A 57671-nucleotide genomic window follows, 5' to 3' on the forward strand; every position below is an offset into this window, starting at 1 on the left:
GCTAACTTTCGCTCTGGGGTATTAATGAAGCCTCACGCAATTGCGTCCAGCTTTTTTCGCTTTGTAAAGCGCTTCGTCCGCTAACTTAATCACGTCCTGAGGTGCTTGACCGTTTTTGCTGTCGGCCGCTCCGAAACTTGCGGTAACAAAGACTGACTTTCTCCTCGAACTGTCGTTACCACGCTTTTTTTGGCCTTGTTTATGGTTATCTGGGCGGGATTCTTCATCACGTAAAATCATCTCATACTCTGCGATGGATTTACGTGCTTCTTCTAAAAACTCTTTACACTCATCTGCGTACTTGCCTTTAAAGACGATGGTAAATTCTTCTCCGCCAAATCGATATACTTTTGCGCCACCGGGAGTTTTAGTTAGACGCGAAGCGACCATTTTTAATACGTCATCACCCGTATCGTGACCGTAGGTATCGTTAAACTTTTTAAAGTGATCAACATCAAGCATTGCGATCGTGAACTTTTTGCCCATGTGTTTTAAGTCAAGGTCGAGTGCACGTCTACTCGGGATCCGCGTTAAGCTATCTGTGAAAGCCAATTGATGGCTGGCAGAGGCAGCATAAATAATGATAAGCAACCCCGTTAGCGTAAACATGGTGCTAGATATGTATTGCACATCAAAGAAAATGAATGTTGCGGACGCCAGCACCATTGCAGAGTAGGTCATCGCATGGATGATTTCATTCTTCTTTAAAACAAGAATACCGAGGAAGCAGACAATACCCACACAATATAAAACTAGAATAAAAGGCAGTTTAGAAACCGTAGGTACGATAAATAAAATGCCGCTTGTCCATTGTTCAAACCCACCTTCAACGTAATACGCTAACGTAAGGTAAGACCAAAGAACGAACATCGTTAACATCAAGAGGTAAGTAAACATGGCTCTTGAGTCGAAACCGTCTTTACTAAACAAAAATACCGCAAGAAAAGAAACAGGAAGTAGCGTGGCTAAAATGGTCAGCTCAAGTAAGGCGGTACCACTTTGAAGTGGAACTTGTAGCCTGTGCTGTATCACGAAATAGGCCAGTAACGTCGCTAAGCACACCATTGACTCCCGACCTTGCTTAAATGAATAGCAAAGGAGCAGTGCACAGCCTAACAGTATGTACGGCAAATTTGCGGCAATACCCCAGTTTGACTGAGTCATCTGAATGATGTTGTTCATGCTCGAACTCACTAATCCCAACAACATAAATGGGAAAAGGAATCGAAAGCCTGATGAAGTCATTGATGATGAGGACATCTATTACAAATTGCCTGAAAATAGTTGATTATATAATTGGTTAGGTTAAGCGTTTCATCAATATAGATATTAATCTGCTATCGATTTTCTTGCTTCGAGAACTAGCAAGAATACGTCTATTTGCTCATTTTCCCAAGTATTTTGGGAGACATTACGACAAAAAGAGAGAGATTGATTAAATTAAGAGCAATCAATAAGTTGTTATAAACAAGTCGTTGCTATACTTGTTTTCATAGAACAAGGGAGATTTGCCAATGCAGATAAGTTCAGATGTGCATAACTACATGGAAACACTTGTTGGACAAGTGCTCAGTTTGCCTCAGTTTGTAGAGCAGTATGACAACGAGCAGCTCGCAGATATTGCGTGCCTTGCACTTATTCAGCTCAAACCTGTCTATATTCGTCATGATATTGATTTTTTATCTTCGCTTCCGGAACAAAAGCTCACCCAATTTAAGCAAAGTGCGGATATCGCGGTGAAAAACGCGGCAGAAATGGTGAAAGAAGACCGGCGTAAAAACCGAGATCATGATGTACCTGTAATTTTTACCCATACCAGTTATGATGAAGACAAAGAATTGGACTGGTATGAAAAACCAATCCTCAATGTCAATATTAAGTGATACAAGCTTAATCTATCGATGAGCTTACCCAAGGAGGAACCGTGGGATTTTTTTCGCGTTTGTTTGGTGGTAGTGAAAAGACTGCTGAAGTAAAAACTGTGGAACCAGTTGAGTACAAAGGTTTCCTTATTTACCAAGAGAGCCTTTCTGAGGGTGGGCAATACCGCATTGCTGGTCGAATAGAAAAGCAATACGACGATGAGGTAAAAACGCATCGATTTATTCGTTCAGATTTGCTCGGCTCGGAACAAGATGCCAATGAACTTATGTTGAAGAAATCTCAAATGTTTATCGATCAAATGGGCGATAAAATCTTCGACTAACAATTCACCGCAACTTGATTCCAATCATCTTAAAAAGAGCCATTAGTGTATATGCTGATGGCTCTTTCTTTTTTAGAGCTTAAATGTTTGTTAAGTCAGCATTTAATTATGATCTGGTTAGACCTCAGTCTAGTAAGGCATAGCGTTGTTATTTTTCGTGCTCAGAGCGACAATCATTCATTACTTAGCGTTATATGTAATGAAATTTAGTATTTAAATTACAAAACACTTGAAGTAATGAGACGCGTTCGATACAAACAGAATAATAACAGGGCTGTTAGTCAAGGTGTTATTGTGCAAATGGGTGGCCCCAAACACCATCTTTCGTTTGCAATTGTCTTGCGTGGTAAACAGATAGAAATAAAAAAGAGTTAGAGTAGAGCGACGCTCTGTTTTGGGACTAATTTATTGATATGTATACAAGGAGTATGCGTTTTGCAAATCGGTGTACCTAAAGAGATACTTGCGGGTGAATCGCGAGTAGCTGCATCGCCGAAGTCGGTTGAGCAGTTAATAAAGTTGGGATTCGATATCGCGATTGAATCCCAAGCGGGGGTGCTTGCGAGTTTCGATGATGCTGCTTATGAAGCTGCTGGTGCGAAAATCGTTTCTAGTGAAGAAGTTTGGGCATCTGGTCTTATTCTAAAAGTTAATGCGCCAATCGTAGATGAAGAACAAGGCATTGACGAAATCGCACTACTACAAGATGGTGCAACGCTTGTTAGCTTTATTTGGCCTGCTCAAAACGCAGAGTTGATGGAACAACTTTCAAGTAAGAACATTAACGTTCTTGCCATGGATTCCGTTCCTCGTATCTCTCGTGCACAAGCCTTAGACGCGCTCTCTTCGATGGCTAACATCGCTGGGTATCGTGCGGTTGTTGAAGCAGCTCATGAGTTTGGTCGTTTCTTTACAGGTCAAATCACGGCTGCCGGTAAAGTACCACCAGCGAAAGTATTGGTCGCGGGTGCGGGTGTGGCTGGTTTGGCTGCAATCGGTGCTGCGGGTAGCTTAGGAGCTATTGTTCGTGCATTTGACGTTCGCCCAGAAGTAAAAGAACAAGTTGAGTCCATGGGAGCAGAGTTCCTGACCGTGGATTTCCAAGAAGACTCTGGTTCTGGTGACGGCTACGCAAAAGAAATGTCCGATGACTTCAACAAAAAAGCGGCAGAGTTATACGCAGAGCAAGCTAAAGATGTTGATATCATCATTACAACGGCACTAATCCCTGGCAAACCTGCTCCGAAGCTGATCACCAAGGAAATGGTCGACAGTATGAAAGCGGGCAGTGTTATTGTTGACTTGGCAGCTGCTAATGGAGGTAACTGTGAATACACAGTGAAAGACCAAGTTATCATGACAGATAATGGCGTAAAAATTGTTGGTTACACTGACATGGTCGGCCGTTTGCCAACGCAATCTTCTCAACTTTACGCGACAAACCTTGTTAACCTTCTAAAACTGCTGTGTAAAGAAAAAGACGGTAACATCAATATTGATTTCGAAGATGTTGTTATCCGTGGTGTCACCGTGGTTAAAGAAGGTGAAATTACATGGCCTGCACCACCAATTCAGGTTTCCGCTCAGCCGCAAGTGAAACAAGAGCAACCTTCGAAACCAGAGCCTAAAGTAGAAGAACCTACCTCTCCAACTAAGAAAATTATTGGTGTAGCCGCGGCAGTAGGTGCTTTTGCTTGGATTGCATCGGTTGCACCGGCAGCGTTCCTTTCTCACTTTACTGTATTTGTTTTAGCTTGTGTTGTCGGCTACTACGTGGTTTGGAATGTTACCCATGCACTTCATACTCCGCTTATGTCGGTAACGAATGCTATCTCCGGCATTATTGTGGTTGGTGCATTACTGCAAATTGGGCAAGGTAATGGGGTCGTTTCATTCCTATCCTTTATTGCTGTATTGATCGCCAGCATCAATATCTTCGGTGGTTTCACCGTCACCAAGCGTATGCTTGAAATGTTCCGCAAAGATAAATAGGAGTTACAATGTCTGCAGGATTAGTACAAGCAGCTTACATTGTTGCTGCATTATTTTTCATCATGAGTTTAGCGGGGCTTTCAAAGCAAGAGTCCGCTCGTAACGGTAACTACTATGGTATCGCAGGTATGACGATCGCGCTGATCGCGACGATCTTCAGCCCTGATGCTCAAGGCTTTGGGTGGATCATTATTGCGATGGCGATAGGTGGGGCGATCGGTATTTTCTATGCGAAGAAAGTAGAAATGACCGAGATGCCAGAACTGGTTGCGATACTGCACAGCTTTGTAGGTTTAGCTGCGGTTTTAGTTGGCTACAACAGTTACCTTGATGGGCCAGAAGCAGCAACTCATGCTGAACATGTTATCCACCTTGTAGAAGTATTCTTGGGTGTTTTCATTGGTGCCGTAACCTTCACGGGTTCAATTGTTGCATTTGGTAAGTTACGTGGTGTGATTTCTTCTTCGCCGCTTAACCTTCCTCACAAGCACAAAATGAACCTTGCAGCGGTTGTGATTTCTACGCTTCTTATGATCTACTTCGTAAAAGCAGATGGCAGCATGTTCGCTCTGATTGTGATGACACTGATTGCGTTCGCGTTCGGTTACCACTTAGTTGCTTCAATTGGTGGTGCTGATATGCCAGTTGTCGTTTCAATGCTGAACTCATATTCAGGTTGGGCAGCAGCAGCAGCAGGTTTCATGCTCGCAAATGATCTATTAATCGTAACAGGTGCGTTGGTTGGTTCTTCAGGTGCGATTCTTTCTTACATCATGTGTAAAGCCATGAACCGTTCGTTTATCAGTGTTATTGCTGGTGGCTTTGGTCAAGAGGTTGTAATTTCAGGTGACGAAGAGCAGGGCGAACACCGCGAAACAACGGCAGAAGAAGTCGCTGAAATGCTGAAAAACTCAAAATCAGTAATCATCACTCCAGGATATGGTATGGCTGTAGCGCAAGCGCAGTATCCAGTGCATGAAATTACTGACGTACTTCGTTCAAAAGGTATTGAGGTTCGCTTTGGTATTCACCCAGTAGCAGGTCGTCTTCCGGGACATATGAACGTGTTACTTGCTGAAGCGAAAGTACCGTATGATATCGTTCTTGAAATGGATGAAATCAATGATGACTTCGCTGAAACAGATACCGTACTGGTTATCGGCGCTAACGATACGGTAAACCCAGCAGCTCTGGAAGATCCGAACAGTCCGATTGCTGGTATGCCTGTACTGGAGGTTTGGAACGCGAAAAATGTAGTGGTATTCAAGCGTTCAATGAATACTGGTTACGCAGGTGTACAGAACCCACTGTTCTTCAAAGAAAATACATCAATGCTATTTGGTGATGCGAAGGAAAGTGTTGAGTCTATTTTTAAAGCACTCTAACTATTCTTGATTTAAAACTATACAGGGTCAGCAATCGCTGGCCCTTTTTTGTTCCGTTTCAATGTTATAGTAATGCAAATCCTTCTGTTAGCAGATGTCAATTGCTTGTAGATTGATGTATAGTTTTGGCTAATGTAACAAGTGACGGTAACAGTTTGATTAAAAAGTTTTTGCTCGGTTTTGCAACTGTATTGCCGCTTTTTTCGGCACCTGCATTTTCCGATTCACTACCAGAAAGAATAGATACGTTTACAGAGCTATTTAATTATGAAGTAGCTCTTAAATCGTATGATATTCGTATTCTGCAATCAAATTATCCTACCAAGTTACTTGCGCCAGATTCGCTTCTGCCGCAAACGTCTGACTATCCGTTAAAAGATATACAACAGCTTTACAGCTTAGCGAATACTTGTCGTGGTAAATTGCCACTAAGTCCTTTAATTACTGAGCCGTTAGTATTTACAAGAGCTATCTGTAAAGGGACGCAACTGACACCACGTTGGTTCTCGCGTAGTGGCCTCATTCACCCTGGTGGTGGGACTTATGCTGCACGCTATGTGGATAAGTATCCAGAACTCAAACCAAAGCTTGCTCAATACATGCATATTAAAGAGCGTGACAATGAGGAAGGGGATGAGTTGTTAGAAAGCTTGAAAAACATGGACGACGACGCCATTAATGCTTTGATTGCAGGCGCGAGCATGTTTATCGAAGGTAACGAACTTTGGTTACGACGTGGTGACCGTTACTTTGTTTTCGAGAAAGATATCTGGGAAGAAAACGTCGCTAATGCGGGTCTGTCGTACGCTCTAGCGTCTCAAAGCAAAAGTTGCTTTGTTAAACGAGGCAATATTTGTTGGGATGTAGAAGATCACTCACAAGTTTTGCGGATCAGTATGATCATACTGGTAATCGCAAATATTCTTCTAGTGATTGGTTGGGCTGTATACCGCTGGAATAGTAAGCGAGAAGAGCTCCGTAGTAGAATGCTTGTGTTGCAAATTTTAACGCATGAGCTCAGAACACCGATTGCATCTCTATCACTGACGGTTGAGGGCTTTCGCCGAGAGTTCGAGCATCTACCTGAAAGCGTATATGACGAGTTTCGCAGATTGTGTGAAGATACACGTCGTTTGCGTCAATTGGCAGAAGCGAGTAAAGATTATTTGCAATCTGATAACCAAATGCTTGCAACAGACTGGGTTCCGTCTGTCGCAGACTGGTTAGAATTTAAGATCGAAGAAGAATTTGATAGTGCCGTGCTTTTCAACATCAATGAAGATGTGGCTGCTAAAGTTAATGTGTACTGGTTAGGAACTTGTATCGATAACTTGCTTCGTAATGCACTTAAGTACGGTATTGCACCAGTTGAATTGGATGTTTCAACTAGTGAAGAAAAAATAGTATTCCAAGTCCGAGATGCTGGTGGCCTAACGGCTAAAGATTGGGCAAATTTGAAGAAACCGTTCGTCAGTAAGAGCGGGTTAGGACTTGGGTTAACAATCGTTGAATCTATGGTAGGCCGCATGGGCGGAAAAATGTCCCTGATGGGACCACCTACAACCTTTATATTGGAGATACCTTGTGAAACAGACACTGCTTCTCGTTGAGGACGATAAAAACTTGGCTGATGGCCTGTTAGTAAGCCTGGAACAAGCAGGATATGAGTGTTTACATGTGGAACGTATTGCAGACGTAGAACCACAATGGAAAAAAGCTGACTTGGTTATTCTCGATCGCCAACTCCCAGATGGTGACTCTGTACAATGTCTCCCAGAATGGAAACAGATTAAAGACGTACCAGTTATCTTGCTAACGGCACTTGTTACCGTAAAAGATAAAGTTGCAGGCCTTGATTCCGGCGCGAACGACTACTTAACGAAGCCTTTTGCTGAAGCGGAACTCTTTGCGAGAATCCGTGCACAGCTACGAGCACCGGATTCAGCAGAGCAAAGCAGCGCTGATAAAGTGATCACAAAAGACTTAGAAATTGATCGTTCAACTCGTGAAGTTACCTATAAAGATGAGCTAATTACGTTAACTCGTACAGAGTTTGATCTACTGCTATTTTTAGCGTCGAACTTAGGTCGCGTGTTTACTCGTGATGAGCTACTTGACCACGTTTGGGGTTACAATCACTTCCCAACGACACGTACTGTGGATACGCACGTATTGCAGCTTCGTCAAAAACTGCCAGGACTGGAAATTGAAACACTTCGCGGTGTTGGCTACAAGATGAAAGCATAAGTCATAATGAAAACACTACTCCCCGTAGTTCTCTCATTAGCGTTAGTGAAACCAGTCCATGCAATGGACTGGTTTCAAACCAACACGCCTTTAACGCAGGCACATCAACACTTACTTGAAGATGATCTTGCCGGTATGTTCAACTCTCTTGTTGAACTGTGGCAAACGGAACCAAGTAAAGATTTGACTCCTCATCTCAATGACCTTCTTGGTCAGTCTCTATCTAAAAACTGTGGCAAGTCTCTCACTGGTGTAACGCTGCCTGAATGGATAAGTGGCGTGAACGTTATTCGTCAGACCATCCAAAGCCCTGGGCGAGATACATTTAGATTAGTGATCAAGCTAAGAGCTACAACTGACATCGAAAATATTTCATTTAATCGATGGGTGGATGATTCTATATCCGCAGACAGTTCATTCAGTTATGAAGAACAGCCGAGCGGTACGGAATTAGCCAATGAGCGTAGTTATTCGAAACGCTATAACCTCACGGGTAAGCTTGAAGCAGGCTTGTATCACTTAACTATTGTTTCTAAAGATAAACAAGAGTATCGAACTTGGGTAATATTAGGAGATTCCAATTCTTCGCAATATGTTCGTTGGACATCTAAAGAGAATTGGAAAGTAGAAAAGAGCGCACTTCGTAATCCCCATTGTCCATTACCGCAACTTGAAGTTGGTTTATATGACTACATTGATGGTCAATACGAGCAAATGTGGAAAAAGACGTACGAGTCTAACTATCCCAATTCACTAGAGCTTGCGGGTGTCCCAAATGATAGATACGTGCTAGCAGTGAGTATCAACAGTCGTCGTTGGCAGGGCGATATAATTGTTGAGCAAGCTCAAACTATTAGCCGAACCTATGATCTTTCCCAAGAAGAATAGTTAAAGAAATACCATTTGTGCCGATAAAGGTTCAGGAAGAACCAAAATCACAAGTGTAGTATGAAAACCAAATATAAAATTCTAGCCACCTCAGTTGCCACCACACTTTTCGCAAACGTTGCTTCGGCTGCCACTTATGCGATAGAAGCTCGTAGCGATGCGATGGGTGGCGTTGGTACGGTATCAGCAACTTATCTGACTGCTCCTTTTTTCAACCCCGCACTTACTGCAATTTATCGCCGAAACGACGATGCAGGAATGATCGTGCCAAGTTTTGGTGGTAACTACGATGATCAATATGATCTTGTCGATGAAATCGAACGCATCAGCAAATTGACCGATGTCGATGAAATCAAAAAATCGATGAATGCCATAGATGGAAAAAAAACTGACTTTGATCTTGGTGGCGTTGTCGCTATAGGTATTCCTAATAAATTTTTATCTGCAACTGCATACGGTAAGTTATACACTGAATCATTCGTACAACCAAAAGTAGATACGTCAGGTACTAATCCGTTAGACGATAGCTACGTACAAGGTGTTTCTATTGGTGTTGCTGAAGCAGGTGTATCACTTGCTAAATACACCAACTTTATGAATCAACACCTTTCATTTGGTGTTACGCCTAAACTTCAGCGTATTTATACGTACTCTTACGCCACGAGTTTTCAGAATTTCGATACCAAAGACTTACGTGAACATGAGACAGCGGAAACGATGTTTAACTTGGATGCGGGCGCGCTTTGGTTCTTTGGCCCATATCGTGTCGGTATTTCAGCAAAAAACTTGATCGGAAGAGACGTTAAAACAAAATCGTTCATGTATGGCAGTGATACGATAAAATCATACGAATACAGCATGCGTCCCGTATATACGGTCGGGGCAGGGGTTGTTGCCGATTACTTTACTATGAGTGTCGACTACGATCTTAATGAAGAAAAACGTTTTTCATCCTTTGATGATAATACACAAATGATTCGAGCTGGTATTGAATTTGATATCTTGCGTCAAATGGCATTGCGAGCGGGTTATATGAAAAACTTAGCTCGAAGTAGCGACGAAGGTACCATTACTGCAGGTATTGGACTGTCTCCACTTAAGTTGATCGAATTAGATATTGCTGCTCAGTACACGAACGAGAACGCAATGGGGGCATCCATTAATTTCCTTGCGACCTATTAATTGAATCGTTATAGTCTGCTCCTCAAAATGAGGAGCTTTTTTATGTTTGACGATTTACCCCCTCTATCTCACCAAGAGCAACAACAAGCTGTAGAGAAAATTCAAGAATTGATGGCGAAGGGCACAAGTACAGCAGAAGCCATCAAAATTGTTGCCGAACAGATTCGATCCGAGTACGCAGAAAAACAACAGCAACAAAACTAATTAATTCATATCAGGGCTTTGGCCCTGTTTTTTTGGTCTCATTATCCTCAAATATTTTCACACCTTAACGTAGTTACGTCGTAACGTTATTTCTATACCTTTCAATTTATTCAACTTCCTCTATTCTGTACTAAGCAGTTGGTAAAATTTTACTTGTTTAGGTTAACCTTGATGCGTTCTGGCATGAACGGATATGGGGTAAAATGCTATTTTTTAAATTAAAATCAATAAAGTCAGCGGCTTGCGTTGGTTTTTTGTGTTGTGTTTCTATTTCGGTCATGTTTTTGTGTAATTAAATTACAAGACGTTTGTTGGGTATTTTTTCAAGTAGAGGATTATGCTAAAAAGGCAAAAAAGACACGTTGTAACAGAAAAATAAAATCTGAATATAGTTATATAATTGACCTTATAGAGACAGTAAGTACTCGCAGACGTATGTCGGTTTTAGATTGAAGGACTCTGTTTTAACTCTAAACCTTGTCTTTAATTCAGTGTTGTCTATGAAAATAACTCTTAATCTTGATCGATGGATTACACGAAGAAATTACTTATTGCCAAGTGGTTTCACTAAACTAGGCGACGTTGTAATTAGGAATATAAAACAAGCTGCAATAGAAATTGACAGGATTTAGAAGCGTAGTGACAGTGTAACGCGGGTTTGTTTGCGTTAGCTACATAGTTATGTAAATCCTAAGGAGGGAGAACAAAATGGGCCACATATCAATAACTGGTTCCTAATTCACTAGTTGACTTCACGAGCCTTCAATGGCTATTAGATAGCTGATCGCTCGGCTGTTTCCACATTCTTATATCAAACTCCCATATTTTCATGAAATATGAGTTTAGACATTGCATTCGCTCTTAGTGAACTAGACTTACTATAAGCACATGAAAACTAACTAGGAGAGAAAGAATGAGTTACAAGCACGTTTTAGTCGCTGTTGATTTATCTCAATCTAGCCAAGTCGTTATCGAAAAAGCAATAACTCAAGCAAAGAACTCGAACGCCAAACTTTCATTCGTTTATGTGGATGTTGATCGTGTGATCATGGAGCCGAAAGAAGAACAAAAGTTGCAAAAGGAGCTACAAGAACTCGCTGATAAATGCCTATATCCAGTACACGAGACGATGGCAGTTATCGGTGACCTTCATATCAAATTGTCGGGAATCGTAAAAAAAGAGGGAATAGACCTAGTTGTCTGCGGTCATCATCATAATTTATTGAGCCGTTTCTTTTCATCGGTACCAAAGGTAGCGAATGAGGTTGAAGCGGATTTATTGATTGTTTACTTGGATGAGTGACAGTAACGCAGGTTTGTGCCACATCTTTTGTAATCCCGTTTTTCGCATATTAAAAAGCCGAACGTTTGTGTTCGGCTTTACGTATGATTGACGACAAAATAATTAACCAGGAATGGCAGAAGCCTCTTGGGATAAAATAGATGCAGACTCTGCGTTTGACTGCAAATCAAAATGCACGTTAACTTGCACACCTTCTCGCTCAAAAGTGACATCATCAAAATCGGTCATAGCGATTTTGAATCCATTTCTAGCAAAAAAGCCAGTCACCATAGTTCGCTGCTTAATTTCTAGTGCAGACGCGAGTAGCTTATCCATGGCATTCTCCTTGGTTATTGTGGGGATATGGGTAGAAGATACACGCAGAACGGTATGAAATCAATTTAATATAAAGCTGCTTTCGATTAAATTTTTAATGTAAGTCAATCTATCGTTTAACCCACGTGATTTATTCCACGCAAAGCCTTGATAATGAAACGGTATAGCATCTCATGTTGTGATAACAAGCATAAAGATGGGGATTTTCATAAATGCCTAACGAGGCTCTTTGATACAATACGTTACAAAGCTTCTCGCTAGACCTCATGAGTTATCAAAGGAAAATTATAAACCTGAAAAGCCATCCTAAAGTGATTCATTTTTCAATATTTTTGATAACTCAGACCTAATAAAAGTAGATATTTCAGCTAGCTTTCTTGGTAAAGGGTTTTGATAAGGGTAGGCGATATACATGGAGCGTTCTATATCAAAATTTTGTGAAATTTGGATATTGTTGTCTATATGGTTACCTTTTACAAGGTAATTTGGAATGACGCCAACCCCAACCCCCTCAGAGACAAAGTTTATTAAAATAGAGGTGTTATCAACTTCGATAACGTCAGTATACTGCTTTTTAATTGATTCCTTATTCGAGTGATTATTGTAGATTAATAGCGTGTTGTTATTGGCATTGTTAACTGTAGATATTAAAACGTCGTTATAATCACCGATTTTATGTGCAATCAGAGTGTCATCAATAATGTTATTAAGCCTAATCGCTAAATCTACACTGCTTTCTAATAAATTCTCAACATCGTTACTTGATGATATTTCAAAGTTAACTGCTGGATATCGCTCTTGTAAGCCTTTAAGAACAGAGCCAAAAATAGAAGAGGCTATAGAGTTGGGCATTGTAATTTTAAACTTTCCATTAATGCATTCACTCAACGAGCTAGCTCTGTAATTTAACTCCTGAAAGCTCTCTAACGTTTTGATGGCAAGCTCTCTAATGCTTTCACCATGATCAGTTAAAACGAGTTTTCTTGTTGTCCTGTGGACGAGTGTTACACCAAGTTGTTTTTCTAATGCCGCTAACTGCCTGCTGACTTGAGCTTTCGACTTTCCAAGTTCTTTTGATGCCTCTGTAAGAGAGAGGTGTTTACAAATGGCTGCAAAGCAGACCAGCTCATTGTTCATCAATTCCATGATTGTTACCTTTTTGCAACTCTGAGTCACGTTGTCTTTTAACGGGAGGGAAAGTATAACTTGCATCAACGGAGGGGGACAATGATATTTAAAAGCCGTCATGAAATAATGGCAGACTACTACCTTAATAAAACCATATTGGATATTAAGTTAAACAAATATCCTGAAGAAATTAACTCAATCGACTTAAATAACGAAACGGAAAATTTAAAAATAAAAGTTCTCTCTCGTGAACTTACTAAGTTAGATTCAGGTGATTTAATTGTCGATTGCGCATCATTGATAATGACTCATTCAAAATCGACAWAAGCAATAATAAAGATCGAACTTGAAAATAATTCTTTAAATTATAAAGTTAAAAATGTGAGAATATTTAAATATGAAGACTGCAATACAAAATTCGAAAAGATCTGTTTATCAGAAAGGTACATTGTATAGAATAATAAATAATATTAGTGCTTTGTATACAAAATCGTTAGTAAAATTATTTGGTGAAGAGTTGAGAATCCATCATTGCAAACATAAAATTAATGTAAGAACCACTAGCGAGTTGAGTGAACATATGAAGAAAGATCTAGGTATAGATTGAAAAGTAGAGAGTTTACATCTAATGGATGCCTTGTTCCTATAAAGCTAATGTAATAATTACACTTTTTGGGATGGATAATACGTGACCATAAGTGAGAACATTGAATTTTATCATCCTTTCGATAACTTAAAACATAAGTTATCGAAAGGATAAATGAGCAATAAATTTGAAGACAAAGACTTTAAGCAATCGTTAGGTTGCTTCTCTGATATAACTTAAACACTAGCTCATGCCCAGCAGAGTTAGTATCAGAACTTCAAGAACGCCAGCCAAAGATCTTGTTAAGTCAGAAAGTTGGAGAGAAATAATCGAATATCCAATACAGTTGTTCGGTTACTTGAATGAGCAAGATGCAGAACAAACGCGTATAGTGTCGAACGTAACCCAAGATACAGTGCAGGAACTTAATCAGCTACACGGTTTTAAAGTTGATGACTGGTTCTTATCAAGTGGTCGCTGTGGTGAAATAAAAGTTCACGGCCCATACAAGACAGCTGATGAAGCTTGCAAAGCTGCAACAGCCAAATACGGTGTCACTAAGCTATCATCGCCAATGCTAATCTTCTAAGCCTAAAGTGCGTATTATGGGCGCTTATGTTGAATTCGATTGCATATGCGTATCCTATAAAATGTCTCTCTTTTGAGGGACAATTCAATGAAGTATCACGAAATGACTAAAAACTATATTTTTCGTGAATTTGAATGTGGTTTAACCGTCGAAGAAGCTGCCAAACTTTGTTTGAAAACTGTGAGAACGGTCAAGGAATGGGATAAGGGAAAATCCATTCCGCCAGAATGCAAACGCTTGATGAGAATGAACAAGGGTAAGGAATTAAGCTCATGTGATGAGTGGGAAAACTTCATCATGAGGCATGATAGATTAGAACTGCCTACCGGTCAGCTGGTAACCGCGCAACAAATTTTGATTGGGGTGGCGTTGCTCGAACTCGGTGCTTCAAATGATATGAAAGTTGCTCATCGTATTCTTAAATATGCAAGAGTGCTTAAGACAATGATATAGAAGAGGCTCCTAACGGAGCCTTTTGTCATGGTGTTTTCTTTATAGACGAGCTATGGTGTTTTCTTTGTAGACGAGCTCTTGTATCTTGATTAGTCTCAGATAGCTGAATTAGGAACGTTGCACCTTGGAATATAACAATTCCAAGTGTATAAATAATCCCATATGCTCCAACACAAATAGCAGAGAAGCTAATCTGTTTAAGAAAACCTATTGAATCTGAACTGAGCACTAGGCTTGGGGTGACGTAATAACAAAGTGAAAATATGACGCTACCTATCAAAATGAACGAAGTAATGGTAATAGGATGGATCAAGCCACGACTACGTTTCATATGATCGGCAGCTTCCTCTACTGTTTCTGCATTCTCGATACCGACTTGTAACTCAATTTTCATCAAACTAAGCCAAGCCCCCATGACCCCGAAAACAATTGCAGAAACGGTAATTAGCATATTTACGAAGTCTTTTTGATTGGCTCCCTTTACATTGTCGCCATAAACAAAACCGACGGATATAGCGAGAATTAGACACAAGACGTTGAAGTATTTAAGCAACGTTTTGTTGTTCTCCACCTTGTACATTTGAAAAGACTCCCGAATTTTTTATTAATTGCATAAGCGACTCTAAATCTGGCTGATCAACTTCGTGGAAACGGATTTGACCTTCTAACGTTATCACTCTAGCAGCTCCGGACATCCAGTGAGTTTTACTTTCGCCTCTCAACCTAAAACCAACGTTGTATTCATCCGAGCCGCCGCTCGATTCATAGGCTTCAAACAATTTTTTGACGTGTTCTTGGGTTAAGTCGACTGGCATTGTAACACGACTAGACCTTCGCTTTGTCATCGGTAAACCTTTAAATGCACGAACAAATCGTTCAATGGAGGTGTGCTCATCGTCTTTAATTACTTGTTCCGATGACAAGTCTTTTACAACTTTCGTTATACTATGAGCATTTTCGATAAAGTATTGCTTTTCGACGCTTTCCATATCTAAAGTAAAAGACACTAGAGGATGAGCACTTTTAACAGGAAAGCGCAGATCTACATCTAAACCAATGCTAGATGTTGTACATAGACCTCTAATTCTTACATCTCCGTCCATTCGATCTACTAGATGCGAACAGTAGTTTCTCAAATAACCTCTCATATAGTAGCGAAAAGCCAAAATTCCACTCTGTCTTAAGTCTATTTTGATGGGTGCAATCAAGTTGTGTTTAGGCGAAATATAGAAATAGGTAGGAAAACCCGGAATACTGTCTTCATCAATTCTAGTATGATTAACTTTTGCTGTTTCTGGGATTGCATTTTTTCTAACAGAACCAACACCTTTATTTGAAGCGTGGACTTTGTTCCATAAACCTAATATGTAGTCTCCATCTTTTTCATAAAAATCGAGGCAGTAGGCTTCTAAAGTTTGGCTATTTGCGTCAAAGGTCTGCGTTTCTACAAGAGGCTTTCTTGAGTCGAATGCCCATGCCTTTAGTTCTTTCATCAAATCCTTCGGCGATAAATAAGGTTCATGTTCGTCGCTGTAGATACCCAATTTATCTAGGCGATAACAAGTTAACTCAATTTCTTTGTTCATGTTTATGTCCATGCATGTGATTTTATAGCATTCTAATTAATATAATATTTGTATTGCAAGATAACTAAAACTCAAAGGTGATATGACTTAGGAATTTACCCCCGTAATACAGATTCGGGGGTTTGACCTCCCGCCGCACGTCGCGCAATCGTCCTAGCCCGTCCTCACTTGCTCCGCGCGTCCGTCGGAGAGAACCCAGAAAAGAAGAATAAGCATTGCTCGACACTCGCAAAGCTTTGATGTTGTGAGTATGCAGCGTTCCAGTAGGTTAACGCGCCTTTGGTGTGGATAGTCTCTGCAAGGCTGGTCTAACAGGAAGGAGGGCGGCAGCATCCAAGTGGCTTTGGGCTGCTAACCGCGCCGATTAAGTAATGAAGCTAGGTTTTGCTAAGGTGGGCGGCTTGGTGCCTCGTCGTCGCTCCGCAACTCCTTATCCCTGCGGGGCTGGCACCGTGCCTTTAATTGAAGTAGTCGACCAGTTTGCCTAGGAGGTATCTCGCAAGGTCATACACGAGCACCACAATGACTGCATTCACTATCGAGAGATGATCAAACAGCTCGATGATTTCAACCAGCTGTCCATGCGTTACGTATTCATTCATTAGGTTTCGTCTCCACTAAACAAACCGCCAACGGGTTTTAGTTCAATATCTTGCTCTTGCCGTTGTGCATATTGCTCATACGGCGAACACGTGACATAGAAGTTGGATGCGCCACGAGACAGCTGGACGAGGCAATCGTCCAGATATTCCATCTTGACGCCCAACTTATTTAGGAATCCGTCATCGAGGTAAGTCACACCGCGCGGTGTGACAACCTCAAAATGCACGTTGACGTGTATCGAGGTGGCTTTGTGCCAACGTTCCACCGCAGAGACATAGATACTCTCTGAGTTCGCCAGTGGGAACCAAGCCGGAACGGTGCCTACGTCATGATAAGACTCATTCCCGCAACCAGAACCCGTACAGCCAGAACCACTAGAACCCATGACAGAACCAGGCGAACCACTTTGACCAGGACGTGCTTGACCTTGCGAAGTCGAAACGCCACTTTGCTGCGAAGTTTGATGAAGCTGCGTTCCTTCCGCAGTTGTCGTCTCAGAATCAGAAACCATACCAATAAGCGCATAAACTAAGTACCCAAATGAAAGCACGACCAGTGCCATAGCGGCTAAGAATTTCGGGTTAAGGAAGATGTTCTTTCCAAGCCCCGACTTGGTGATTTGCCCCGTGACGGTCGAGGCGTAGAGGAGGTGGACGTCAAGCGGCACCTTGAGGTTATAAACCACATCGTCTTTGCTTGGTTTGGTGACCGTTCGAGTTGGGTCATGTTCCAAGATGCGTGGTTTGCGGTTAGAAAAGAAGATCCCATCTTTACCCTTATGTTGCTTGGCCAACTCCGCGACACCTTTTAACTCTTTAGGGATTTGAGCAAAGTCAGGCGTGAGCAACACAATGTCCCAGTTGTAGTGCCGGTGCTCCATAAAGGCGTTGTTAAAGTTCTCCGGATAGATGATGCGCCCTTGCTCATCAAAACGTGTGCGTTGGCAATCGTCTATCTCGCCATTGTCCAAACTGGATGTATCAATCGTTAGCCAACGAGAGTGAAACAGCTCAGAGAATCCTTCCGGTAAGTGAGGCTCAAAGTCAGTGAAAGGGCGCTTGTGTATGTTCGCCATTTTGAAACCTGCATTGACCGAGAAGATTTGCTGACACTCATCAATGAGGATGAACGCCCCAATAGGCGCCCAACAGAAAAAGTATTTCCAAAGCTCGAAGCCTTCAGGATTGCGAGAGCTAATGCGAATGAGCCGAGCCGTATCAGGAAACTTCTCACCAAGGCGTTGTTCAATCACTTCAAGTGGCTGCATGCCATGAATGTTCGTAATGCAAATTCGACCTTCACGCAGTGCAGGCAGTAAGTCAAACCACACGGCGCAAGCCGATTTGTAAGAGCCACCGTGACCGTATCGAAATGAAGTAGCCATTCAATCACCAGTTAAAGAAACGCATAACTAAAGACGTAGCGAACGCGTCAAAGATGACACGTAGCCCAGAGGTGACACCGTATTCGGTTAAGATATAACGGACGTCAGAGGGAAGCGCATTAAAGCGGTCTTCGACAAGCGTATAGACGCCATATTCTTCGAGCAGCAGCTGCGCAATCTTGAGTGCGATTTGTATCGAGGCAATCTTGATATCGAGCCATACCGAGATAAGCCACATCGCGCCGTATTCAAACGCGTTCTTTATCCATTCAATCGCCACATCAAAGAAGTCGAGAAAGGTTTGCCCAATGTTGGCAATAAACTCTAATGCCGAGTAGATGTATTCCATGTTATTTACTCCGATTACCAAACAGAACCCAAAGGGCGATTAAGGCACAAATGAACAGCACGACAGGGCGCACGTAGCCCGATACCGCATCAAAACGCTGTAGTCCTGATTCAACGGTTGCGCCTTTGATATTGAAAGACTTGTCGCTTAATGTGCCGTTGTTGAAGTTGGTGCCGATAGTGATTAAGCCTTTGATGTCGTCCACATAGCCTTGGATGGATTCGGCTTTTTCATCTATCGTGGTTTGCAGGTTGGCAAAGTCTTCTGCCGTGAAGATTTCGCCAGTGATAGCGGTGCCCGTAGGTGTACCAAACTCTGAGCCAGTCAATAGACCCTCAATCGCATTTAAGCTGTTATCGAGTTCGCCCATTGAATCACCAAGCCCTTTTAAATCGTTACGAATACCAATGGTGGCGTTGGTATTGTTGTTCACCGCCGTAGTGATATCGCCGTTGGCCTGTTGGATGAGTGCCTTGGTGTTGTTATAAATCTTGTTGTCATTGATTTGCTGTTCTTGAATGGCTTGGGTGTTATCAACCAAAGAGCCTTTCACATCAATCACCGCGTTGGTGATGTCAGCGTGTGACTGGTTGATATCGACGTTAAGATCATGAATGCCTTTGTTCACATCCATGTTAAGCCCTTTAATGGCAGAAAGGACTGCCGTGTCTGTCGATTCATCCGTGTCAGGGTCTTCTACGTCCGGTTTATCATCAACGACACCGGGATTAACCGTGTTGGTTGAATCGTCGGGTAGGACACTTGGGTCTTCAATCTCGCCTGTTGGGTCGTCAGGGTCATGAGTTGGGTCTTCTGGCGTATCCGGTGGAATGATGGGTTCATCTGGCCCATTCACGCCCCAGAAAAGTGTGCCACCGTCACACTGACGTCCAGTGTAAGCAAAGCGCAGAGAGCATTGAGAGTCGGGCGTGTACTGTCCATCAGGAACGCCAGTACAAATAATGGTGGATTCGTTTTTGGTCATTTCGCATCGAGTGGCACCGTAGTCACCGTAGCAAGCGCCCGTCACCAGTTCGCCGTAGACAGCAGGGTGCCAATACAATTTCACCGTATCGCCAATGGACTGTTTGAACTGACAAGCATCCATGCATGAGCCATCAGGATTCTCTCCATACTCACAAGCAGGAACGATGGGTTCACACGACACGACGTACTCGTCTTCTACTTTTTCATAGTCAGGTGGACATTGAGCTGAATTTTGAAAGAATCCGGCAGCATGATAAAGAGGCCAAGAAGGACTGGTCGTGTGACACATGATATCTACAACGTATTTGCCATGCCTCAAATAACAGGACTTAGTAGAAAAATCCTTGTAATTAACAAACTTATTCTCATAACAAGAGACATAAGAGGCAGGGTTAACTCTCATACCCAATAGCAACTTACAATCGGGATAAGCTGAAACGTCTGAAACCTTATAGGTTGGTTGAGCCGCGCTTGCATTAAGTGATAAGAACAAGCACGAAAACAAAAGTAAAAAGAGTGACTTATTCACATTTGCACCATTAAAAAAGGGAGCCGAAGCTCCCTTATCCGTTGATTAGTGAGTATTGATGCCACTCACAAAGCCGTGGAGGAATGCCCCCGCAAAGGCAACACCTAGAACGATAGCGAGAACATCTCCAAGTAAATTACCCGATAAAGGAGGCATAGAGGTGAGCCGTTAGCGGCGTAAGAAGCCAACAACCATGGTCACACCAAAGCCCAGTGCAGCCATACCAATCAGACCCGCCACAACCAGTGATACGTTAGCTTGACCACCGGATACCGCAGAGTTGATTGCGCCCGTGATATCGACTTCAGCGAACGCCGGAGAGACAGACGCGGCCATCAGTGCAGCGCCAGCTGCGGTCTTTTTGTTTACGACTGCGTGTTTTACGTTAGTTACAACAAGTTCTAGTTTTTTCATAAGATTTACCTTTTACTCATAAGGCGAACAACACGACCCACCCAGTGACCAACAACCATGTTGATCAAGAGCACGCCACTGACATACAGGAACAAGTCACCGTTGAAGAGGACTGGTTCCTTATATTCTTGGTAGTCCACCGCCGAAATCAGCACGTATTCTTGGCAATCCGCAACAGGCGTTTTTGTTGCTTTCAAATTGCCATACTGGTTAACGACGGTGACGCATACAGACATTTTTTAGCCTTGAACGGGTTTCATTGAAGCCTCGAAGTGCTTCTTAATTTCTTGGTCGACTGGAATAAGCTCAGTCACGATAGCGCCTGCCAATGGGTCTTCTGGGTTAATCTCCAAGCGCAATTGGTATTCGCGGCGAGGAACGAGAGCACCAGTGCGCTCAAGAAGCAGGGCATATTCATGGTCAATCATTAAAGGTTGATCCCATTGGGGATTCACATCACCCGATTCACCGATAGTGCGGCGTTTGAATTTCTCTGAGTTGATTTCACGTAGAGGACGTGACACGTTCAGTTGAGCACTGTCGCCACGTGCTGAGTTCCAAGTGATATCCATGCCAAGTACAAAAACGGATTTAGCCATTTGTTAAGTCTCCAATATGTGAGTCACCAACTTGCCGTAGGTATCGGGGAAGGTGAATTTAGTTCCATCACGGACAAGGGAACCGACCACGGTTTCAATGTCGCCCTCATGGAATTCGATTAAAGAGTTCAGAATTTTCCCGTACTGGCGACGCATCCAATGCGCAGAGGCCAACAGGTCTAACGCCGCGCGTTTGGTCGGGACAGGTTTGGTATTGAATTTCTTTGCAGTAGAAATCGAGGCTGCGAAATCATTCAGCGCGGCATACGCGCCAGCAGGATTCAGCAACACATCAACATTCCATTTTTTAAGCTCGACCTCAGAGCGATACCAGACAAGGCCAGTGTTCGCGAGTTTCTGCTCAAGAGCCTTGTTGTAGATACGCCAGTAAATGCGCGAGGTACGCGAACCAATCGAGTATTGCTCTTTGGTGTAAATCGGTTTGCCGTCTTTGCCGATACTGGCAATGGTCATATCTTCATGAAGCACAGGGCCACGACCACGTTCTGCGGTGCGGAAACAGTCATCACGCCACGCCTTGTAAGCGTATTCGCAATCAAAAATGCCGTCGTAATCGTCATAGGCCAAGTCAACACGCGCCAGAGTCTGCACACCAAGCACATTGGTCAGCCAGTCATGTAGCGACCACGTAGGACGACGGGCAAATACATGCTTGCATCCCGTTCCGTTGATTTGGAAATGCACCGTGTCATTGTTACCGCCGATACCAACGAAGCCGCAAAAGTCCTCACCATCTGGCGAAGTCAGTTTCATGGATTCGGTGTAGAACTGGAAACCCAAACCGCGAGGCGCAGACAGCGACAAACCAAGCACTTGATTGGTAAAGATACGCAAGCAATCTTCTAAGTAGTTGCGATAACAGATATCAAAGGCTTTGTTGTACGCTTCAATTTCTTCAGACGTCTTAGCGACGGTCGGATTAAACACAGGTGGAGCAGGGAACTTAGGCGCACGACAGTGACGCTGTAACAGTGCAGATTTGGCAAAGCCTTTGTATTCCTCATGCTTGTGCAATCGACGAACCGCATCATGACAATGACGTAAGTCTTTCACAGCAAACGTAAAACACAGGTAATCAATATGAACGCTTTGCTCATCGAACTTTTTGAGGATGTTAGTTGCGGTAGTCATCGAACACCCCCAAATTGATACGTTGTTCAACGGTCGTATTGGTGATGGACACCAACTCATAAGAAGCGAACTGAGACGAAGCCCAAGACTCAAGATGAGACATGGATTTAAGCAAATCCCATTCGTCGCAACCTTTGACCAACACAGACACCGTGTAGTCAGGCAGCAAGTCGTAATAGATGATTTGAGCTTCGTTCATGAGTACTGAGCCTCCAATGTTGGAGTGCCAAGGCTGAGTGGCGAACGAAACCAAGCTAAAATCGGCAGGGCGCTGATATTCAGTTCAAACGGTATGGTGTCGTTCTTAGCCTGTTTAGCTTGCAAACAAGCGAGGATTTCAGTGACAGCGTCACCAGTAAATAAAACACCGTTAGACAAAGATTTACCAAGGCGACGTACGCCAAGTTTCTTGAGATAACGACGAATCCATTTGGTTGGAGTTGGCATTGAACGAGAAACCGAGCGAACCATCAGAACGCCTTGATTGAGTTCAAAGCGCAGAGAGCCAATGAACTGAGCTCGTGATTGGTTAGCGGATTTCTTTACGGACTGATTAACGCGTTTAACTGATTCTTGCTGTTGTTCGTGTTGAAGACGACATTGTTCAAGACGAGCATGAAAGGCTTTTTGCTCAGCAGCGCGTTTGAGTTCGTTAAAGTAGTGATGACATTGAATGGCGAACTCAGTGAGTTGGCCGTCATCATCATACATAGATTGATTCAGGTGCTTACGGAAGAACACGCCAGTAAGTCGAGGACTAAGCGCACATTCATTTTCGATAAGGGATTTGATTTGTTCCGTAAGCATAATGACACCTGACCAATTGCGATTTATGGCAATCGTAGTTGCGAAGAATGGCAACTGCAAGATGCGATTTATGGCAACTTTGTGGCTACAATGAGAAGAAATGGAGGTTCTTATGTACACAGCTGAACTAATTAACGCCTACAAAAAGGCGAAAAACTACGTACAAGATAAGCAGGTTGCGCACGATTTGAATCTAGACCCGCCGAAGATTAGTAAAATTCGCAAAGGTGTTAGACAACTTACTGATGAAGAAGCAGTTTTTCTAGCACACGGCGCAGGTATAGACCCGGAGATTGCGTTGCTAGGATGTCACGCTGATCGCAATGAAAACCCAGCGATAAAAAGCATGTGGGAAAGCATTGCAAAAAAGTATAACGGACTTGGATTATCAAGCATTTCAATGGTTTGTGCCGGATTGGCTTTAGTGATTGCAAGTCCACAGGAACCACTATTACAGTGCGCATTATGTATATTATGTTAAATTGAATGTGCTCGTACGCCAAATGTTGCCAATGAGCGCTCCTATTCCCCTGTGAATTTGAAATTTAAAGCCTTTAATGTGAGTATTAAACATAATGGCTATTTACCATAAAATAGCTAATATCGATCTATCAATCTGCGATTGCTTGTTCTTCAATTAGCGTATTACTTACTAAAATAAAAAATGGCGTCTATTTTTAGACGCCATTCTGAGTTTTCCTGAATGTAAATTAACCACCGGCTAATTTGACTGTCATGCCTTTCTTTTCAAGATGCGCTTTGATCTTGTCTCTAGCATCACCTTGAATTTCGATATTGCCATCTTTTACCGAGCCACCACAGCCGCAGACTTTTTTGAGTTCTGCAGCTAATAATTTTAAAGGTGCATCATCCAAGTCTAAACCTGTAACGATGCATACACCTTTACCTTTACGGCCTTTCGTTTGGCGCTGAATTCGTACAATACCGTCGCCTTTGGGGCGAGATGTTTTTTCTTCTTCCGGCTTAATTCGACCGGTTTCTGTTGAATATACCAGAGTCATTCTATTGTTTCTTTTGTTGTTGAGCTTGCATCGCTTTTTGCTTTGCAACTAAATAAGCTTCGATATGACGTTGAATAGCAGTTTTACTACCCTTAATCAGTTTACCATTAAACATACAGTACCAAGAGTTGGGCTGACCTGTATCATTTTGAATAGTATAACCGTTAAAGACTTCTGATTTTGCACCACCAACTTGCTGCGCTCTTTGTCCAAGCGCAGCAAACTCTTTGGGATCAATAATTGATGCGGTATCGCACCACCAATCAATGCTTTTCTTTACCGCCGTCAAACTACCTTGTAAGACGTGGTTTTTGATTTTAACCTTCCAAATACTGCCATCTGGTCCGCCTGACTGCAGGTTAAAACCTCTATAGTTTGAAATCGCCATACCACTGAGTCATCTGTTTAATGCGTTGATATAATCATAATTGCTACTGAGCAATATTCAAATACGGCTTGAATAAACCTTGCTCTAGAAAACAATTTCTATCATAAAACGCGCCTTGATAACGTTAATCACTTTGCACTGTTTATACAATCTTCCAAGAACTCATGGAATTTGTGCCCGTTATTTTGAAGCATTTTAGGGAACATCGAGATCGGAGTCATACCTGGGAATGTGTTTACTTCGTTTAAGTAAATCTCATCATCTTCCGTTAAGAAAAAGTCGATACGAGACAAATGGCGAAGATTCATTTGCTTAAATACCCTCTCAGATGCGTGCTGAATTGCATCTAATTGTTCTTGGGTTAGATTCTTCGCTTCAACTTCAGTTAGCGAGTGACTTGAACTGCTGTACTTTTCATCGTACGAGTAAAAAGCACCGTCAGGTGCAATAACCTCGCCTGGCTTCGTTATGTGCAGCTGGCCATTCATCTCATATGCAGCAACTTCAAGCTCTCGTGGTTTTACTGATTTTTCAACCAACACTTGGTCAGAAAACCCAAACGCATCATTTACTGCATTGGAAAGTTTATCTTTTTCTGTGACGCTGTAACATCCAACAGATGACCCTTGACGCGCGGCTTTGACAAAGACTTTTCCCCATTTTTCAAATGCTTTATGAGCTTGAGTATGAGCTTCTTCATCGTTGCGCGTTAAGAATAAGTATGGCGTATTGGGAATGCCGATAGCGTCGTACCAAAGCTTAGATGTGATTTTATTGAAGCTATTGCTACTTGCTTCTGGCCCGCAACCCAGGTAAGGAATGCCTGCGATTTCAAACAGAGATTGAATATCACCTGTCTCGCCTGGAAAACCATGTATACAAGGCACAATGAAATCGATGGTTTGATTAGATTCACTTGAGCACAACTGCTTGGTATTGAGATCCAAGTAAACCAACTCACCTTGGTTGGTCATCCAACCTTCGTTTTTTATTTCTACGCGTGTAACGTGAACGTCTTCAATAAGATTTAATTGTTGTTCGACAAAGTTTGCAGACAATAATGAAATCTCGTGCTCAGAAGAGCCGCCGCCGCATAGTAGAAGAATATTTTTAATCATGAATCAATCTTTCCGTGACCTACAAAAGATACTATTTATTATGATAAACCTTTGAAGTGTGACGTACAGTAATTTTAGTGTGAGGAATTTTGTTCGAGTAGGATTTGAACAAATAAATAAGGGAGCTATTCGCTCCCTTATTTGATGTGTTAGTTTAATCTGTTAAGCGTTGGGTAGGCTGAGTTTTTAATGGCGTCAATGCTTTTAACAAATGGTCTTAACTGCTGAAATTGAGCAGGCAAAGTCGAAATCGCTTGCTTGGCTTCCGCGCTTGTTGCGTAGTCTCCGTATAAAACTGAGAACCACTTAGTACCGTTGACGACTTTATAGTTTTCCCAAATCGGCTGACCGTTTTGTGGTAGTTTATTTGCAAACTGATCGACTTTCGCTTGGCTACCCACAGCGGCGACTTGAATGGTATAGCCAAATCGTTGAATGCCAGCTTGCTTTTTACTCGGTGGTACTATCTTAACTGGCTTCGCCTGCTCTTTTGGCGTTAGCTTGACTACTTTCTTCTCTTCAGGCTTTGCCGTCATTTTCACAACAGTTGGTTGTACGTCTTTTTCTACTACAGCGTTTTCAGACGCCATAATTGGCTTAGAGATACGATCTGATTTGTAGTCCTCTCGATAACTTTCAGAAGTTACGTCTGTGATGTAAGTTTCAGATGCACAAGCAGAAAGCAGGACTGACAAGCCGATGATTGCGATTTTTTTCATGAAGTAACAAATGCTCTGGATAAATATTACGATAAATCATGCCGATAGCAGGGCCGTTTATCAAGCATCAAATACAATAATCTGTGATTTTGATGTGATGAATAACACAAACTCCATAAGCATCGCCCACATTTTATGCAATGTCTGGTCTGAAGGCGTTTTATCAATAAATTATTCGTTTATGATTGATATGAAACCGATAGGCAAACGTTACTTGCAAACGGCTAGGAGTCAGCATGAATAAACTACATAAACTCTTTAAACCCAACTCTGTGGCCGTTATTGGTGCATCTCAAAAAGTATTGCGAGCAGGGCATGTCGTTATGCGTAACCTTCTACAAAGTGGATTTGGTGGCGCGATTATGCCAGTAACGCCGCGATACAAAGCGGTATCCGGAGTTATAGCCTATCCTGATGTGGCTTCCCTACCCTATACGCCAGATATTGCGATTTTATGTACGAACGTTTCACGCAACGAGCAACTGCTTAAAGAGTTAGATGAAAGAGGCACGCCGTTTGCGATTGTTATCTCTGATGACGCTCAGCCTTTAAATATTTCATCATTGAATATTCGAGTTTTAGGACCGAACAGCTTAGGTATTATCTTGCCTTGGCACAATTTTAACTGCACGTTTTCTCCTGTTGCGGCTAAGCCCGGAAAAATTGCGTTCATCTCACAATCTGCGGCGGTGTGTACCACAGTGTTAGACTGGGCAAATGATAAGAATATTGGCTTTTCTTCGTTCATTTCGATTGGACGCGGACAGGATATCGATTTTGCAGATTTGCTTGATTACTTAAGTATGGATGGGAATACGGAAGCTATTCTGCTTTATGTGGATAACATCCAAGATGCTCGACGATTTATGTCTGCTGCGCGAGCTGCTTCACGTAACCGCCGTATATTGGTATTAAAAGCTGGCCGCTCTAAAGAGATGAATACTTTCGAACAGCAAGATGGTGATACGCTTGATGTAATTTACGATTCTGCCATCCGTCGAACTGGTATGTTACGAGTCAGCAATACGCATGAGCTCTTCGCTGCGGTAGAAACACTCACGCATTCTGTTCCACTTCGTGGGGAGCGTTTAGCGATCGTCACCAATGGCGGCGGCCCTGCAGTTATGTCCGTTGATACTTTGATTGAACGTGGTGGCCAGCTCGCAACGCTTGATGACGCTTCCATTGAGCAATTACAAACTGTACTCCCGTCCAACTGGCGCGCTCGAAATCCGATTGATCTGTCTGGTGATGCAACAAAAAAACGCTACATTGACACCATTAACGCACTGATGAATAACGACTGTGCAGATGCGATCTTGATTATGCATAGTCCTTCTGCGGTTTCCGACCCTCTTGAAACTGCTCAAGCTGTCATTGAGGCGATCAAGGCTCACCCTCGGCATAAGCATTTTAATATCTTGACCAACTGGTCAGGAGAACAAACGTCGAGAGAGGCACGACTGGCATTTACTCAAGCTGGCATTCCAACCTATCGAACGCCGGAAAGTGCGGTCGTTGCATATATGCACTTGGTTGAATATCGACGAAACCAGAAGCAATTAATGGAAACGCCAACGACGGCTGAGCCATTGCACTCTGGAAGTGTGAGTTCTGCAAAAGAATGGGTAAATGAACGATTACTGGATAAAAATACAGTTACCTTGGATACGCATCAAACCAGCCCATTATTTAAGCTGTTCGGGTTTAATGTTCTGCCAACATGGATTGCATCTGACGAAATTGAAGCCGTGCATATGGCAGAAAATATCGGATACCCTGTTGCGGTTAAGTTGCGATCTCCAGACATTCCTCATAAATCGGATGTACACGGTGTCGCCCTGAATTTAAGAAACAGTCGAGAAGTTTCCAACGCAGCGCTATCCATTCTAGATACCGTAAAGCTAAGTTACCCTTCTGCCAATGTACACGGTCTATTGGTACAAGGTATGGCAAAGCTCGGCAGCGCTGAAGAGCTACGGATTAGTATTGCAGTAGATAAGGTCTTTGGACCTGTGATCTTGCTTGGTCAAGGCGGCTCGGAGTGGAATATCGCCCAAGATGCCGTCGCTGCACTTCCTCCTTTGAACATGACGCTTGCACGCTACCTTGTCGTTGTGGCTTTAAAGTCTGGAAAGATTCGCCTGCAGAAACACAAAGATGCGCTCGATATTAGTGAGTTGTCGAAATTCTTAGTTCGTATTTCCCAAATGGCGGTTGAGTTGCCAGAAATACAAAGGCTGGATATCCATCCAGTATTGGTGTCGGAAAGCGATTTAACTATCCTCGATGCGGACATCACACTGTGTAAATACGAGGGAGATGCGCAAAAACGTCTGGCGATTCGCCCTTTCCCGGCAGAGTTTGTCGAAACTGTAACGCTTCGAGATGGCCAACCTATCCTGCTTCGCCCTATCCTGCCTGAAGATGAGCCGCTGCATGCTCAATTCATTAATAGCGTATCGAAAGAAGATCTCTATAAGCGTTTCTTTTCTGAGGTTGGTGAGTTCAACCATGAGGCTTTGGCAAACTTCACTCAAATCGACTATGACCGCGAAATGGCGTTTGTTGCGGTAGCGTTTAATACCGACGGACCGTCTATCATAGGCGTAGCCCGCGCATTGATTACACCAGATAATAGTGATGCTGAGTTTGCTATTTTGGTTCGTTCAGATTTGAAAGGAAAAGGCTTAGGTAAAGTGCTGATGCAGAAAATTATCAGCTATTGCAAGATTAAAGGCACAAAGCAAATGTCTGGAATGACCATGCCTACAAACAGAGGGATGTTGATGTTAGCTCAAAATCTGGGATTTGAAGTCGATGTTCAGTTTGCCGATGGTACGGCAGATATGGTGCTCCCTTTAAATTGAAAAATAAAGCATTAGCGATAACTTTACTTCTTAGATTCGATAAGCAATGGGAACCTAAGAAGTAAAAGTTACGTTGTTACTTTAGTTTCCAATTCTTTTTCAAGTATTGAATACACCAGGATTTCGCCTCACCCATGGTATTTCGGCGCCATGCTAAGATAATATCCATCGGCTGCTCTTCTGTACCTTCGATTCGCTTCAATACGCCACTATTAATCAAAGGTTGTGCAATTTGGCTTGGTAACGTACCAATGCCTAAACCTGCAGTGAGCGCATCTACTTTTGCCGTAAAGTTGGTGACGGTCAAGCGAGGCTGTTTTTGAATGATATTAATTGAGAGCGCAGGTTGTTCACGTGCAGTGTCTGCAATGGCAATGATTCGGTACTTTTCTCGCGCCGCCTCATCAAACTTACCACTACGCTTGTGAACATAGTGATCAGCAGCCGCTACCCAAAACATGCTCATCTTACCAATTTTTTCTGATTTGACTTCTTGAGGAAGTGTATCCAGTGATGGGCAAATCAGTAAATCCGCTCTACCTGTATTCAGCGATTCCCAGCTACCAGCCAAGATCTCTTCTTGCAGTCTGACTCGTGTTGAGCTGACTTCAGCCAATGCATCAACCATAGGGAAGAAATTGGATATAGGAATAATGCCATCAAAGGCAATGGTAATATCCAGCTCCCAACCATTCGCCAATAACGTTGCATCATTCACTAACTTTTCACTGGCTTGTAAAATGGCTCGTCCTCTTTCAAGGATGAGCTTTCCTGCTTCAGTAAAATGGGCTTTGTGACCAGAGCGATCGAAGATAATGATGTCTAAGTCTTGCTCGAGTTTCTGGATCTGATAACTCAGTGATGACGGGGCTCTATCTAACTCATTCGCAGCAGCTGCAAAACTCCCTCTTCGGTCAATGGCATCCAGAATATGGAGCGCTTCTAACGTAATTGGACTCTGCACATGGCCTCTCTTAATGTGACTTTTGTCACATTGATTGTATTTGGATGATCTTACCAAGAACTAACGTTAAACAATATAACACACTGATAACTAAAGACTAGAAATGCTCATAACCTAAGAGTTCTACTCAAGATAAAACTACAAATGACAATGGTAATGATAGTAATTATTATTTAGATCCATTAGTATCCCGTTTGTTGTTACCTATTATGGATCTAAGGTATTGAAGCCAATGTATAAAAAAACAATTTTGTCAGCCTCTATTCTGATTGCACTATCCCAAGGTGCCTACGCTGAAGATCATTCAACCTTCAATGAAGTGGTCGTGACTGCGACTCGTACTAATAGCCAAATCGAAGACACTGCTGCTTCTGTTGCGGTCGTTACTGATAAGAACATCGAAGAAAGCATGGTCACTGGCTTAGATGATCTCTTTGAGTACACGCCAGGAGTCACGGTTAAGACAAACTCTCGCCAAGGTGTCCAGAGTATCAATATCCGTGGTATCGAAGGCAATCGAATTAAAGTTCTTGTGGACGGCGTATCTCAAGGTAACCAGTTCGAATCAGGGAATACGTTCATTAACTCTGCTCGCGTTAACGTGGATACCGACCTAATAAAAGCGGTTGAAATTGTAAAAGGTGCAGCATCGTCTCTACATGGTTCTGACGCAATTGGTGGCATTGTTGCATTTGAAACTAAAGATCCGGCTGATTTCCTTAAGGGTCGTAACTTTGGTGGCCATGCGAAGTTCAACTACTCTTCCGAAGACAATACATTCAGTGAATCTGTGGCATTAGCGCACAAAACTGGCGATTTGGAATCTTTACTTGCTTATACGCGTCGCGACGGCAATGAACTGGATAACTTTGGAGATCTAGCAGATGCAGATACAGAAGCGAACAACTTACTGGTTAAGCTTCAGTACCAACTCAATGATGCACATCGTGTTGAGTTCAATGGGAATTATATTCGCAACAAAGGCAACGGAAAGCAGTCTTACAACGGTTATACTAATGCAACAAGTGAAGATGTAACAGAACAATATCAAGTTGGTATAAAACATATTTGGGAGATGCAAACGGCCGTAGCGGACTCCCTTACCTGGCAACTAGATTGGCTTAGCAAAGAAGAAAACGGCATTACTGATCGTGTTAAAGGTCAGAATAACCAACGTAAAGACTACATCTACGAGGATGAAGGCTACCAGTTTGATTCTCAGTTCGACAAATATCTCATGCTTGGTAGTACAGAGCATTACTTTGTGTACGGTGCATCCTTCAGTGATAAAGACATTAAGAACGTTAACAAAGAGTACAACAGTGCAAGCGCAAACAAAGAAATTTTCTATATCCCTTCTGCGAGCGAGCGTCGTTACGGGCTCTTTTTACAAGACGAAATTACGGTAGGTAACTTTACGATTACCCCGGGCGTACGGTGGGATGCATTTGAAACCGATCCAGGTGACACAAGCAGCAACCCAAGTGGTAACGCGGCTAGCGACTACAAAAAGTTTTCTGATTCTGCATTTACAGGCCGCTTAGGTTCTGTTTATAAGCTTAATGAACAACATCGTTTATTCGCGCAAATCAGCCAAGGTTTCCGTGCTCCAGATTTCCAAGAGTTGTACTACTCCTTCGGCAACCCAATGCATGGCTACATTTTTAAGCCAAATCCTGATTTAAAAGCAGAAGACAGCATTTCGTACGAATTTGGTTGGCGACATAATAATGACATTTCTAGCAGTGAAGTGTCAGTTTTCTACAGCGATTACGACAACTTCATCGAGAGTAAAACCGTCTCTGGCACTTGGACACCAGTGACTGACCCTGCGATTCTGCAGTACGTAAATATTGGCAAAGCGACAATTAAAGGTATTGAGTTTTCAAACCAACTTTCGTGGAACAAGTTCATGCCAATCGAAGGCTTTAGCTCTCGTGTAGCAGCGGCATATACGGAAGGTGAAGATGGAAACAATAATCCACTAAACAGTGTTAACCCTTGGAACCTTGTCGCTGGTTTAAATTACGATTCAGAACAAAACTGGGGAACCAAGTTAACCATTAACTACACCGCTTCTAAAGATAAAAGCGACATAAATGACGATAAAGTGTTGCCTATCTCCGCAGCTACGGTTGTAGATATCACCGCGTACTACAAACCTATTAAAGACCTTACGTTGCGAGCAGGTCTGTTCAACGTGACAGATGAAGAGTACTACAATTGGAATGATGTTCGTGACCTTCAGACAGAAAACAAAGATCTGACTCAAGCTGGGCGGAACTGGTCAATTACAGCTAAATACGAGTTCTAAACCTTAAAAACACAAAAGCCAGCGTAATGCTGGCTTTTTTTATGGCTTTCATTTCAAAAATGTAAAGAAAAGTATGAAAAATGAAAGTTTACTGTTTTGCCATCTCTTTTTTCACCATTACTGCTGCTGCAATGATAAAAGTGATGATCAGACCGAGTTCCATGAACTACCCCAATAGCTATGAGAAAATTTATAACCCAAATTAAGAGTCGGACATAGTTTAACAGCTCTATATAGACTTGCTACCTTTTAACCAGTAATTTACGATTTTTTCCGATTTGGATCAAAAAAGACGCAATTATGCGTCTTTTTGTTATTATTGTGTAAAACAAAATTAGACGTCTGGGTAACCTTGAGGGTTGTTAGATTGCCAACGCCATGTATCACCAGTCATTTCTTCTAGAGTGCGAGACGCTTTCCAACCTAACTCATTCATTGCTTTTGATGGATCAGCCCAGCACTCCGCAATATCGCCTGGACGACGTTCAACAAGTTTGTATGGAACATCTTTACCACTTGCGGCTTCAAATGCTTTCACCATTTCAAGCACACTGTAGCCATTGCCAGTGCCAAGGTTATAGACATGAAGGCCAGCTTTGTTGCCTACTTTTTCCAAAGCAGCGACGTGGCCATCGGATAAGTCCATCACATGAATGTAGTCACGCACGCCGGTGCCATCTTTCGTTGGGTAGTCGCTACCGAATACAGAGAGGAACTCTCGGCGGCCCACCGCAACTTGAGAAACAAACGGCATTAGGTTATTTGGAATACCTTGAGGATCTTCACCTAACTCACCAGTTGGATGTGAACCTACAGGGTTAAAGTAACGAAGAAGTGTGATGCTCCAATCTGGATTCGCTTTTTGGAAGTCCGTTAAACATTCTTCCACCATTAATTTACTGCGTCCATAAGGGTTAGTTGCGCTAGTTGGAAAGTCTTCTGTGATTGGAACAGATGCAGGATCGCCATAGACAGTTGCTGAGGAGCTAAATACCAACGATTTAACTCCAGCTTCGCGCATTGCATCAACCAATACCAAAGTGCCATTCACATTGTTGTCATAATACTCTAGAGGTTTTGCTACGGACTCACCGACGGCCTTTAAACCTGCAAAATGGATAACCGCTTCTATATCGTTCGATTTTAGAACCTCTACCATTGTCGATTTATCTCTGATATCGGCTTGGATGAAGGTTGGCTTTACGCCACATACCTTTTCAATGCGCTCTAAGACCGTAGACTTACTGTTGTACAGGTTATCTAGAATCACTGGCGTCATACCAGCTTCGATCATTTGAATACATGTATGGCTACCGATATAGCCCATACCACCCGTAACAAGTACTTTCATTTTATCATTCCTTCTGACGCGAATGGGTTTAGTTTAAAGCTTTGACGTTACGATTTAAACTGTCTCCTGCAATTCACATCCCATTAATATTGCTTGGCCTTTTCCGGCTTTTTTAGCTTGATACATTGCAGTATCTGCACTTTTTAACACTCGAGTGGCATCTCGCTCATTAACACCGACCAATTTAACGCCGATGCTAACGCCAACCTTGAGCGAGTTACCTTTGTACTCGATTGGTGTGCATACGCTTTCGAGCAGTTGTTCTGCAATTCGGGTGACGACTTTTTGGTTGGCAGGATTAACCAACATGACAAATTCATCACCCGAAAGTCTTGCGATTAAATCACTATGTCGAGTCGCAGATGTTAGACGCTCGGCTACTTTTTTCAGAACTTCATCACCTGCGTCATGGCCATAGGTATCATTAACCTCTTTAAAACCATCGAGATCGAGGTAAAGCACCGCAAATTCGTCACGTAAGTATCCCGACCGTTGTACTAATTCTTCCAACTCTAAATGGAACTTGGAGCGATTCGCTAACCCCGTTAGTGCATCGTGATGAGCTAAGTACTCAAGTCGTTCCATCTCTTTTGCACCAGAAAGATCGGTAAGAACAATGACTAGGTCGTAGAACCCATTGTCTTCACACTTAACGATACGATTAACCCTTGCAAACATCGGCACAAACTGGCCAAGATGGTTCTGTTCAATAACTTCCCCTTGCCATACCCCGTAGTTTTCTATCGATTCAATGATGCTAGGCATCATTTCCTGCAACTTGCGCCACTTAAGTGTTTGGATAAATGACTTCCCAATAAGCTGATCCATCTCTAGTCCAACTAACTTAGTGACCGCAGGGTTAGCCATTGTGATAACACCTCGATGATTAAGAACGATGAGGCCATCTTGGCTGCTCTCAAACACACGCCCCGCAACACGCTGCCTGCTCATGGCCTCTTCAATTTCGGTGATATCTTGAATCGAAAACAATAAGTGTCCATGTGTGGACAAACGACGACTGGTTAAACTCAACTGCTGTTCGTTGTCTGCATTTTTGAGGTGAATGTCATCGCATTCTAACCCCCTACTTAGGATTTGGCTCAGCTCATTCGGTGTTTTCGTTTTAATTAGATCACGGATATTGGCATGCTCAAGTTCCTCTGACTTTTTTTGAAATATCTGCCGAGTCGCAGTATTACAGTAAATAACACGCCCGAAGTTGTCGGTAATAACTAATGCATGTTGAATAGATTCAATGACTTCTTCTGAAAACGCCCGCTTTTGTTCTAACATTTCTAATGAATGTTGCCGCTGTTTCTCGCGTGTTGTTAACTTGTTCATCATTTGATTGAAGGAATGTGCGAGTTCTCCAATTTCATCCTTGGAGTAATAGCGAACTTGAGTATCCGTATTTTGTCCGTGTGTCACACTCTCTATCGTATGACTCAGTTCTATAACAGGTTTGAGAACAAGCCTATCGATACTTATGTAAAAGATAGTGCCACCAGCGAACAGCAACAGAAGAAGTACAGCACCATCTCGAAGTAAAGATTGTTGGGCTTCTATGATTGGACGATGGGAAAGCGTAACCCTCATACTGCCAATGACACGACCATCGTGAATAATTGGCTCTAGAACATAAAGAAATTTGGCAGATAAGGCATAACCTAGCGCGTGTAACTTGCTTCTTTCAGTTTGATTAGGGACGGGAGCTGATACCCCACCTCCTTCAAGAACAACGAAAGGTTGATCATCTTGGTCGTAAAGTTTGACCCGCGTAACATTCGGCTGGTTTAAAAAGTTGATGAGAGTAGTTTGAGCTTTTTGCTTGTTCTTTGTCGTTAGCGCATCTTTAATTGAGAAAGAAACATTGTTAATCAACTTTCTCGTTTGTTCGACCAACTCATGCTTAGACGATTGGTATGCAGTATACGAGGTATAACCTTTTGAGATAACAAAGATAGCCGTTATAAAGACCAAAATTGGCCAAATAAGCTTTGCTCGTAATGACATATGTATTCCTGTCGCAGACAACCACTAAAAATGACAGAAGCGTTGTTATGCAATCTATTACCCATTAAGGGCGACAAGATTAACACGATGCCAATGCAAAATAACCTTAAATTCTCAATAATTGGATGGAAAAGGAACGAAATACCTTAAAATTCGGATCAACTCAAATAACGGCAACATCTTTATGGACTAAAGTGATCTTTTTCGTCAGCCATCAGATCATAAACCTCGCTTTCATGATAGAAGAATGAAGTGAGTCACTGAACCTAGATGCATTTTCCTGCATCGTGAACCCATTGCTTGTGTAGAAATAAAACGTATGACATTGAATAAACAGCAACTTACATTGAACTGTGACATGGGTGAGAGCTTTGGCTCTTGGATTATGGGGGCAGACGAAGATGTTATGCCTCATGTTGATATGGCAAACATCGCGTGCGGTTTTCATGCTTCCGATCCTAATGTCATGCACGACACTATCACTCTCGCCAACGACAACGATGTTGATATTGGAGCACACCCGGGCTACTCCGACCTCCAAGGCTTCGGCAGGCGCAGTATAAACATGACGGGTGATGAAATTACTAACATGGTTATATACCAAGTAGGCGCTTTACAGGCACTTTGTCGGGCTCAATACACAGATATTAGCTATATAAAGCCTCATGGCGCGTTATACAACGACATGATGAAAAGTGATTCGATATTTAGATCAGTCGTAAAGGCGGCAGCTTTGTTCAAAGTGCCGTTAATGATTCTAGCGTCACAGGAAAACGAAAAATACTTAGAAATCGCAGATGATTATGACGTTCCCTTGCTGTTTGAAGCATTTGCAGACCGTTTGTATCAGGATGACGGATTACTTACACCTAGGACACAGCCTGATGCCGTGTTAAAGAATGAGCATGCGATACTTGAGCAAGTCCGTACGTTAGCAGACTCTGGGCGTGTCAAAACCGCTTCTGGCGGCTACATTTTACTGGAAGCCGATACGATTTGTGTTCATGGTGACAATGAAGAGTCGATCGCTCTGATCCAAAAGATCCGTCAAAGCCTATACGCGGGAGGAAATTAATGCATAAAGAGAAATTTAGTATCTCTTTGATCTCCGAGTGCAGTATTTTCATTAAGTTTGACGAGAGTATCTCTGAAAATGCGGTCGGAGAACTTGCTCGCAACATCAAAGACACTTTAGCGTCAATCATTATGAACGTGGTCCCCTCCTATCAAACCATCCTCATTGATTACTTGCCTTTTCGAATCAATGAAAAAGATTTAGTGCATAAACTGCATCAAATGATCAGTCAGTTTGATACTCAATCGCTCAGCCTTGTTCAACCTAACCACATCACTATTCCCGTATACTACTCCGAAGAAACCGCGCTAGATTTGTCCCGCTTTCAAGATCGTGGACTATCATTAGACGCGCTCATTTCTTTACATACTCAGGCCGAGTATGCGGTTTCAGCGATTGGTTTTGCTCCAGGTTTTGCATTCCTCTCCGATGTCGATACTCAATTACATATGCCAAGGTTAGCTACACCAAGAACGCGAGTACCAGTCGGAAGCGTGGGAATCGCAGACTCTAAAACGGCCGTCTATCCATCAGATAGTCCTGGCGGATGGAACATTATCGGTAGAAGCCCGCTTCCCCTTTTCTCTGATACACCACCTTTTATACCGTTTGAAGTAGGTGACAAGGTCACGTTTAATGCCATTTCCAAACAAAAGTTTATCGAGTTAGGAGGTGTTCTATGAGTTACGCTGGATTGCTGGTGGAAAAGTCAGGGCCACTTTCTTTGATTCAAGACTTTGGTCGTTTTGGCTTAGCGCATATTGGCGTGACTCAAGGTGGCCCCGTAGATGATTACGCCTACAGTTGGGCAAACCATTTACTTGGGAACGTAGTCAATTGTGCTGCGATTGAAATTACTTTGGGTAACGCTTGCTTTGTCGCACTACATAACTGCCATCTTGCAATATGTGGTGGTGATTTGAATGCAAAAGTAGATGGTGAGCCTATCTCAAATTGGTCTGACTTTACGTTGAAGAAGGGGCAGAAGTTGCAGTTCGGAGTCGCAAAAAATGGACTTCGCTCCTATCTTGCGGTTAAAGGTGGGTTCGATATTGCTCAGCACTTAGGAAGTGCTTCTACAGTCACGAGAGAATCTCTTGGTGGTTATGACTCAAATGGTGGCGCTTTAAAAGCAGGCGATATTCTTCCCTTTTTTCCTCATAACTTACCGAAACACAAACCAAGGCTGATGACATTTCGCTTTAAGCCGGATTACAACTTACCTATCAAGCTGAGAGTGATTGAAGGCTATCAAAATGAGGACTTTGATGAAGACGCTCGCCAAGCCTTTTATAGCAACGCATTCACCATATCCCCTGATTCAAATCGTATGGGCTATCGTCTTGAAGGAAACAAAATCAAACCGCCCTACGAAGGCGTACTGTCGGAAGGAATTGCGCTAGGATCGATTCAAGTTCCTAACGATGGTAATCCCATTGTGTTGCTCAACGACCATCAAACCATCGGTGGCTATCCTAAGTTTGGCTGTGTAGCACGTATTGACCTGCCAAGGCTGGCACAGGCGAAACCCGGGCAAAAAGTCAATTTTGTGAAAGGAGATAGACAAGGCTTGCAAGAAGTATGGTGCCAATGGGCTCAGTTTTTTGGATATTAGTACAACCTCTGAGCCCATACGTAACGGTTATGCAGGCATCCCATAACGCTCTGCTAACGCTTGCGGATAGTCTCGCTCTTGCGTGAGTTTAATCGCGTACTGCTCAATTTCTTGTTCAGACCAATGCACAGCGACAGGATGTTGGGATTCCACATTTTGGTTAGGTTCGATATCAAACCAGAACTGAAGCATTTTTTGCGCTGCGAGTAGTGTTGATGACGCTTTTACCACTTCTATCCGCGCGTAATGGTTGTCTTCAAAGGTCACATCGGCTGCCCTGAGTACCGGATCCGTTCCAGGAATTTGCTGGGCACCAAACAGGGCTTTTCCCCCTTTGATAGCAGAGTGATAGTCGGGAATGAACTGCGCCATGTGTTTGATAGCATTATTGGTTCGTTCTTCTAAGACTTCTTCTCGCCAACCGTTACGTATCTTTGAGAGTAAAGGAACTGGCAGTTCGGGCTGAGCTGAGGACGGCGTACTCTCAACTAAGCCATCTTCAAATAGCGTAATGCCTTTCGTCATGCCGTGAAGCTGAAAATAACCATCACCATAGGGGGTCAGTTGAGCCATTCCTTTATCAGTTCCACGCGGTCCATGGAAAATAACTTCTGGCCACAGTTGTTGGCAGTCTGCCCACTTGGTTACATAAGCGGCTTTAAACTCAACTAACCTATCACGCTTGGCACCGATGGTATTGTCAATGGATCCTGTTTCAAAACCACATGCATTGACCAAGTAGTCACATGTCATAAGATAATCAATGCCATCTCGTTCGTAACCAAGTTGCCAGTGATTACCCATCCAGTCCGCTTGTTTGAGCGTTGCTTGTGTGCATACTGAGGCGTTTGGCAGAGCGTTCAACGTTAAGTTGGCAATTGCGGCAAGGCGAAAAACACTCCAGCCATATTCCTGAACCGCCACAACTGGGTACTTTAGCGCTTCTAGATCAGCATGTTGAGCAAAAGGAATACACCACTCATCAAAGGTTGCAGGGTGACTTGGTTGAGTACGTTGTGCGAGTGCTTCTAGATCCTCTTTTGAATACAATTTGTAGTATTCGCTTGGCTCACCAAGCACTTTGTTGCTTTGATCTTTATCAACGAGCTTTTGATACGCATTTTTCACCACCTCTAGTCGAGGAATCAGTGCGGATGGATCTCCACCATCAGAATAAGGGACTGCAATGATCGTCGGGCGAATATTCAGTGAAAGCGGATATAGGCGAACAGTATCAATGGATTGTGCTAACAAATCTAAACATTGTTGCTCAGAAATCTCTCGATATAAGTTGCCACCTGCATGTAAATGGCAAATGGGCGGACCATTTACCAGTGATACGCCCTTCTCTATTACGGAAACTTTAAAACCCAGCTCCGCAAAATGAATTGCTGCTGTTGCACCTGCGACACCGCCACCAACAACAGCGATGTGCTTATCTTTGTAATTTGGAAACTCAGACTTCATTGCTTCACTAAAAATTTTATAAGGAAAATTCTTTACTAACGGTGGATTCTACTCGTGTTTGGGCTTGATTAAAATCACAAAAAGTTCATGGGTTTGCGAAATATCCAACTGCGCCTTTATGGTGCGTTAAAGTAGAAAAAAATTGCAAAAAAAGTACTTGACGACATGGTTAGGAAGACACTTTTTTATGCCTATGTGAATAACAATTTCACTGTAAGACCCATGGCGCAAAGCCTGCAGAAACACCCCACTTTTTACCCCATTTAGTTATCCCAAAAGTTATCCACTGTTTTTGTGGATAACTAAAATAAAAGTGTCATGGAGTGTTCCACATTTAATAACATTTGCAGTGATTAAGTGTTTACTGGCGTTAACAATCTTTTCAACAAACTCATTACGACAAGTGCCAACGTAACAAATGTTGCCAGTGGTAAAGCTATCCACAATTCGGGGTGAATTTGTGCGTTTAGGTCGAAGCCATATATCATTACCGCGGCAACACAAACTTCGGCAGCGAATACCGCGACACCGCTAGCTATCAACGCCATAATGCCGTATTCGGCCCACAGAGTTGTATTGATCCGTTTTTTACTTGAACCTAATGTGCGATACAAACGGATCTCCTGCTGACGTTGGGATAAGCTTAATCTCAATAGCGTAAAGATAAGTAGCACCCCCGCAACCACGCCTAAAAGAGCGAGAATAGTGATTGCCGATACGATTTGTTGAATCAAATCCTGGATTTTTTCGCCCATGGTACGAATATCTAAAACAGATACCGTTGGGTGAGATCGAGACATAGACGTTAATAGTGCTTCGTTCCCCTCATCAATTCTATAACTGATGAGGTAAGAACCCGGTAGATTAGCCATAACGTCGGATGAGAAAATAAAGTAAAAGTTAGGCTTCATATCACGCCATTCAACATAACGAATGGTATCTACTACCGCATCGTAGTTCTGGCTATTAATAACAAAGCGCAGTTTGTCACCAAGTTCGATGCCCAAGTCATTTGCTACATCGGCTTCTACAGAGACACTCCCTTTATTTGTCCATTCACCCGCAAGCACATCATTATACTCTGGCAGGCTGTTTCCCCACGTAAGGTTCAATTCACGACGTATTGCGTCAGAGCCTTCTCCTTCGTATTCAATCTCTTTGACGTTTTGACCATTAATCTCTGTCAATCGACCACGAATAATTGGATAAGCTTGTGACCGTGTAACCCCATTTTTATCTAAGGTTTCTAGGTAGCTATCGAGTTCGTAATCACCAATATTTAATGCAAAGACATTTGGTGCGTCTGCAGGTAAGGTTCTCTCCCAATCCGCGAGAATATCGCTGCGCACAAGCCAGATAATAGATAGCAGCATCAAAGACAACGCCAAAGCACCAAACTGCAGGCCACTGGTTACTGGCGTGCGGTTGATACGACTCAACGCAAGCTTCATGGCAGGTTGTGTTGAAATACGCGCAAACAATTTTGTGAGTGCGACGCTCACTGCAGCAAGCACAACAAAAAGTACTGCAATACCAATAAGAACAATCCAAACTAAGGTGTTATCAGCATAAAGCAAAAGTAATGGAACAACGGGGACTAGAACGAGCAACATTCGCTTCCAAGAACGTTGTGCTTTGCCCTGCTGTAGCACTTCTAAGGCTGGAGTTTTAATCAAACCCAACAATGGTATGCCAAGGGCAGGAACGGTGATCAGGACCGCTGAGATAAACGACACCAAATATGGAGTGACGCCGTAACTAGGTAATGGCTCGGGTAATAAGTCTTTGAGTGGAATGCGCAACAAGTACTCCAGCCCACTTCCCAACAATAACCCAACGACACTGGCGCTAATGAGCAGGATTGTGACTTGAATAAACAGCCATTTTTCAATCCATCGTCGACTTGCGCCAAGGCTTTTTAGCATCGCAATGGTTTGTGTTCGACTATTCACATAGTTTTGGCAAGTAAGAACCAATGTTGTCGCTGCCATAATGATGACAATCGCAACCGTCAAGGACAGATACTGCGTCGTTCGTTCAAAGACCTCATTGCTACGACTGGCAGTATCTTGCGTGCGCCAGCGATCACTAGGAGAAAGAACAGTATCTTCTTGCAGGCCTTTTAGCGTTTTATCATCGGCTTGTAGAAACAGACGGTATTGAACTCGACTCCCGACTTGAATCGCTCCTGTTTTCTCAACGTCTTTTTGATGGATGTATGCAGAAGGCATTTGTTGAAATGGGTTAAAGCTTAACCCAGGTTCCATCAGCACTGCACCTGAAACCGTAAAATCGGCATCGCCTATAGTGACGCTGTCACCCGACTTGACGTCTAGTTGAGCCATAATCCGCTCATCAAGCCAGAGTTGGTTCTCTTTAACGCGACCGGATGGGTTGTTGTCTAGTACCAGTTCTCCCATTAAAGGGTAATTGTCGTCCACTGCCCTTACGGAAATCAACTGCATACCATTGTCGCTAAATGCCATCGTGGCAAATCGTGTCATCGTCGAACGTTCTAGGTTTTCAGTCGAGGCTAACAACGTGTCAGGTATAGGATTAGCAGACACAAACACCGCATCCGCTGTCAATGCATCCTTCCCCTGTTTGACGATCACCTGCTCCATTCGCTCCGCTAATGCAGAAAGCGCAAAGATGCTCGCAATCACAAGAATAAGAGCAACGCTAATAGGCCAAAGGTTCCCCTGTCTTATTTCGCCGAAACTCCAACGTATTAGGCTTTTGTTTGACGAGTGTTTTATTGCACTGCTTCTTTCTGTCGATGTTGCTTCGCTTGATGATACTGCAGACATTACACCTCCTCCTTAAGCTCACCCGCCTCCATACGATAAATACGGTCACATCGACTTGCTAGGTGACCATCGTGTGTAACTAATATCAGCGTTGTTCCATGCTGCTCATTAAGATCGAATAAAAGCTCAATTACTTTGTCTGCGGTTTGATGGTCAAGATTGCCGGTAGGCTCGTCTGCGAACAACAGTTCAGGCTGTGTCATAAAGGCACGTGCTAGCGCGACACGTTGTTGTTCACCACCAGATAATTGACTTGGAAGATGATCGACACGTTTTTCCAATCCAACAGCGGTTAATAATTCGGCGGCTCTTGCTTCATCTTCGGCTTCACCACGTAAAAGACAAGGAAGCGTGACATTGCGTAATGCACTCAAGCTCGGGATTAATAAGAAACTTTGGAAAACAAAACCTAGAGAGTCAGCTCGAATTTTTGCGCGAGCTTCATCGTCAAGTTTTGATAACTCATGACCTAACAAGGTAATTTCACCTGATGTCGGTGTATCAAGGCCAGCTAACAACGTCATCAACGTTGACTTACCCGCACCGGAAGTACCGACGATGGCGATTTTTTCTCCTTTCCTGATGTCAACATTTACATCTTTGAGGATTGTTAATTGCTCTTGATTAGTAGAGACTTGTTTAGAAACCAAATTGGCTTGAACAATAGGTGCATTAAGTACAGGTGTTTGCATGATTCGTATACTTTCCTTAGTTCTATTTTTTTGTTTTTCCGCTACTGCACATGCGAGCGAAAAGCTACTTGTCTTAGGTGATAGCCTGAGCGCGGGCTATCAGATGCCGATCGAAAAGAGTTGGCCTAGCTTACTCCCTGATGCGTTGTCAGAACATGGTCAAGATGTAACAGTTATTAATGCCAGCATTTCTGGCGATACCACAGGCAACGGTTTAGCTCGATTACCACAGCTACTAACCCAACACAGCCCTGATATGGTGCTCATTGAGTTAGGTGCCAACGATGGCCTAAGAGGTTTCCCTCCTAAACTTATTACGTCGAATCTCTCAAAAATGATTACCATGATAAAAGATTCAGGAGCGGACGTTGTCATGATGCAAATTCGAGTGCCACCTAATTATGGTAAGCGCTATAGCGATATGTTTTACGATATCTACCCTAAGCTTGCACAACATCAACAAGTTACCTTGATGCCATTCTTCTTGGAGCATGTGGTCATCAAACCCGAGTGGATGATGGATGATGGCCTTCACCCCAAGCCTGATGCACAGCCTTGGATTGCTGACTTTGTTGCTCAAGAATTAATTAAACATCTCTAATTTTAATGGTCTAGCTCAATAAGTTTTACTTAACTTTACGTTAATCTATTTTCAATTCCACTCATCGAGGATAGATAACAACATGCGAATAGACCCTTTAATTCAAGGTGTTGTTGCTCGCTCTGCTCACCCATACGGGTGTCATGCATCCATTAAAGAGCAAATTGAATACGTAAAACACGCCCCGCAGATCAAAAGCGGTCCAAAACGGGTTTTGATTATTGGTGCTTCCTCTGGTTTCGGGTTAGCGGCTCGTATTGCCCTCACCTTCGGAGGTGCTAAAGCTGATACCATTGGTGTCTCCTTCGAGCGCGGGCCTTCAGACAAAGGCGTTGGAAGTGCGGGTTGGTATAACAACATCTTTTTTAAACAAGAAGCAAATCACGCGGGGCGTACCGCCATCAATATTGTTGGTGACGCATTCTCTGACTCCGTCCGCAATCAGGTGATTGAAGCCATTGAAACGTACTTTGAAGGTGAAGTTGATTTAGTCATCTATAGCTTAGCGACGGGTGTTCGACCTAAACCAGAGTCTGATGAGTTTTGGCGTAGCGTCATTAAGCCTATTGGTGAGCCTGTTACTGGCGCTTCAATTATGCTGGAAAACGATCAGTGGGTAGAAACCACTTTAACTCCCGCAACAGAGGAAGAGGCCGAAGCCACTATCAAAGTGATGGGTGGTGAAGACTGGGAAAGCTGGATTGATACACTGATTAATAACGACTCGATTGCACAAGGCTGCAAGACCATCGCGTTTTCTTACATGGGACCAGACGTTACGCACCCTATCTATCTCGATGGTACGTTAGGTCGAGCGAAAATAGATTTACACCAAACAAGTCACTCGTTAAATCTAAAACTTGCCAACTTTGACGGCGGTGCTTACGCAACAGTGTGTAAGGCGTTGGTGACGAAAGCCAGTGTGTTCATTCCTGCGCTAAGTCCCTACCTTTTAGCACTTTATCGAGTGATGAAGGAAAAAGGTACTCACGAACGTTGTATTGAACAAATGCAGCGACTGTTTACCACTAAATTGTACGATCAAGATAAAGTGCCTGTTGACGGCGAACGCTTAATCCGAATAGACGACTTAGAGCTTGACCCGCAAGTACAACAAGAAGTCCATGCTCTTTTAGAGCAAATGAACGCCAATAACTTTAAAGAGATTGGTGATTACCAAGGCTTTAAAGATGAGTTTATGAAGCTAAATGGCTTTAACTTTGAAGACGTCGACTATTCGCAAGACATTTCTATTGAGTCGCTAAAATCGCTTAAACCGTAATGCTTGTTATCTGTTTCAAGTATGAGATATGTGATAACTATTCCTAGTCCTGAACACTTTTCAGGACTTTTTTTTGTTTCAAGCCCCAGCCACCCTATACTTAATTAAAAACCGAGAACAAGATAGAGCAGTCTACATTTTAAATTCACAGGAAGTGAAACCACGTAAAGGATGACCTATATGGGGAGATTGCAAACATTAGATTATGAAATCCCTGAGTCTATGCAAAAAAGCTGGCAGGAAATCGTCAACTTACTGGCTCAAATAACGCACGTACCCACCACATTAATCATGCGTATCCATCCAGATCGTATTGAAGTCAACACATCCAGTGAAACTCAAGGTAACCCCTATCGTACCGGCGATGCTGAACTACTCGGGAACGGTTTGTATTGTGAGCATGTCATTGAGCATAAGAGCGAACTCATGGTTCCTAATGCGCTCGAGGATGAAGAATGGTGCAATAACCCTGACATCAAACTAGGCATGATATCTTATTGCGGTTTACCGTTATTCTGGCCAAACGGAGAGACGTTTGGAACCATCTGCATGCTTGATTCCAAGAAGAATGAATACAGCGACACTTACCGCCAATTGCTCGGAACTTTCAAAGACTCAATCGAAGCGCAGCTCTCTGTCGTGTATCAGCAACACAAACTCCAGCGTCTTAATAATGAACTCAAAAATCGAGTTGAGAACCGTACTACGGACTTAGCGCAGTTGAGTTACTCCCTAACAAAAGAGATTGATCGTCGTAAGGCCGCAGAAAAACAAGTGAGCTACCAAAAAACACACGATCAGGGAACCGGATTCTTAAACCGCGCAGCACTGGAAAGTGTTGTCGGAGAAACGCTCGGAACGTTGGATCATAGCCAGCAATCACTGCTTGTGATAAACATTGGCTTTAGTAATGCTCGCAGTATCCAAACCCGTTATGGCTTTGAGGCCTTTGACGAGATATTAAAAGAATTTCGGTATCGCCTTGGTAAACGAGAATCGAGTTATTTTGTTACTGGGAGGCCGAGCTCGAATGACCTCGTATTACTCATATGGGGCAACGATATTGATATGAAATTGCGTAAGCTACTGGATGATATCACCAATATTGGCTTGGGAAGCTTTTATATAAAAGACACAGAGGTTCACCTCAACTCTTATATTGGTGTTGTACAAGCCCACCAAACCAGCAATGCCAAACAACTTCTTCAAAATGCATGCTATGCCATGCTGCTGTGTAAAGAGTCTGGCGAAGCGTATAGTTATTTTTGTGAAAGTCATTCGAATGAGCTAAACAACCACAATCAATTGGAAAGCTACTTATTGCAAGCGGTAAGAAATGACGACCTGATGCTGTACTTTCAGCCCAAAGTTCATCCCCATACTCACAAGTGGATTGGCGCAGAAGCATTGCTGCGCTGGAGACACCCAATACTGGGCGACGTCTCTAACGAAGCATTAATACATATGGCTGAACAAAACGGACTTATTTTTGAAGTTGGCTCTTTTGTTCTTCGTACCGCGATAGACAAAGCTAAACAGTGGTCGGAGTTAATTGATAATTTCAAAATTGCCGTTAACGTCTCTCCAATTCAATTACAAAACGTGAACTTTGCGGAGCAAGTGCAACACCTACTCGAATCCTTCCATTTACCAGCACATTTTCTCGAACTCGAGGTGACCGAGAGCGCTTTAATTGCCGATGAAATAGTAGCACGCACAACGCTAAACAAATTGCATGAACTAGGTGTGACATTGTCACTTGATGACTTTGGTACAGGGTACGCCTCTTTCAGCTATTTGAAGAAATACCCATTTGATGCCATCAAGATTGATAAGAGCTTTGTCCAGCAAATGGAAAAGTCGGACGATGATCGTGCGATCATTTGCTCTATCATACACATAGCTAAAAAACTGGACCTCCAAGTGGTTATTGAGGGCATTGAATCCCCCCAACAAGAGCAGTTTCTTATTGGTGAGGGTTGTGATATTGGGCAAGGCTTTCTCTATGGTAAACCGATGCCTTGTAATGAATTTGAGCAAAGTTTGTTTAATCAGCGTCTTTCAGGCGGACAATACGCCTACTCTTCCTAAGCATTCTCTTTACTAAGGTGTCGGTGGTTTCTATAATCGCCGCCCGCTTCTATTAAAAGGCCAATATCTTCATGGATCAGTTGACTGCCACGCTTAAGAAAATTGAAAAGCAGAACTACCGCGCTTATCAGCAAATCAAAGGTCAATACGACTTCACTGATTTCACTTTGTTCATCGAGCACGTACAAGGAGATCCGTATGCTTCCGCGTCACGTTTTCGTGCAACTCGCGCCTGGTCCTTGACTGGTCTGGAATGGTTAAAAGACGAGTCCCCTGCTTTTCAACGAGCAGCACGTGACTTTATTGCGCGCAGTTTTGAGCAGTTTGCTAAACAAGAAAACTCCGTATCCATTTCATTGAATGGCCAAACTGTGTTGGATAGCACCGCAGTATTGTTTACCGAGGAAGGTATTGAACTGCGTTTTCGAGTTAACTTGCCTGCTGAAGGTCGTTCAGTGTTGGGGAAAAAAGCCAACAACATACTGACTTTCCATTTGCCTAAGTTTATCCGTCGAGCGACCTTAGAACGTGAACTCGACAAAACAGCATTGATTGAGCATTGCCAAGTTGTTGAAGACCAAGATGCCCTGCGTGCACAGTTGGAAGCCAATAACCTAGTTGCGTTTGTCGCAAATGGCAGCATTCTTCCTCGAACTGCTGGCAACTGTGATCTCCCAATGAAAGAGGCGGTTGAGTTCAAGGCCCCTGAATCGCTGCAAGTGACTTTACATGCACCAAACAAAGGCCATGTCACGGGATTAGGGATTCCAAAGGGCATTACGCTAATCGTTGGTGGCGGTTTCCACGGTAAATCTACCTTACTGAATGCTATTGAGCGTTCGATTTACGACCATATTCCAGGAGATGGTCGTGAATACATCGTAGCTGATGACAAGGCAATGAAGATCCGCGCCGAAGATGGTCGATGCGTGCATCATTTGAACCTGTCGAATTACATCAACCATTTGCCAATGGGTAAAGATACAGCGGACTTTTCGACTCAAGATGCATCAGGCTCAACATCACAAGCCGCTTGGCTTCAAGAGTCTATTGAAGCGGGTGCGAGCACGTTATTGATTGATGAAGACACCTCTGCGACGAACTTCATGATTCGAGATGAACGTATGCAGGCATTGGTGGCAAAAGGTGATGAACCAATTACCCCTCTTGTCGATCGCATTGGTCAATTGCGAGATGATCTCGATATCTCTACCATTATCGTTATGGGTGGTTCAGGCGACTACTTAGACGTTGCCGACACAGTCATTCAGATGCACGACTACCAAGCGGTTGATGTGACAGAAAAAGCGAAAGAAGTGATCGCTCAGCACCCTACTCAACGTCATAACGAATCGGAAGAACGCTTACAAACCTTCCCGCCTCGCGCCCTGAATCGCGTTGCTTTGATGAATATTCTCACTGACGGTAAATTCCGTGTGAATGCGAAAGGCAAAGAGTCACTTCGATTTGGCAAAGAGTTTACTGACCTTAGCGCTTTGGAACAGATTGAGTCCGCTGATGAAGTCAACACGATTGGCTGGTTATGGTTCCAAATCGCTCAGCTTCCAGGCTGGTGTAATCATCCAGCGAAGGAAATTGAAGAAATGCTGTCTGGTGAGTGGCATGCATCGCTCCCTAAGCAAGGGGACTTAGCCAAACCACGCACACTAGACGTAATGGCTGCGCTTAACCGCATGAGAAAATCTCAGTTTAAGCCATCATGCTAGTTTTGATACGCTGATTGAGACAATCCAATGAAAAAAGGCAGCTAATAGTTAGCTGCCTTCCTTTATCTTTATTCATACCGAATCATTCGTTTCTCAGTACATTCCACGCTTCACAAAGAATTCTAAACCTTTCTGCATCACCACTTTCTCGATCAGGATGCCAACGAAGCGCGAGTTTTCGCCACTGCTTTCTAATTTCTGCGGGTGTTGCATCAGGGTTAAGCTCAAACAGTGAGAGTGCTTTTGTTTTATCCACGCTGACTGTAGACGAACCACCAATGAATTTTTGATAAGTGGTCCAAAATTCATTCAACAATCGACGCACTTCATCTTCGTCCGCTTCGTAGTTGCGCCAATCCAGATAATATTCACGCAAAGGGTCGTTAATATCAACGATATGCCTCGAAGCTTCTAACGAAGACATCAGCTGGATATTCATCGCTTCAACTTGCAGCCAGGCATCTGGGTAAAGCGTTTCTTGCAGTTGGTATAGCGCGTTCATGATTAAGAAATTTCGTTTGAATAAATCCTTATCAGGAGAATCATCCAATTTCGAAATGTAGCCCTGTTCACTCAACTTGCTTGCTAAGGTGTGAACTTTCCAATCGGAAGGCTGCTTTCTAAGAATTTCTAGCATTGGCCAAAGCAACGGGTTTTCTATTGCGTGAGTCTCAATACTACTGACCGTGCGTTGTCCTTCCATTCATCCTCTCTGTTTTTAATATTGAAGCATCACACTAATCTCAGAGAAAGCTGCTCATCTGTACTGGTAAAAATGCTTGCTGACGCGTGTTTCAGGCCTAATTTCTGTGGCACCGAATGAAGCGAGGGTATCATTTTGTACCATAAACAACAAAAGGCCGATAGTCATCAACCATCGGCCTTTGTAAGGAGATCACGTAAAGGTTAAATAACCCCTAGTTCACGTAAACGTTCCATAAGGTAGCTATGTGCGGTGTAGCGCTCTGACAAAACCACTTCTGGCTTTGGATGCAAGAACAACGGCAATGAAATACGCGACTTTTCTTGACGGCCACCCGTTGGGTTGATTACACGGTGAGTCGTTGAAGGAAAGTAACCGCCCGACGCTTCTTGAAGCATATCACCAATGTTGATGATTAAGTTTCCGAAGTCACATGGTACATCTATCCAATCACCTTCTTTGCTCTTTACTTGCAGTCCAGGCTCATTAGCAGCAGGCAAAACTGTTAACAGGTTAATGTCTTCATGCGCGGCAGCACGAATAGCGCCAGGCTCTTCTTCGCCTGTCATCGGTGGGTAGTGAAGAACGCGTAGTAATGTTTTGTCGCTGTTATTGATCATTTCTGACAACGCGATAGAGAACTTCTCTTGAACGTCCTTAGGTGCGTACGCTTCAACCCAGCCTAATAGCTCCTGAGCAAATGCATTCGCCCGCTCATAGTACTCTAAGATTTCAGCTTTAAGCTGCTCTGGGATCTGACCCCAAGGGTAAACATGAAAGTACTCTTTGATGTCTTTCACTTTGTGCCCTTTCGCTACTTCAGACACAGAAGGTGGGAAGTAGCCATCTTGGGTGTCTACGTTAAAGTGAAAATCATTCTTTTGATCTGAACAGAAAAACTCATGCCAGTTTTTGTAAATTGACTCTACAAGCTCTTGTGGAATCGGGTGGTTTTTCAACACACCAAACCCAGTTTCGCGCAGAGAGGTAACGAACTGTTGAGCAGCATCGTCAGCAAGATAATCGACAGTTTCCAGTTTCATGGCTTTACTTCTTTTTTATTAGACTGAATCACGGATTCTATGGATGGGCATGTTGTAAATCAAACTTTAATGAAAAGTGCACGCGCAAACGTTTTAATGTTGAGCAGTTTGGCAATAAATCAACATTTTCAGTGATCAAAAACACCATCAAAATAACAATTGCACACCGTTCAATTAAGTGTAATCATTACCCAAGTCTATGGAGTCCCACTGTAAGATAAATTGAAGGATCAAGTAACTCTATGAAAAGCACCTCGACACTCTTAGGATTGACGATTTTTTATGCCATCGTGTTTTTATTTTCTGCGTTAGAACCTAACTCACGTGCCGTTTGGTTTGCGGAGATTATCCCAGCAATTGGTATTCTTGTTGCTATTTGGGCAATCTCGATTCGCTATCAATTCAGTAATACGGCTTACTTTTTAATGTTCATCTGGCTCTGTTTGCACACTATCGGAGCGAAATATACGTTTTCCGAAGTACCATTTGACTGGTTTAACGACATGATTGGTTCAGATAGAAACAACTTTGATCGCGTTGCGCACTTTTCGATTGGCCTTTATGCGTATCCGATAGCTGAATACTTGATACACAAGAACAAGTTCAACAAAACGTTCTCTTGCTGGTTTGCTTTGTTTGCGATCATGTCGCTTGCAGCAGGCTATGAGATTATCGAATGGTGGTATGCAGAATTGGCTGGCGGCGATGAAGGAATCGCCTTTCTGGGCTCGCAAGGTGACATATGGGATGCCCAGAAAGATATGTTGTGCGACACCGTTGGTGCAGCGTTGTCGCTATTTTTAATGTCGGCTCAGCGTCGATTCTCTCAGCCACTCTAAATAAGGGTTAAACCCATCAACAATTGGAACCTGTACGATCTGTGCTACTTCATATTCGTGCAGGTTTTCTATTTTCTCTTCCACCAATTCATAGAGCTCTCGGCGAGTTTTGATCACCAGCAACCATTCGTTGTCAGTACAAATCTCCCCTTTCCACACATAGTGACTTTCAATAGGCATCGTTTGAATACACGCGGCTAATTGGGCATCTAGCAAACCTTTAATGATCTGATCTCGATTTTTTTCGTTGCTGGTTGTGCTTAACACCATGCAGTAGTCATGTTTTATACTCATTTTCTAGCCCTTCATTTTTTCATCGTCACTTTACCGCCAATCATTTTGTAAGCGGGCGTTCCTCTCACTAGGGTGTCTCTTGCAAACTCTTGCCCGCAACTGGGACAGATGCATGGGGTTTGTGTGAAATCGTCAACAATGCGCTCTTTGAAGCACTTGACCAGTGCGCCTTTTCCGCCTTTACGGTACTTGAATAGTTGAGTTTTACACTTTGAGCAATAGATATCGACGGTTTTCGTCGGCTGTTTCTTATTCGGTTTCGCCATGATTCATTTCTATATCAGGTTTTACCCATACGTTATTAAAGTCAAACCAACCTAAGGCATTACACTTTGCATTTTGTAAGGCGCCGCTGTGGTCTTTATTGACACCCAACCAGCAGTGAAACATCGGAATCACCTGACAACTTTTTACCAACTGACGTCCTAACTCACGTGCAGGGAAGTCTGGATAAACACCAGCACGCCACTGATCAACGAGCTTCGCCCATTCGCTAAAATCGTAACCAGAACTGAATTTCTCAATATCACTGTAATCCAGAAGCCAGCCAGCCAACGCGTCATTTCGATTCGTTGCAATACCCATGGCTTTCACCCAAATATCCACTTCCTCCGGTGCGGGCGGTTGAGAATCATAACGAATAAACTCGACCTCTATACCGTGCGGTTTTAAGAGTGTCTTGATGGCCTTGGCAACTACTGGAAACATCGGATGCTTTTTCTGATACGCTACGGAAATCACCTTATCAGCCTGCGGCACGCTGCCCGCCTCTGCTGGCCTAAGATCAATCCAACCTGGCTTAAGGCCAAAGGCTTGCAATACACCCAATTCCATCACTTTATCTTGAGGAACATGCGCGTAAATCTGGTGACTGTTGAGAGTTTGTGATAGAAATTCTGCCCAGCGTGGGTCTTTTGCAATCCCGGTGTTTTTGTTTAGTAATAGAAATGTACAGCCAGGATCAAGCTCGACCTCATCAGATGAACCTTGTTTATCCATCTTTGGCTTAGACAAGCTTGGATAGACCATTGAAGAGTACGCTTCATCAATTACCCACACCTCAACTTGGTCCAGCAAGGGACGAAAGCCAAAGTAGCCATCAAAAGCAGTCAAAATGAGACGCTTATCATCATTCATTTTAACTTGGAACGGCCCTGTCCCAATCGGTTGTCTATCGAAGTTTTCTGAACGCAAAGCGCTTGGTAGCAAAACTTTTGCTTGCGACTCACTCAGCGCCAAAGGCAGGTAGCGGTCAGGACGGACGAGTTCAATATCGACGGTCCATTCCTGTGGTGAAGATACCTTTTTTATATGAGAAAACAGGTTCAAGCTACTTAGTGCAAGCACACTTTCAAGTACACAACTGGTTGATAACGGTTCACCATTATGAAAACGCACCCCACGACGAAGATAAAAACGCCAGTGTGTATCAGAAATGGCTTCCCATGTGTGGGCTAAATCTGGCTGAAGTTGTTCATTTTCATCAAGGCGAGTTAGCCCGCTAAAAATTTGTCTGGCGATGTGCTGTTCAGAACGCCGCATCGGTTTCTGTGGGTTTAACATCGCCAATGGTCGATAATAAGGCAAACGTACCACCTGCTCGCCCTGTCGATGCTGAAGCCCTAAATAACCCTGAATAACCTGCGTTAATCGAGCCGCGTCGTTATCAAGCGCATCTAGAGCCTGGCCAATTTTCCCTTCGTCAAGATAACGTCTGGCGAGGTTTTCACTGACGTCGCTACGATTACGTTTGAAAACGAGTTTTGAGAGTTTTCCTCGACCCGCCGCTGGATGCCATTCAATCCAGCCCTCCTCTTCTAATTTATTGAGAACAATACGAGCATTGCGACGTGTACAAAACAGCGCTTCGGTAATGTCTTCTAGCTGAACGTCCGTATCGTGACCGGCGAATTTTTCAAACAGTGTTTCGAACTGAACACGTAAACGAGGGCTACTCATAAAGAGGAAATTCTTATCTTATTGTTGATAAGCTAAGTTTCCTCATTTTTATCAAAAAGTGCAAACGTCACGCATTAAATTATTGAATATCGATGCCAATTTCTCGTGCAAGATCGGCCAGTTGTTCCTCATTATCCAGCTTGATAGACCATTTACACTCTGCACCATGAGATAAAACAACGTTCGCTCCTCTACCCAGTAACTGGATAGAATCGGTTTGCGCTTGTAAGGTCACCATTGCACTGCCGGAGAGCTTAATCACGATTTCACGCTGGGTAGCAATGATTTTTCCTAATGAAAACTCAATCACCATCTTGCTTTATACCGACTTCATTTTATGTTGCTTCACTGCGATAGTTAAGCGACTGGTACACACTAATCGGCCTCGTTCATCTGTTATATCGATTTGCCACACTTGTGTTGAAACGCCAAGGTGTACGGGTTTTGCCGTACCAATCACATGACCACTTCGCATTGCACGTACATGGTTCGCGTTGATATCCAAACCGACACAGTAACTCCCCTCATCGACAGAGAAGTTTGCAGCTAAAGAGCCTAATGTTTCTGCGAGCACGACTGATGCACCACCGTGAAGCATTCCTAAAGGTTGATGAGTAAAGCTGCATACGGGCATAGTTGCTGTAAGGGAGTCATCCGTGAAATCTGTGTATTCAATTTGTAGGTGCTCGATCAGGGTATTTTTTGATGTAGCATTCAGAATCTCTATGCTAACGGGCTTTTTCCATATACTCATTGTTTTACTCTTAATTTCACAAATTGGTTTGTCGGATTGTTACGATTTATTAGAGAGCTAGCATAGACTTTACTTAGGTCTAACTTCAAGGTGTAACATCTTGGCCTCTTTGCCAGTTGATGAATAATTTGATCCATGCATCATGTTACTATTTGGGTATATACTATTGCTTCAAAACAAAAATAATTTAGATGGAGCCTATTATGAAGGTATGGATGAAAGCTTCTGCTCTTTTAACTATCGCGGGCTTAACGGCATGTAGCGCATCACCGACCGGCCGTAACCAGATCCTGATGTTTTCAGATCAAGAAATGTCATCGCTTGGCGCCAAATCTTTCGAACAAATGAAGAAAGATATCCCAATCAGCAAAGATCGCAAAACGAATGCCTATGTACAATGCGTTGCCAAACACATCACTGACACCATCCCTGCGCAAGCTGGATTTAAAGATTGGGAGGTGGTTGTTTTTGATAGTGAACAAGTCAATGCGTTTGCTCTACCTGGTGGGAAGATCGGCGTTTACACAGGGCTTTTAGGTGTCGCGAAAAACCAAGATCAGTTGGCAACAGTCATTGGTCACGAAGTGGCTCACGTCCTTGCTGACCACAGTAATGAACGCCTTTCACAAAGCCAGTTAGCAAATGCGGGATTGTCTCTGGCAAACGTTGCTATAGGAGCTTCCGAGTACAAACAGTATCAGCAAATGACGATGGCGGCACTTGGTGTCGGTGTCCAATACGGTGTTATTTTGCCATACGGTCGTACACAGGAATCCGAGGCTGATATTGTCGGGCTTGAGTTTATGGCAAAAGCAGGCTTCGACCCACGTCAAAGTGTCGATTTATGGAAAAATATGAGTGCTGCATCCGGCGGTTCTCAACCGCCTGAATTCTTCTCAACTCACCCATCGCACAGTACGCGTATTAAAGATTTACAAGCAACCATAAATAAGTTGCCTGCATATAACACGAAAGCGCCAAAATGTGGCTAAACTTCTGCTACCAGTGTCTATTTTTTGCAAAAAAAGCTCCCTAAGGAGCTTTTTTAATGGGTATAAGGAATAGTTTAAGTACCCAGTATCTGTAGTGGCAAGCTCAATAGGCTATCTCCAAGGGTAGCAAAATACCAAATGATAGCGACAAAACCACCGACAGAAACCAAGTACCAAGCAAGTGAGAAGAGTTGTCCGTAACGGGTTAACGGCAATAAATGACTATGATGTCGACCTCTCCATTCCATGACCACTTCTAGCATCCCCATTAACAATAAAAACCCAAGCAACGTCAGCCCGAAAGAATAGCTGATAAAAATACCCAACAAGGCAGCAGCTATACTGCCGACTAATCCAACCCAAGTGTTCATCGAGAAGGTAATGCTTTTGAGTACATGACCACCATCTAGTGGCAGAATGGGCAACAGATTAAACAGGTTTAGTAACGCGTTAAACACTGCTAGGCCAGCGAAGAGCACCTCTCCAGTCATCCAATAAAGCAAAGTAAACGCGATGCTAAGAACTAAACCAAAAAATGGTCCCATAATCGAGATAACCACATCTTGCCAGCGTGTGTTGATCTTTTCATCACTCAGCGCTAAACCGCCAAGAAATGGAATCAAATAGATGCCCTTGGTCTTCATTCCAAAGTACTTCATCGCTCTAATATGGCCATACTCATGGAAAACTAAACAGGCGATCAAAGCTAACGCGAACTCGATAGAAAATAGCCAAGAATATGCAGCAAGACTTGCAGATGCTAACGCCACTTTGATTACTTTCGCACTCTTGAGTGCTTTCATTCCAAGCGATACTAGCCCTATCACACTTAAACGCTTTTCCGTTGGCGGTTCAACTTCTGGTACTTGGCGTTCGATGTCTTTTTCATTTCGGCAACCTTCGCTAATAAGCTCATCGTTAATTGTGGCCTTGTAACTCAATTCAAACGGTTGCCATGTTAATGAACACTCCAAATCGCATACCAGGACTTCCTCCCCTGCAGAGAGTCTAAACTGGTGAAGACAAGTGTCTGCAACATTATCACTGGCATCTATTTGGGACACCAAGGTGTTATCCCAATATAACTGCTGCCAACCAGCCATCGATCCTTCGAGCCTTAACGAACGACCTAAAAATTCAACATTCAGTAATTCCAACACGATTCCTATTGCGTCTATTGAATAACAACAAAGCGAGGCGCGAATTATGCCTGCTAAGTACAGAAACGGCAAAGCCCGCTATCTCTTGGTTTGAATGCCATTTAACCATAAAGCCCGTAAAACAATTCTGGTCGTACCATTCTCTTAAAAAATATAACGATAATACATGCCCTTACGAATCACCGTTTGACCTATGCATCATATTTAAAACGCAAAATACGCTCAAACTTTGACAAGTTATTAAACATACAATTAACATTACATTTACATCACAGTTGTGTTTCACGTATTAACAACTGGTGTAAGTATCACACAACAATTACAAGGACTTCGGTCCAACACTATGACACCCTAGGAGGGTCAAGGATGAACAAGAAGCACTGCTCTCTGCTTACAATTTCGATATTGTTTGCGTGTAATGCCCATTCAGCGGGCTTCCAGGTAGCTGAGCATTCAGCATCTGGTCTTGGTCGAGCATTTTCAGGTGAAGGAGCGGTCGCAGACAATGCCAGCGTTCTTGCACGAAACCCAGCAGCGATGACGCTTTTCAAAGAAGCTCAATTCTCGGGCGCGTTATCTATCATCGATCCTGAAGTCGATGTGTATGACACGGTTAACAAAGAACATGCGAAAGATGTTGCCCCTTTACAAGTCGTGCCAGCGGGTTATTACATCAGCCCTATCAACGATAACTGGGCTTGGGGTATCGGTATGTTCACAACATACGGTGTTGCTACTGATTATCCAGATGATATTTCTGCGGGTGACATGGCGGGTGACACTTCCCTACTTTCAGTAAACATTAATCCTAATGTCGCTTACCGTATTAACGAGTCTTTCAGTGTCGGTGGCGGTATCAACCTAGTGTACGCGGAAGCGGAGCTGACTCGTCACAAAGGCGCACTCGCCCGTATTTTAGG

At 43.1% G+C, this 57671-nt stretch carries 58 protein-coding genes (1 of these 58 cut by a window edge); 25 read left to right on the forward strand and 33 right to left on the reverse strand.

The window, feature by feature from the left end; genetic code table 11:
• Nucleotides 1-21 precede the first annotated feature (21 nt).
• The gene (locus R2S67_RS03590; RefSeq protein WP_053808401.1) at nt 22-1260 is read right to left on the reverse strand and encodes a GGDEF domain-containing protein; all 1239 of its coding nucleotides are present in this window, start codon (nt 1258-1260) and stop codon (nt 22-24) included.
• A 254-nt stretch (nt 1261-1514) separates the two neighbouring features.
• Here R2S67_RS03590 and R2S67_RS03595 point away from each other — a divergent pair, with 254 nt between their 5' ends.
• From R2S67_RS03595 to R2S67_RS03640, 10 genes are all read left to right on the forward strand, one after another.
• Nucleotides 1515-1883 carry a late competence development ComFB family protein gene (locus R2S67_RS03595; protein WP_005394489.1) on the forward strand — a complete coding sequence of 123 codons (369 nt, stop codon included), beginning with the start codon at nt 1515-1517 and terminating at the stop codon, nt 1881-1883.
• 41 nt (nt 1884-1924) lie between these two features.
• Nucleotides 1925-2206: an HlyU family transcriptional regulator gene (locus R2S67_RS03600; protein ID WP_005394488.1), complete on the forward strand. Its 282-nt coding sequence runs from the start codon at nt 1925-1927 to the stop codon at nt 2204-2206.
• Nucleotides 2207-2641: 435 nt separating this feature from the next.
• Entirely contained in the window at nt 2642-4198 is a 1557-nt protein-coding gene (locus tag R2S67_RS03605; protein ID WP_317342296.1) for a Re/Si-specific NAD(P)(+) transhydrogenase subunit alpha, read from the forward strand.
• 8 nt (nt 4199-4206) lie between these two features.
• Nucleotides 4207-5583: a Re/Si-specific NAD(P)(+) transhydrogenase subunit beta gene (gene pntB, locus R2S67_RS03610; protein WP_317342297.1), complete on the forward strand. Its 1377-nt coding sequence runs from the start codon at nt 4207-4209 to the stop codon at nt 5581-5583.
• 155 nt (nt 5584-5738) lie between these two features.
• Nucleotides 5739-7193 (forward strand): sensor histidine kinase VxrA, encoded by a 1455-nt coding sequence (gene vxrA / locus R2S67_RS03615; protein WP_005394482.1) that lies wholly within the window; start codon nt 5739-5741, stop codon nt 7191-7193.
• Nucleotides 7168-7830, forward strand: a complete 663-nt coding sequence (gene vxrB, locus R2S67_RS03620; protein WP_005394480.1) for a response regulator transcription factor VxrB — start codon at nt 7168-7170, stop codon at nt 7828-7830. Before vxrA ends, vxrB begins: the two co-directional genes overlap by 26 nt.
• Before the next feature lie 6 nt (nt 7831-7836).
• Nucleotides 7837-8718, forward strand: coding sequence for a DUF2861 family protein (locus R2S67_RS03625; protein ID WP_005394478.1), 882 nt, complete (start codon nt 7837-7839; stop codon nt 8716-8718).
• 60 nt (nt 8719-8778) lie between these two features.
• Nucleotides 8779-9900 carry a conjugal transfer protein TraF gene (locus tag R2S67_RS03630; protein WP_046875459.1) on the forward strand — a complete coding sequence of 374 codons (1122 nt, stop codon included), beginning with the start codon at nt 8779-8781 and terminating at the stop codon, nt 9898-9900.
• 42 nt (nt 9901-9942) lie between these two features.
• Nucleotides 9943-10104 carry a YoaH family protein gene (locus tag R2S67_RS03635; RefSeq protein ID WP_005394474.1) on the forward strand — a complete coding sequence of 54 codons (162 nt, stop codon included), beginning with the start codon at nt 9943-9945 and terminating at the stop codon, nt 10102-10104.
• 913 nt (nt 10105-11017) lie between these two features.
• Nucleotides 11018-11407, forward strand: coding sequence for a universal stress protein (locus tag R2S67_RS03640; protein ID WP_046875460.1), 390 nt, complete (start codon nt 11018-11020; stop codon nt 11405-11407).
• Between the two features lie 102 nt (nt 11408-11509).
• Here the strand turns inward: R2S67_RS03640 and R2S67_RS03645 are convergent, their stop codons facing one another.
• Together R2S67_RS03645 and R2S67_RS03650 are read right to left on the reverse strand one after the other, a co-directional pair.
• Nucleotides 11510-11722 carry a hypothetical protein gene (locus tag R2S67_RS03645; protein ID WP_012842272.1) on the reverse strand — a complete coding sequence of 71 codons (213 nt, stop codon included), beginning with the start codon at nt 11720-11722 and terminating at the stop codon, nt 11510-11512.
• A gap of 306 nt (nt 11723-12028) precedes the next feature.
• Nucleotides 12029-12868: a LysR family transcriptional regulator gene (locus R2S67_RS03650; protein WP_317342301.1), complete on the reverse strand. Its 840-nt coding sequence runs from the start codon at nt 12866-12868 to the stop codon at nt 12029-12031.
• A gap of 818 nt (nt 12869-13686) precedes the next feature.
• Between R2S67_RS03650 and R2S67_RS03655 the strand changes: the two genes are divergently transcribed.
• Both R2S67_RS03655 and R2S67_RS03660 read left to right on the forward strand, forming a co-directional pair.
• Entirely contained in the window at nt 13687-14025 is a 339-nt protein-coding gene (locus tag R2S67_RS03655) for a hypothetical protein (RefSeq protein WP_317342303.1), read from the forward strand.
• An 87-nt stretch (nt 14026-14112) separates the two neighbouring features.
• Nucleotides 14113-14478, forward strand: coding sequence for a regulator (locus tag R2S67_RS03660; protein WP_274021306.1), 366 nt, complete (start codon nt 14113-14115; stop codon nt 14476-14478).
• 25 nt (nt 14479-14503) lie between these two features.
• On the opposite strand, the gene R2S67_RS03665 is transcribed toward R2S67_RS03660, so the two are convergent.
• The 12 genes from R2S67_RS03665 to R2S67_RS03720 all read right to left on the reverse strand — a co-directional run bounded on the left by R2S67_RS03665 (nt 14504) and on the right by R2S67_RS03720 (nt 22888).
• Nucleotides 14504-15058, reverse strand: coding sequence for a hypothetical protein (locus R2S67_RS03665; RefSeq protein ID WP_069514759.1), 555 nt, complete (start codon nt 15056-15058; stop codon nt 14504-14506).
• Entirely contained in the window at nt 15024-16064 is a 1041-nt protein-coding gene (locus tag R2S67_RS03670) for a hypothetical protein (RefSeq protein WP_317342304.1), read from the reverse strand. Before R2S67_RS03670 ends, R2S67_RS03665 begins: the two co-directional genes overlap by 35 nt.
• Nucleotides 16065-16522: 458 nt before the next feature.
• Entirely contained in the window at nt 16523-16666 is a 144-nt protein-coding gene (locus R2S67_RS03675) for a hypothetical protein (protein WP_020840617.1), read from the reverse strand.
• Nucleotides 16666-18051, reverse strand: a complete 1386-nt coding sequence (locus R2S67_RS03680; protein ID WP_012842279.1) for a zonular occludens toxin domain-containing protein — start codon at nt 18049-18051, stop codon at nt 16666-16668. The genes R2S67_RS03675 and R2S67_RS03680 overlap by 1 nt, the downstream gene beginning before the upstream one ends.
• Nucleotides 18052-18055: 4 nt before the next feature.
• The gene (locus tag R2S67_RS03685; RefSeq protein WP_005477634.1) at nt 18056-18400 is read right to left on the reverse strand and encodes a DUF2523 family protein; all 345 of its coding nucleotides are present in this window, start codon (nt 18398-18400) and stop codon (nt 18056-18058) included.
• Nucleotide 18401: 1 nt separating this feature from the next.
• Nucleotides 18402-19916: a hypothetical protein gene (locus tag R2S67_RS03690; RefSeq protein ID WP_317342322.1), complete on the reverse strand. Its 1515-nt coding sequence runs from the start codon at nt 19914-19916 to the stop codon at nt 18402-18404.
• Nucleotides 19917-20084: 168 nt separating this feature from the next.
• Nucleotides 20085-20330 carry a hypothetical protein gene (locus R2S67_RS03695; RefSeq protein WP_005477614.1) on the reverse strand — a complete coding sequence of 82 codons (246 nt, stop codon included), beginning with the start codon at nt 20328-20330 and terminating at the stop codon, nt 20085-20087.
• Nucleotides 20331-20335: 5 nt separating this feature from the next.
• Nucleotides 20336-20566, reverse strand: a complete 231-nt coding sequence (locus R2S67_RS03700) for a hypothetical protein (protein WP_005477619.1) — start codon at nt 20564-20566, stop codon at nt 20336-20338.
• 3 nt (nt 20567-20569) lie between these two features.
• Entirely contained in the window at nt 20570-20929 is a 360-nt protein-coding gene (locus tag R2S67_RS03705; protein WP_005477647.1) for a DUF1293 family protein, read from the reverse strand.
• A 3-nt stretch (nt 20930-20932) separates the two neighbouring features.
• Nucleotides 20933-22081, reverse strand: a complete 1149-nt coding sequence (locus R2S67_RS03710; protein ID WP_317342329.1) for a replication initiation factor domain-containing protein — start codon at nt 22079-22081, stop codon at nt 20933-20935.
• Entirely contained in the window at nt 22065-22280 is a 216-nt protein-coding gene (locus tag R2S67_RS03715) for a hypothetical protein (RefSeq protein ID WP_012842282.1), read from the reverse strand. Before R2S67_RS03715 ends, R2S67_RS03710 begins: the two co-directional genes overlap by 17 nt.
• Nucleotides 22277-22888 (reverse strand): hypothetical protein, encoded by a 612-nt coding sequence (locus tag R2S67_RS03720; protein ID WP_317342332.1) that lies wholly within the window; start codon nt 22886-22888, stop codon nt 22277-22279. The genes R2S67_RS03715 and R2S67_RS03720 overlap by 4 nt, the downstream gene beginning before the upstream one ends.
• Nucleotides 22889-23000: 112 nt before the next feature.
• On the opposite strand from R2S67_RS03720, the gene R2S67_RS03725 reads away from it, so the two are divergent.
• Nucleotides 23001-23369, forward strand: a complete 369-nt coding sequence (locus R2S67_RS03725; RefSeq protein WP_182027890.1) for a DUF3693 domain-containing protein — start codon at nt 23001-23003, stop codon at nt 23367-23369.
• Nucleotides 23370-23598: 229 nt separating this feature from the next.
• Here R2S67_RS03725 and yciH read toward each other — a convergent pair whose 3' ends face one another.
• The 4 genes from yciH to R2S67_RS03745 form a co-directional block, all read right to left on the reverse strand.
• On the reverse strand, nt 23599-23910 hold the full coding sequence (gene yciH / locus R2S67_RS03730; protein WP_012842285.1) for a stress response translation initiation inhibitor YciH: 312 nt from the start codon (nt 23908-23910) through the stop codon (nt 23599-23601).
• A gap of 1 nt (nt 23911) precedes the next feature.
• Nucleotides 23912-24298, reverse strand: coding sequence for a DUF3319 domain-containing protein (locus tag R2S67_RS03735; protein WP_005395460.1), 387 nt, complete (start codon nt 24296-24298; stop codon nt 23912-23914).
• A 128-nt stretch (nt 24299-24426) separates the two neighbouring features.
• The gene (locus R2S67_RS03740; protein WP_104973682.1) at nt 24427-25416 is read right to left on the reverse strand and encodes a D-alanine--D-alanine ligase; all 990 of its coding nucleotides are present in this window, start codon (nt 25414-25416) and stop codon (nt 24427-24429) included.
• A gap of 149 nt (nt 25417-25565) precedes the next feature.
• Nucleotides 25566-26135, reverse strand: a complete 570-nt coding sequence (locus R2S67_RS03745) for an SPOR domain-containing protein (protein WP_317342335.1) — start codon at nt 26133-26135, stop codon at nt 25566-25568.
• Nucleotides 26136-26371: 236 nt separating this feature from the next.
• Between R2S67_RS03745 and R2S67_RS03750 the strand changes: the two genes are divergently transcribed.
• Entirely contained in the window at nt 26372-29005 is a 2634-nt protein-coding gene (locus R2S67_RS03750; RefSeq protein ID WP_317342337.1) for a bifunctional acetate--CoA ligase family protein/GNAT family N-acetyltransferase, read from the forward strand.
• A 76-nt stretch (nt 29006-29081) separates the two neighbouring features.
• Here the strand turns inward: R2S67_RS03750 and R2S67_RS03755 are convergent, their stop codons facing one another.
• Complete coding sequence (locus R2S67_RS03755; RefSeq protein ID WP_085344748.1) at nt 29082-29969, reverse strand: LysR family transcriptional regulator; 888 nt, start codon at nt 29967-29969, stop codon at nt 29082-29084.
• Between the two features lie 232 nt (nt 29970-30201).
• Here R2S67_RS03755 and R2S67_RS03760 point away from each other — a divergent pair, with 232 nt between their 5' ends.
• Nucleotides 30202-32283 (forward strand): TonB-dependent hemoglobin/transferrin/lactoferrin family receptor, encoded by a 2082-nt coding sequence (locus R2S67_RS03760; RefSeq protein WP_257897887.1) that lies wholly within the window; start codon nt 30202-30204, stop codon nt 32281-32283.
• Nucleotides 32284-32617: 334 nt separating this feature from the next.
• Here R2S67_RS03760 and galE read toward each other — a convergent pair whose 3' ends face one another.
• Complete coding sequence (gene galE / locus R2S67_RS03765) at nt 32618-33634, reverse strand: UDP-glucose 4-epimerase GalE (RefSeq protein WP_317342339.1); 1017 nt, start codon at nt 33632-33634, stop codon at nt 32618-32620.
• Between the two features lie 54 nt (nt 33635-33688).
• Nucleotides 33689-35647 (reverse strand): diguanylate cyclase domain-containing protein, encoded by a 1959-nt coding sequence (locus tag R2S67_RS03770; RefSeq protein WP_047010393.1) that lies wholly within the window; start codon nt 35645-35647, stop codon nt 33689-33691.
• Nucleotides 35648-35966: 319 nt separating this feature from the next.
• On the opposite strand from R2S67_RS03770, the gene R2S67_RS03775 reads away from it, so the two are divergent.
• The 3 genes from R2S67_RS03775 to R2S67_RS03785 are packed head-to-tail and all read left to right on the forward strand — an operon-like array spanning nt 35967 to nt 38337.
• Complete coding sequence (locus tag R2S67_RS03775) at nt 35967-36722, forward strand: 5-oxoprolinase subunit PxpA (protein WP_317342340.1); 756 nt, start codon at nt 35967-35969, stop codon at nt 36720-36722.
• Nucleotides 36722-37405, forward strand: coding sequence for an allophanate hydrolase subunit 1 (locus R2S67_RS03780; RefSeq protein WP_317342342.1), 684 nt, complete (start codon nt 36722-36724; stop codon nt 37403-37405). Before R2S67_RS03775 ends, R2S67_RS03780 begins: the two co-directional genes overlap by 1 nt.
• Nucleotides 37402-38337: a biotin-dependent carboxyltransferase family protein gene (locus R2S67_RS03785; RefSeq protein WP_046876110.1), complete on the forward strand. Its 936-nt coding sequence runs from the start codon at nt 37402-37404 to the stop codon at nt 38335-38337. Before R2S67_RS03780 ends, R2S67_RS03785 begins: the two co-directional genes overlap by 4 nt.
• 27 nt (nt 38338-38364) lie before the next feature.
• On the opposite strand, the gene R2S67_RS03790 is transcribed toward R2S67_RS03785, so the two are convergent.
• The 3 genes from R2S67_RS03790 to R2S67_RS03800 all read right to left on the reverse strand — a co-directional run bounded on the left by R2S67_RS03790 (nt 38365) and on the right by R2S67_RS03800 (nt 43306).
• Nucleotides 38365-39804, reverse strand: a complete 1440-nt coding sequence (locus R2S67_RS03790) for an FAD-dependent oxidoreductase (RefSeq protein WP_109169959.1) — start codon at nt 39802-39804, stop codon at nt 38365-38367.
• Nucleotides 39805-40157: 353 nt separating this feature from the next.
• Entirely contained in the window at nt 40158-42614 is a 2457-nt protein-coding gene (locus R2S67_RS03795) for an ABC transporter permease (protein WP_317342345.1), read from the reverse strand.
• Complete coding sequence (locus R2S67_RS03800; protein WP_005395482.1) at nt 42614-43306, reverse strand: ABC transporter ATP-binding protein; 693 nt, start codon at nt 43304-43306, stop codon at nt 42614-42616. The genes R2S67_RS03795 and R2S67_RS03800 overlap by 1 nt, the downstream gene beginning before the upstream one ends.
• Between R2S67_RS03800 and tesA the strand changes: the two genes are divergently transcribed.
• From tesA to R2S67_RS03820, 4 genes are all read left to right on the forward strand, one after another.
• Complete coding sequence (gene tesA / locus R2S67_RS03805) at nt 43305-43907, forward strand: multifunctional acyl-CoA thioesterase I/protease I/lysophospholipase L1 (RefSeq protein ID WP_005395483.1); 603 nt, start codon at nt 43305-43307, stop codon at nt 43905-43907. The two genes, R2S67_RS03800 and tesA, sit on opposite strands and share 2 nt — an antisense overlap.
• An 82-nt stretch (nt 43908-43989) precedes the next feature.
• Nucleotides 43990-45189 carry an enoyl-ACP reductase FabV gene (fabV, locus tag R2S67_RS03810; protein ID WP_012842298.1) on the forward strand — a complete coding sequence of 400 codons (1200 nt, stop codon included), beginning with the start codon at nt 43990-43992 and terminating at the stop codon, nt 45187-45189.
• 180 nt (nt 45190-45369) lie between these two features.
• Nucleotides 45370-47280 (forward strand): EAL domain-containing protein, encoded by a 1911-nt coding sequence (locus R2S67_RS03815; RefSeq protein ID WP_053808423.1) that lies wholly within the window; start codon nt 45370-45372, stop codon nt 47278-47280.
• A 71-nt stretch (nt 47281-47351) separates the two neighbouring features.
• A complete protein-coding gene (locus R2S67_RS03820; protein WP_317342351.1) occupies nt 47352-49007 on the forward strand; it encodes an ABC-ATPase domain-containing protein in 1656 nt (551 codons plus the stop codon).
• Between the two features lie 82 nt (nt 49008-49089).
• Here R2S67_RS03820 and R2S67_RS03825 read toward each other — a convergent pair whose 3' ends face one another.
• Nucleotides 49090-49710, reverse strand: a complete 621-nt coding sequence (locus R2S67_RS03825) for a DNA-J related domain-containing protein (protein WP_317342352.1) — start codon at nt 49708-49710, stop codon at nt 49090-49092.
• 203 nt (nt 49711-49913) lie between these two features.
• Complete coding sequence (locus R2S67_RS03830; RefSeq protein ID WP_005376329.1) at nt 49914-50753, reverse strand: isopenicillin N synthase family dioxygenase; 840 nt, start codon at nt 50751-50753, stop codon at nt 49914-49916.
• 242 nt (nt 50754-50995) lie between these two features.
• On the opposite strand from R2S67_RS03830, the gene R2S67_RS03835 reads away from it, so the two are divergent.
• A complete protein-coding gene (locus tag R2S67_RS03835) occupies nt 50996-51592 on the forward strand; it encodes a DUF2238 domain-containing protein (RefSeq protein ID WP_005395495.1) in 597 nt (198 codons plus the stop codon).
• Here R2S67_RS03835 and cutA read toward each other — a convergent pair.
• From cutA to R2S67_RS03860, 5 genes are all read right to left on the reverse strand, one after another.
• Nucleotides 51554-51886, reverse strand: a complete 333-nt coding sequence (gene cutA / locus R2S67_RS03840; protein WP_031780471.1) for a divalent-cation tolerance protein CutA — start codon at nt 51884-51886, stop codon at nt 51554-51556. The two genes, R2S67_RS03835 and cutA, sit on opposite strands and share 39 nt — an antisense overlap.
• A gap of 11 nt (nt 51887-51897) precedes the next feature.
• Entirely contained in the window at nt 51898-52152 is a 255-nt protein-coding gene (locus R2S67_RS03845; RefSeq protein ID WP_301578142.1) for a hypothetical protein, read from the reverse strand.
• The gene (locus R2S67_RS03850) at nt 52136-53845 is read right to left on the reverse strand and encodes an SgrR family transcriptional regulator (protein WP_317342359.1); all 1710 of its coding nucleotides are present in this window, start codon (nt 53843-53845) and stop codon (nt 52136-52138) included. The genes R2S67_RS03845 and R2S67_RS03850 overlap by 17 nt, the downstream gene beginning before the upstream one ends.
• A gap of 79 nt (nt 53846-53924) precedes the next feature.
• The gene (locus tag R2S67_RS03855; protein WP_005395503.1) at nt 53925-54158 is read right to left on the reverse strand and encodes a DUF3389 domain-containing protein; all 234 of its coding nucleotides are present in this window, start codon (nt 54156-54158) and stop codon (nt 53925-53927) included.
• Between the two features lie 6 nt (nt 54159-54164).
• Nucleotides 54165-54599: a hotdog fold thioesterase gene (locus tag R2S67_RS03860; RefSeq protein WP_150916621.1), complete on the reverse strand. Its 435-nt coding sequence runs from the start codon at nt 54597-54599 to the stop codon at nt 54165-54167.
• 203 nt (nt 54600-54802) lie between these two features.
• On the opposite strand from R2S67_RS03860, the gene R2S67_RS03865 reads away from it, so the two are divergent.
• Nucleotides 54803-55591, forward strand: coding sequence for a M48 family metallopeptidase (locus R2S67_RS03865; RefSeq protein WP_237285079.1), 789 nt, complete (start codon nt 54803-54805; stop codon nt 55589-55591).
• 74 nt (nt 55592-55665) lie between these two features.
• Here R2S67_RS03865 and R2S67_RS03870 read toward each other — a convergent pair whose 3' ends face one another.
• The gene (locus R2S67_RS03870; RefSeq protein ID WP_233059830.1) at nt 55666-56694 is read right to left on the reverse strand and encodes a site-2 protease family protein; all 1029 of its coding nucleotides are present in this window, start codon (nt 56692-56694) and stop codon (nt 55666-55668) included.
• Between the two features lie 423 nt (nt 56695-57117).
• Here R2S67_RS03870 and R2S67_RS03875 point away from each other — a divergent pair, with 423 nt between their 5' ends.
• Nucleotides 57118-57671, forward strand: the beginning of a protein-coding gene (locus tag R2S67_RS03875) for an outer membrane protein transport protein (RefSeq protein ID WP_012842310.1). It continues 691 nt past the right edge of the window; only the first 554 of its 1245 coding nucleotides appear in the window; it begins with the start codon at nt 57118-57120; the stop codon falls past the right edge of the window.

The sequence above is a fragment of the Vibrio sp. T13N genome, assembly GCF_032970445.1.
Taxonomy (GTDB): Bacteria; Pseudomonadota; Gammaproteobacteria; order Enterobacterales; family Vibrionaceae; genus Vibrio; species Vibrio diabolicus.

Coding starts and splice junctions, on each gene's coding strand:
- R2S67_RS03820 (WP_317342351.1), top strand. CDS start 47,352: ATGGATCAGTTGACTGCCACGCTTAAGAAAATTGAAAAGCAGAACTAC.
- cutA (WP_031780471.1), bottom strand. CDS start 51,886: ATGAGTATAAAACATGACTACTGCATGGTGTTAAGCACAACCAGCAAC.
- R2S67_RS03825 (WP_317342352.1), bottom strand. CDS start 49,710: ATGGAAGGACAACGCACGGTCAGTAGTATTGAGACTCACGCAATAGAA.
- R2S67_RS03790 (WP_109169959.1), bottom strand. CDS start 39,804: ATGAAGTCTGAGTTTCCAAATTACAAAGATAAGCACATCGCTGTTGTT.
- R2S67_RS03675 (WP_020840617.1), bottom strand. CDS start 16,666: ATGAATGAATACGTAACGCATGGACAGCTGGTTGAAATCATCGAGCTG.
- R2S67_RS03630 (WP_046875459.1), top strand. CDS start 8,779: ATGAAAACCAAATATAAAATTCTAGCCACCTCAGTTGCCACCACACTT.
- R2S67_RS03595 (WP_005394489.1), top strand. CDS start 1,515: ATGCAGATAAGTTCAGATGTGCATAACTACATGGAAACACTTGTTGGA.
- R2S67_RS03635 (WP_005394474.1), top strand. CDS start 9,943: ATGTTTGACGATTTACCCCCTCTATCTCACCAAGAGCAACAACAAGCT.
- R2S67_RS03660 (WP_274021306.1), top strand. CDS start 14,113: ATGAAGTATCACGAAATGACTAAAAACTATATTTTTCGTGAATTTGAA.
- R2S67_RS03710 (WP_317342329.1), bottom strand. CDS start 22,081: ATGACTACCGCAACTAACATCCTCAAAAAGTTCGATGAGCAAAGCGTT.
- R2S67_RS03845 (WP_301578142.1), bottom strand. CDS start 52,152: ATGGCGAAACCGAATAAGAAACAGCCGACGAAAACCGTCGATATCTAT.
- R2S67_RS03855 (WP_005395503.1), bottom strand. CDS start 54,158: ATGGTGATTGAGTTTTCATTAGGAAAAATCATTGCTACCCAGCGTGAA.
- R2S67_RS03740 (WP_104973682.1), bottom strand. CDS start 25,416: ATGATTAAAAATATTCTTCTACTATGCGGCGGCGGCTCTTCTGAGCAC.
- R2S67_RS03665 (WP_069514759.1), bottom strand. CDS start 15,058: ATGTACAAGGTGGAGAACAACAAAACGTTGCTTAAATACTTCAACGTC.
- R2S67_RS03800 (WP_005395482.1), bottom strand. CDS start 43,306: ATGCAAACACCTGTACTTAATGCACCTATTGTTCAAGCCAATTTGGTT.
- R2S67_RS03705 (WP_005477647.1), bottom strand. CDS start 20,929: ATGGCTAAATCCGTTTTTGTACTTGGCATGGATATCACTTGGAACTCA.
- R2S67_RS03830 (WP_005376329.1), bottom strand. CDS start 50,753: ATGAAACTGGAAACTGTCGATTATCTTGCTGACGATGCTGCTCAACAG.
- R2S67_RS03715 (WP_012842282.1), bottom strand. CDS start 22,280: ATGAACGAAGCTCAAATCATCTATTACGACTTGCTGCCTGACTACACG.
- R2S67_RS03865 (WP_237285079.1), top strand. CDS start 54,803: ATGAAGGTATGGATGAAAGCTTCTGCTCTTTTAACTATCGCGGGCTTA.
- R2S67_RS03680 (WP_012842279.1), bottom strand. CDS start 18,051: ATGGCTACTTCATTTCGATACGGTCACGGTGGCTCTTACAAATCGGCT.
- galE (WP_317342339.1), bottom strand. CDS start 33,634: ATGAAAGTACTTGTTACGGGTGGTATGGGCTATATCGGTAGCCATACA.
- R2S67_RS03795 (WP_317342345.1), bottom strand. CDS start 42,614: ATGTCTGCAGTATCATCAAGCGAAGCAACATCGACAGAAAGAAGCAGT.
- R2S67_RS03590 (WP_053808401.1), bottom strand. CDS start 1,260: ATGTCCTCATCATCAATGACTTCATCAGGCTTTCGATTCCTTTTCCCA.
- R2S67_RS03720 (WP_317342332.1), bottom strand. CDS start 22,888: ATGCTTACGGAACAAATCAAATCCCTTATCGAAAATGAATGTGCGCTT.
- R2S67_RS03870 (WP_233059830.1), bottom strand. CDS start 56,694: ATGGCTGGTTGGCAGCAGTTATATTGGGATAACACCTTGGTGTCCCAA.
- R2S67_RS03760 (WP_257897887.1), top strand. CDS start 30,202: ATGTATAAAAAAACAATTTTGTCAGCCTCTATTCTGATTGCACTATCC.
- R2S67_RS03685 (WP_005477634.1), bottom strand. CDS start 18,400: ATGGAATACATCTACTCGGCATTAGAGTTTATTGCCAACATTGGGCAA.
- R2S67_RS03695 (WP_005477614.1), bottom strand. CDS start 20,330: ATGAAAAAACTAGAACTTGTTGTAACTAACGTAAAACACGCAGTCGTA.
- R2S67_RS03815 (WP_053808423.1), top strand. CDS start 45,370: ATGGGGAGATTGCAAACATTAGATTATGAAATCCCTGAGTCTATGCAA.
- R2S67_RS03750 (WP_317342337.1), top strand. CDS start 26,372: ATGAATAAACTACATAAACTCTTTAAACCCAACTCTGTGGCCGTTATT.
- yciH (WP_012842285.1), bottom strand. CDS start 23,910: ATGACTCTGGTATATTCAACAGAAACCGGTCGAATTAAGCCGGAAGAA.
- R2S67_RS03860 (WP_150916621.1), bottom strand. CDS start 54,599: ATGAGTATATGGAAAAAGCCCGTTAGCATAGAGATTCTGAATGCTACA.
- R2S67_RS03645 (WP_012842272.1), bottom strand. CDS start 11,722: ATGGATAAGCTACTCGCGTCTGCACTAGAAATTAAGCAGCGAACTATG.
- R2S67_RS03640 (WP_046875460.1), top strand. CDS start 11,018: ATGAGTTACAAGCACGTTTTAGTCGCTGTTGATTTATCTCAATCTAGC.
- R2S67_RS03670 (WP_317342304.1), bottom strand. CDS start 16,064: ATGAACAAAGAAATTGAGTTAACTTGTTATCGCCTAGATAAATTGGGT.
- R2S67_RS03700 (WP_005477619.1), bottom strand. CDS start 20,566: ATGTCTGTATGCGTCACCGTCGTTAACCAGTATGGCAATTTGAAAGCA.
- R2S67_RS03780 (WP_317342342.1), top strand. CDS start 36,722: ATGCATAAAGAGAAATTTAGTATCTCTTTGATCTCCGAGTGCAGTATT.
- R2S67_RS03770 (WP_047010393.1), bottom strand. CDS start 35,647: ATGTCATTACGAGCAAAGCTTATTTGGCCAATTTTGGTCTTTATAACG.
- R2S67_RS03735 (WP_005395460.1), bottom strand. CDS start 24,298: ATGGCGATTTCAAACTATAGAGGTTTTAACCTGCAGTCAGGCGGACCA.
- R2S67_RS03850 (WP_317342359.1), bottom strand. CDS start 53,845: ATGAGTAGCCCTCGTTTACGTGTTCAGTTCGAAACACTGTTTGAAAAA.
- R2S67_RS03785 (WP_046876110.1), top strand. CDS start 37,402: ATGAGTTACGCTGGATTGCTGGTGGAAAAGTCAGGGCCACTTTCTTTG.
- R2S67_RS03655 (WP_317342303.1), top strand. CDS start 13,687: ATGCCCAGCAGAGTTAGTATCAGAACTTCAAGAACGCCAGCCAAAGAT.
- R2S67_RS03745 (WP_317342335.1), bottom strand. CDS start 26,135: ATGAAAAAAATCGCAATCATCGGCTTGTCAGTCCTGCTTTCTGCTTGT.
- fabV (WP_012842298.1), top strand. CDS start 43,990: ATGCGAATAGACCCTTTAATTCAAGGTGTTGTTGCTCGCTCTGCTCAC.
- R2S67_RS03835 (WP_005395495.1), top strand. CDS start 50,996: ATGAAAAGCACCTCGACACTCTTAGGATTGACGATTTTTTATGCCATC.
- tesA (WP_005395483.1), top strand. CDS start 43,305: ATGATTCGTATACTTTCCTTAGTTCTATTTTTTTGTTTTTCCGCTACT.
- R2S67_RS03725 (WP_182027890.1), top strand. CDS start 23,001: ATGTACACAGCTGAACTAATTAACGCCTACAAAAAGGCGAAAAACTAC.
- R2S67_RS03625 (WP_005394478.1), top strand. CDS start 7,837: ATGAAAACACTACTCCCCGTAGTTCTCTCATTAGCGTTAGTGAAACCA.
- pntB (WP_317342297.1), top strand. CDS start 4,207: ATGTCTGCAGGATTAGTACAAGCAGCTTACATTGTTGCTGCATTATTT.
- R2S67_RS03650 (WP_317342301.1), bottom strand. CDS start 12,868: ATGGAATTGATGAACAATGAGCTGGTCTGCTTTGCAGCCATTTGTAAA.
- R2S67_RS03775 (WP_317342340.1), top strand. CDS start 35,967: ATGACATTGAATAAACAGCAACTTACATTGAACTGTGACATGGGTGAG.